At 70.1% G+C, this 49,405-nt stretch carries 49 protein-coding genes and 1 tRNA gene; 25 read left to right on the top strand and 25 right to left on the bottom strand.

Annotated features, from left to right (window positions below; translation table 11 throughout):
* The first annotated feature begins 136 nt into the window (after positions 1-136).
* The gene (locus RBH18_RS19135) at positions 137-526 is read left to right on the top strand and encodes a PPOX class F420-dependent oxidoreductase (RefSeq protein ID WP_306209644.1); all 390 of its coding nucleotides are present in this window, start codon (positions 137-139) and stop codon (positions 524-526) included.
* Positions 527-530: 4 nt separating this feature from the next.
* Here RBH18_RS19135 and RBH18_RS19130 read toward each other — a convergent pair whose 3' ends face one another.
* Positions 531-1,157, bottom strand: a complete 627-nt coding sequence (locus RBH18_RS19130; RefSeq protein ID WP_306209642.1) for a TetR/AcrR family transcriptional regulator — start codon at positions 1,155-1,157, stop codon at positions 531-533.
* Positions 1,158-1,312: 155 nt separating this feature from the next.
* On the bottom strand, positions 1,313-2,011 hold the full coding sequence (locus RBH18_RS19125) for a hypothetical protein (RefSeq protein WP_306209640.1): 699 nt from the start codon (positions 2,009-2,011) through the stop codon (positions 1,313-1,315).
* A 67-nt stretch (positions 2,012-2,078) separates the two neighbouring features.
* Between RBH18_RS19125 and RBH18_RS19120 the strand changes: the two genes are divergently transcribed.
* Both RBH18_RS19120 and RBH18_RS19115 read left to right on the top strand, forming a co-directional pair.
* Positions 2,079-2,852 (top strand): hypothetical protein, encoded by a 774-nt coding sequence (locus RBH18_RS19120; RefSeq protein ID WP_306209638.1) that lies wholly within the window; start codon positions 2,079-2,081, stop codon positions 2,850-2,852.
* A 7-nt stretch (positions 2,853-2,859) separates the two neighbouring features.
* Entirely contained in the window at positions 2,860-3,846 is a 987-nt protein-coding gene (locus tag RBH18_RS19115) for a LacI family DNA-binding transcriptional regulator (RefSeq protein ID WP_306209636.1), read from the top strand.
* Between the two features lie 16 nt (positions 3,847-3,862).
* Here the strand turns inward: RBH18_RS19115 and RBH18_RS19110 are convergent, their stop codons facing one another.
* Positions 3,863-5,317, bottom strand: coding sequence for a hypothetical protein (locus RBH18_RS19110; RefSeq protein ID WP_306209634.1), 1,455 nt, complete (start codon positions 5,315-5,317; stop codon positions 3,863-3,865).
* Between the two features lie 62 nt (positions 5,318-5,379).
* Here RBH18_RS19110 and RBH18_RS19105 point away from each other — a divergent pair, with 62 nt between their 5' ends.
* Both RBH18_RS19105 and RBH18_RS19100 read left to right on the top strand, forming a co-directional pair.
* Positions 5,380-5,730 carry a PadR family transcriptional regulator gene (locus tag RBH18_RS19105; protein WP_306209632.1) on the top strand — a complete coding sequence of 117 codons (351 nt, stop codon included), beginning with the start codon at positions 5,380-5,382 and terminating at the stop codon, positions 5,728-5,730.
* Positions 5,727-6,740, top strand: a complete 1,014-nt coding sequence (locus RBH18_RS19100; RefSeq protein WP_306209630.1) for a hypothetical protein — start codon at positions 5,727-5,729, stop codon at positions 6,738-6,740. Before RBH18_RS19105 ends, RBH18_RS19100 begins: the two co-directional genes overlap by 4 nt.
* 25 nt (positions 6,741-6,765) lie before the next feature.
* Here the strand turns inward: RBH18_RS19100 and RBH18_RS19095 are convergent, their stop codons facing one another.
* Positions 6,766-7,416 (bottom strand): DUF402 domain-containing protein, encoded by a 651-nt coding sequence (locus tag RBH18_RS19095; RefSeq protein ID WP_306209628.1) that lies wholly within the window; start codon positions 7,414-7,416, stop codon positions 6,766-6,768.
* A 40-nt stretch (positions 7,417-7,456) separates the two neighbouring features.
* Between RBH18_RS19095 and RBH18_RS19090 the strand changes: the two genes are divergently transcribed.
* Positions 7,457-7,858, top strand: a complete 402-nt coding sequence (locus RBH18_RS19090; protein WP_306209626.1) for a YkvA family protein — start codon at positions 7,457-7,459, stop codon at positions 7,856-7,858.
* Between the two features lie 7 nt (positions 7,859-7,865).
* On the opposite strand, the gene RBH18_RS19085 is transcribed toward RBH18_RS19090, so the two are convergent.
* Positions 7,866-8,219, bottom strand: a complete 354-nt coding sequence (locus tag RBH18_RS19085; protein ID WP_306209624.1) for a winged helix-turn-helix transcriptional regulator — start codon at positions 8,217-8,219, stop codon at positions 7,866-7,868.
* A 93-nt stretch (positions 8,220-8,312) separates the two neighbouring features.
* Between RBH18_RS19085 and RBH18_RS19080 the strand changes: the two genes are divergently transcribed.
* Complete coding sequence (locus RBH18_RS19080; RefSeq protein ID WP_306209622.1) at positions 8,313-8,936, top strand: NADPH-dependent F420 reductase; 624 nt, start codon at positions 8,313-8,315, stop codon at positions 8,934-8,936.
* Between the two features lie 24 nt (positions 8,937-8,960).
* Here RBH18_RS19080 and RBH18_RS19075 read toward each other — a convergent pair whose 3' ends face one another.
* From RBH18_RS19075 to RBH18_RS19060, 4 genes are read right to left on the bottom strand one after another with little or no spacing between them, the layout of a single operon-like run.
* The gene (locus RBH18_RS19075; protein WP_306209620.1) at positions 8,961-9,482 is read right to left on the bottom strand and encodes a DUF6886 family protein; all 522 of its coding nucleotides are present in this window, start codon (positions 9,480-9,482) and stop codon (positions 8,961-8,963) included.
* Between the two features lie 16 nt (positions 9,483-9,498).
* Positions 9,499-10,005: a GNAT family N-acetyltransferase gene (locus RBH18_RS19070; RefSeq protein ID WP_306209618.1), complete on the bottom strand. Its 507-nt coding sequence runs from the start codon at positions 10,003-10,005 to the stop codon at positions 9,499-9,501.
* The gene (locus RBH18_RS19065; protein ID WP_306209616.1) at positions 10,002-11,207 is read right to left on the bottom strand and encodes an MFS transporter; all 1,206 of its coding nucleotides are present in this window, start codon (positions 11,205-11,207) and stop codon (positions 10,002-10,004) included. Before RBH18_RS19065 ends, RBH18_RS19070 begins: the two co-directional genes overlap by 4 nt.
* Positions 11,208-11,248: 41 nt before the next feature.
* Positions 11,249-11,680: a GNAT family N-acetyltransferase gene (locus tag RBH18_RS19060; RefSeq protein WP_306209614.1), complete on the bottom strand. Its 432-nt coding sequence runs from the start codon at positions 11,678-11,680 to the stop codon at positions 11,249-11,251.
* A 249-nt stretch (positions 11,681-11,929) separates the two neighbouring features.
* Here RBH18_RS19060 and RBH18_RS19055 point away from each other — a divergent pair, with 249 nt between their 5' ends.
* From RBH18_RS19055 to RBH18_RS19040, 4 genes are read left to right on the top strand one after another with little or no spacing between them, the layout of a single operon-like run.
* A complete protein-coding gene (locus RBH18_RS19055) occupies positions 11,930-14,263 on the top strand; it encodes a DUF4041 domain-containing protein (protein ID WP_306209611.1) in 2,334 nt (777 codons plus the stop codon).
* A 12-nt stretch (positions 14,264-14,275) separates the two neighbouring features.
* The gene (locus RBH18_RS19050) at positions 14,276-14,785 is read left to right on the top strand and encodes a M15 family metallopeptidase (protein ID WP_306209609.1); all 510 of its coding nucleotides are present in this window, start codon (positions 14,276-14,278) and stop codon (positions 14,783-14,785) included.
* Positions 14,782-14,961 carry a hypothetical protein gene (locus tag RBH18_RS19045; protein WP_306209607.1) on the top strand — a complete coding sequence of 60 codons (180 nt, stop codon included), beginning with the start codon at positions 14,782-14,784 and terminating at the stop codon, positions 14,959-14,961. The genes RBH18_RS19050 and RBH18_RS19045 overlap by 4 nt, the downstream gene beginning before the upstream one ends.
* A gap of 41 nt (positions 14,962-15,002) precedes the next feature.
* The gene (locus RBH18_RS19040; protein WP_306209605.1) at positions 15,003-15,395 is read left to right on the top strand and encodes a hypothetical protein; all 393 of its coding nucleotides are present in this window, start codon (positions 15,003-15,005) and stop codon (positions 15,393-15,395) included.
* An 89-nt stretch (positions 15,396-15,484) separates the two neighbouring features.
* Here RBH18_RS19040 and RBH18_RS19035 read toward each other — a convergent pair whose 3' ends face one another.
* Complete coding sequence (locus RBH18_RS19035) at positions 15,485-15,625, bottom strand: hypothetical protein (protein WP_306209603.1); 141 nt, start codon at positions 15,623-15,625, stop codon at positions 15,485-15,487.
* 118 nt (positions 15,626-15,743) lie between these two features.
* On the opposite strand from RBH18_RS19035, the gene RBH18_RS19030 reads away from it, so the two are divergent.
* From RBH18_RS19030 to RBH18_RS19020, 3 genes are read left to right on the top strand one after another with little or no spacing between them, the layout of a single operon-like run.
* Entirely contained in the window at positions 15,744-16,358 is a 615-nt protein-coding gene (locus tag RBH18_RS19030; RefSeq protein WP_306209601.1) for a hypothetical protein, read from the top strand.
* Between the two features lie 58 nt (positions 16,359-16,416).
* Positions 16,417-17,964, top strand: coding sequence for a leucyl aminopeptidase (locus tag RBH18_RS19025; protein ID WP_306209599.1), 1,548 nt, complete (start codon positions 16,417-16,419; stop codon positions 17,962-17,964).
* 17 nt (positions 17,965-17,981) lie between these two features.
* Positions 17,982-18,404, top strand: a complete 423-nt coding sequence (locus tag RBH18_RS19020; RefSeq protein WP_306209597.1) for an SRPBCC family protein — start codon at positions 17,982-17,984, stop codon at positions 18,402-18,404.
* On the opposite strand, the gene RBH18_RS19015 is transcribed toward RBH18_RS19020, so the two are convergent.
* The 4 genes from RBH18_RS19015 to RBH18_RS19000 all read right to left on the bottom strand — a co-directional run bounded on the left by RBH18_RS19015 (position 18,382) and on the right by RBH18_RS19000 (position 21,070).
* Complete coding sequence (locus tag RBH18_RS19015; RefSeq protein ID WP_306209595.1) at positions 18,382-19,353, bottom strand: alpha/beta hydrolase; 972 nt, start codon at positions 19,351-19,353, stop codon at positions 18,382-18,384. The two genes, RBH18_RS19020 and RBH18_RS19015, sit on opposite strands and share 23 nt — an antisense overlap.
* Before the next feature lie 200 nt (positions 19,354-19,553).
* Complete coding sequence (locus tag RBH18_RS19010; protein ID WP_306209594.1) at positions 19,554-19,775, bottom strand: preprotein translocase YidC; 222 nt, start codon at positions 19,773-19,775, stop codon at positions 19,554-19,556.
* Positions 19,776-19,826: 51 nt separating this feature from the next.
* The gene (locus RBH18_RS19005) at positions 19,827-19,976 is read right to left on the bottom strand and encodes a hypothetical protein (RefSeq protein WP_306209592.1); all 150 of its coding nucleotides are present in this window, start codon (positions 19,974-19,976) and stop codon (positions 19,827-19,829) included.
* Between the two features lie 65 nt (positions 19,977-20,041).
* Positions 20,042-21,070 (bottom strand): SDR family oxidoreductase, encoded by a 1,029-nt coding sequence (locus RBH18_RS19000; protein ID WP_306209590.1) that lies wholly within the window; start codon positions 21,068-21,070, stop codon positions 20,042-20,044.
* Positions 21,071-21,460: 390 nt separating this feature from the next.
* Between RBH18_RS19000 and RBH18_RS18995 the strand changes: the two genes are divergently transcribed.
* From RBH18_RS18995 to RBH18_RS18985, 3 genes are all read left to right on the top strand, one after another.
* Entirely contained in the window at positions 21,461-22,027 is a 567-nt protein-coding gene (locus RBH18_RS18995) for a PepSY domain-containing protein (protein WP_306209588.1), read from the top strand.
* 156 nt (positions 22,028-22,183) lie between these two features.
* A tRNA-Leu gene (locus RBH18_RS18990) sits at positions 22,184-22,268 on the top strand.
* A gap of 592 nt (positions 22,269-22,860) precedes the next feature.
* Entirely contained in the window at positions 22,861-23,925 is a 1,065-nt protein-coding gene (locus RBH18_RS18985; protein WP_306209586.1) for a tyrosine-type recombinase/integrase, read from the top strand.
* A 226-nt stretch (positions 23,926-24,151) separates the two neighbouring features.
* Here the strand turns inward: RBH18_RS18985 and RBH18_RS18980 are convergent, their stop codons facing one another.
* The 5 genes from RBH18_RS18980 to RBH18_RS18960 all read right to left on the bottom strand — a co-directional run bounded on the left by RBH18_RS18980 (position 24,152) and on the right by RBH18_RS18960 (position 27,827).
* The gene (locus RBH18_RS18980; protein ID WP_306209584.1) at positions 24,152-24,934 is read right to left on the bottom strand and encodes a hypothetical protein; all 783 of its coding nucleotides are present in this window, start codon (positions 24,932-24,934) and stop codon (positions 24,152-24,154) included.
* Positions 24,935-25,144: 210 nt separating this feature from the next.
* Positions 25,145-26,170, bottom strand: coding sequence for a tyrosine-type recombinase/integrase (locus RBH18_RS18975; protein WP_306209582.1), 1,026 nt, complete (start codon positions 26,168-26,170; stop codon positions 25,145-25,147).
* On the bottom strand, positions 26,167-26,784 hold the full coding sequence (locus RBH18_RS18970) for a hypothetical protein (protein WP_306209580.1): 618 nt from the start codon (positions 26,782-26,784) through the stop codon (positions 26,167-26,169). Before RBH18_RS18970 ends, RBH18_RS18975 begins: the two co-directional genes overlap by 4 nt.
* Positions 26,785-26,901: 117 nt before the next feature.
* Complete coding sequence (locus RBH18_RS18965; RefSeq protein WP_306209578.1) at positions 26,902-27,588, bottom strand: DUF3800 domain-containing protein; 687 nt, start codon at positions 27,586-27,588, stop codon at positions 26,902-26,904.
* A 44-nt stretch (positions 27,589-27,632) separates the two neighbouring features.
* Positions 27,633-27,827, bottom strand: a complete 195-nt coding sequence (locus RBH18_RS18960) for a helix-turn-helix transcriptional regulator (RefSeq protein ID WP_306209575.1) — start codon at positions 27,825-27,827, stop codon at positions 27,633-27,635.
* Between the two features lie 143 nt (positions 27,828-27,970).
* On the opposite strand from RBH18_RS18960, the gene RBH18_RS18955 reads away from it, so the two are divergent.
* The 3 genes from RBH18_RS18955 (at position 27,971) to RBH18_RS18945 (ending at position 31,182) form a co-directional block, all read left to right on the top strand.
* Positions 27,971-28,594 (top strand): helix-turn-helix domain-containing protein, encoded by a 624-nt coding sequence (locus RBH18_RS18955; protein WP_306209573.1) that lies wholly within the window; start codon positions 27,971-27,973, stop codon positions 28,592-28,594.
* A gap of 163 nt (positions 28,595-28,757) precedes the next feature.
* Positions 28,758-30,248 (top strand): hypothetical protein, encoded by a 1,491-nt coding sequence (locus tag RBH18_RS18950; protein ID WP_372338941.1) that lies wholly within the window; start codon positions 28,758-28,760, stop codon positions 30,246-30,248.
* Positions 30,249-30,267: 19 nt separating this feature from the next.
* The gene (locus RBH18_RS18945; protein ID WP_306209571.1) at positions 30,268-31,182 is read left to right on the top strand and encodes a phosphotransferase; all 915 of its coding nucleotides are present in this window, start codon (positions 30,268-30,270) and stop codon (positions 31,180-31,182) included.
* A 67-nt stretch (positions 31,183-31,249) separates the two neighbouring features.
* Here RBH18_RS18945 and RBH18_RS18940 read toward each other — a convergent pair whose 3' ends face one another.
* The 4 genes from RBH18_RS18940 to RBH18_RS18925 form a co-directional block, all read right to left on the bottom strand.
* The gene (locus RBH18_RS18940; protein WP_306209569.1) at positions 31,250-34,753 is read right to left on the bottom strand and encodes a DEAD/DEAH box helicase; all 3,504 of its coding nucleotides are present in this window, start codon (positions 34,751-34,753) and stop codon (positions 31,250-31,252) included.
* Complete coding sequence (locus RBH18_RS18935) at positions 34,738-35,652, bottom strand: hypothetical protein (protein WP_306209567.1); 915 nt, start codon at positions 35,650-35,652, stop codon at positions 34,738-34,740. The genes RBH18_RS18940 and RBH18_RS18935 overlap by 16 nt, the downstream gene beginning before the upstream one ends.
* A gap of 457 nt (positions 35,653-36,109) precedes the next feature.
* Positions 36,110-36,559, bottom strand: coding sequence for a hypothetical protein (locus tag RBH18_RS18930; RefSeq protein ID WP_306209565.1), 450 nt, complete (start codon positions 36,557-36,559; stop codon positions 36,110-36,112).
* A complete protein-coding gene (locus RBH18_RS18925) occupies positions 36,552-37,535 on the bottom strand; it encodes a hypothetical protein (RefSeq protein ID WP_306209564.1) in 984 nt (327 codons plus the stop codon). Before RBH18_RS18925 ends, RBH18_RS18930 begins: the two co-directional genes overlap by 8 nt.
* A gap of 568 nt (positions 37,536-38,103) precedes the next feature.
* Between RBH18_RS18925 and RBH18_RS18920 the strand changes: the two genes are divergently transcribed.
* From RBH18_RS18920 to RBH18_RS18900, 5 genes are all read left to right on the top strand, one after another.
* Positions 38,104-38,265: an FxLD family lanthipeptide gene (locus RBH18_RS18920; protein ID WP_306209562.1), complete on the top strand. Its 162-nt coding sequence runs from the start codon at positions 38,104-38,106 to the stop codon at positions 38,263-38,265.
* A 232-nt stretch (positions 38,266-38,497) separates the two neighbouring features.
* The gene (locus tag RBH18_RS18915; RefSeq protein ID WP_306209559.1) at positions 38,498-41,419 is read left to right on the top strand and encodes a lantibiotic dehydratase; all 2,922 of its coding nucleotides are present in this window, start codon (positions 38,498-38,500) and stop codon (positions 41,417-41,419) included.
* Positions 41,416-42,636, top strand: a complete 1,221-nt coding sequence (locus tag RBH18_RS18910; protein ID WP_306209557.1) for a lanthionine synthetase C family protein — start codon at positions 41,416-41,418, stop codon at positions 42,634-42,636. The genes RBH18_RS18915 and RBH18_RS18910 overlap by 4 nt, the downstream gene beginning before the upstream one ends.
* 31 nt (positions 42,637-42,667) lie before the next feature.
* Positions 42,668-44,713 carry a methyltransferase, FxLD system gene (gene fxlM, locus RBH18_RS18905; RefSeq protein ID WP_306209555.1) on the top strand — a complete coding sequence of 682 codons (2,046 nt, stop codon included), beginning with the start codon at positions 42,668-42,670 and terminating at the stop codon, positions 44,711-44,713.
* 42 nt (positions 44,714-44,755) lie between these two features.
* Positions 44,756-45,889 (top strand): hypothetical protein, encoded by a 1,134-nt coding sequence (locus RBH18_RS18900; RefSeq protein WP_306209552.1) that lies wholly within the window; start codon positions 44,756-44,758, stop codon positions 45,887-45,889.
* A 173-nt stretch (positions 45,890-46,062) separates the two neighbouring features.
* On the opposite strand, the gene RBH18_RS18895 is transcribed toward RBH18_RS18900, so the two are convergent.
* Positions 46,063-46,899 (bottom strand): hypothetical protein, encoded by an 837-nt coding sequence (locus tag RBH18_RS18895; RefSeq protein WP_306209550.1) that lies wholly within the window; start codon positions 46,897-46,899, stop codon positions 46,063-46,065.
* A gap of 181 nt (positions 46,900-47,080) precedes the next feature.
* Entirely contained in the window at positions 47,081-49,234 is a 2,154-nt protein-coding gene (locus tag RBH18_RS18890; protein ID WP_306209548.1) for a hypothetical protein, read from the bottom strand.
* Between the last annotated feature and the right edge of the window lie 171 nt (positions 49,235-49,405).

Genomic DNA, 49,405 nt, shown 5'->3' with positions numbered 1-49,405 from the left:
CCCCGCGGCTGTGGCGCCGCGCCCTCACGGTTGCCCTGGCCGGCCTGCGCCATGCCGACCTGTCCGGCGACCCGCCGGACGAGACGGTCATCGACCGCCTCTACAACGACGACAAGAACTGAAGGTGCCGCCCGTCATGACCCTGCCCGACGCCCTGCTCGACGTCCTGCGCGCCAAGGCGATCTGCTTCGTCACCACCCTCATGCCCGACGGCTCGCCGCAGATCTCGCAGACCTGGGCCGGCACCGACGGCGAGCACGTGCTCATCAACACCGTCGAGACCCACCAGAAGACCCGCAACGTCCAGCGCGACCCGCGCGTCGCCCTCGGCATCGCCGACCCCGCGGCGCCGTCGCGCTACTGGGCGCTGCGCGGCTCCGTGGTGGACGCCACCACGGACGGCGCCCGGGAGAGCATCGACGAGCTGTCGCAGAAGTACCTCGGCCGGCCGTACCCGGGCTTCGGCGGCGCCCAGGAGCAGCGCGTCCTGCTCACCGTCAAGGTCGACAGGGTGCACACGCCCTGAGCGCTCAGCGCGCGACCTTCTTGATCTTTGACTTGAGGGCCCGCCGGGCCAGCGGACCGAGCTCGTCGACGACCTCGACCAGCACCGCGAGCTGGTCGAGGGAGGCCAGCGCCCGGTCGGCGCCCTCGGGGTTGACGCCCTCGTAGAGCTCCACCCCGATGAACGCCGCCGCCACCGCCCGGGCCAGGCCCGGGAGGTCGGCGATCTCGGCCACCGGGGAGTCGGCCAGGAGCCGGTCGAGCACCTTCTCGATCTCGTCGACCCACAGCTGGATGGCCTCGGCGGTCGTGTCCGCGATCCGGCCGCCGTGCTGGCCGGCGGCGAGCATCTGCGCCAGCACCGACACGTTGCCCGCCTTCAGCTCGGCGGCGTGCAGGTCGCGGCCGACCTGCAGCAGCTCGCGCAGGGAGGAGACCGCCTCGAAGCGCTCGGCGTACGCGGCGACGCGGGCCCGGGTGGCCTCCCGGCACGCCGTGGCGAGCAGCACGTCCAGCGACCCGTAGTGGTAGAAGACCAGGGCCTGGTTCACCCCGGCGGCGGCGGCGATGCTGCGGGCGGAGACACCGGTGATGCCCTGCGCGCCGAGCACGGTGAGCGTGCCGTCGAGCAGGCGTTGCTTGGTGTCGGTCATGTCTCTCCTCAGATCGCCGGAAGATCATCTTGCCCGTCCGGGCGACAACCATTCCCGCGGGTTCGCGAGGGTGGCTTGCCACGACCAGGCTGTCCTCAGCCGTGCCGGAGCCATTTCCAGCCCCCCGGGGCCAGGTCGGCCCCGGGGCTTGTGACCTATCGGGAGGACGGCGACGGGGACACCGAGGCCGACGGCGTGGCGGCGGGCGCGGCCTCGACCCCCGGCGGCAGCACACATCGGATCGTCGCGCGGAGGACGTCGGTCCGGCCGTCCGCGAACCGCTCCCGCTCGACCGGGGTCACCCCGAGCGACGCCAGCGGCTGCGGTGCGATGATGCCTCCGGGCGCGAGCCGCACCAGCTCGATCGCGCACTGCGCGTTGCGATAGGGCAGCCCGCCTTCCTCGAACAGCACCTCGTCGACCGGGGCCGGCGCGCTCGTGCTCGCGCTCCTGCTGGCGCCCGCGCTCCTGCTGGCGCTCGTGCTCGTGCTCGTGCTCGTGAGCCTGCTCGCGCTCGCGCCGCCGGACGGGCGAGGGTGTCCCGGGGGAGGGGGAGTCCGCCCGAGCGGCCGCCTCGACGGAGGCACGGAAGCCGGTGTGGACAGCGCCGGCACCGGCGGCTGCTCCCCGTCGCCGGGCACGAACAGCCCCGCGACAGGGTTCTTGCTGCGCCCGACGAAGTACAACTCCCGGACGCCGTCGCCCGCGATCGTCGCCGGCTTGCGATAGCCGTCGATCCGCACCTCCGCGGCGAAGTCGGCCGTCAACCGGTCGGAACCCACGACGCCCGCGCCGCACCCTCCGGCCAGCGCCACCACCGCCACGCCCACTGCCGCCACCCACCCACCACGCACGCCGACATTATGAGCCATCCATGCCTGTGCCCCGGAAGGCGTAGCGTGGGAGCGAGGGAGGTCGACGATGACCGAGAACCCGACCCCGTCCGATCGCCTCCGCGCCACCGTGCTCGGCGCCTCGACCGCCGCGCTGGTGCTCGTGCCCACCCTCGGGCCCGTGCTCGCCGGCACCGAGGAGGGCGCCGACGACTTCGACACCGACATCACGCCCCCGAGTTACGCCTTCGCGATCTGGGCGCCGATCTTCGCCTCCAGCGCCGCCGGCACGATCCAGCATCTGGCCCGCCCGGCCGCCCCGATCAACCGGCGGCACGGCTGGTGGCTCGCCGGGGCCCACGCCGCGAACGCCCTGTGGTCGCTGGCCGCCCAGTCCGGCCGCTTCCGCTACACCGCCGTGATCCTGCCCGTCGCCACCGGCCTCGCCGCGCAGGCACACCGCCGTCTGCAGGCGCCCGATCCCGCCCGGGCCGCGAGCATCGCCCCGCACAGCACCGGCCTGCTGCTGGGCTGGACAGCGGTGGCGTCCGTGGTGAACGTCTTCGCCGTGCGCCGGCGGGGACGGCTGGCGGCCACCACGCGTACGGGCCGCAGCGCCGCCGCCGGTGCGGTGCTCGCCGCGGCCGGGGTGCTCGCCGCCACCGTGGCCGCCAAGCGGCGGGGCTATGTGGCGATCGCCGCCGCCGGTGCCTGGGCCCTGACGACCAGCGCCCTCAATCCGGAGCGCACCGCGCGCACCCGGCGGGCCGATGCCCTCGGCGCCGCCCTGATCGCCGGCACCACCGCGGTCAAACTGCTGCGGCGGAAAGCGGGCCGCGCGAACGCCGGGACACTTCTATAGTCGGTCGATGCCGCACAGCAGAACGACGCTGGCCGATGTCGCAGCCGCCGCCGGCGTGTCCAAGGCCGCCGTCTCCCGCGTGATCAACGACGCGCCCGGGGTCTCGGCGCGGACCCGCGAGCACGTCCGGCAGGTCATCGACCGCCTCGGCTACCGCCCCGATCCGGTGGCGCGGGCGCTGGCGTCGGGCCACGGCGACGTGGTCGAGCTCGTGGTGATCGACGATCCGTCGCGCTACAGCACCAACCCGTACTACGGCCGCGTGACCGCCGGGATCCTGCAGGAGCTGGCGGGCGGCAACGCCCATCTGCGCGTCCACGTGATCGACGAGGCCGGCGCCCCCGCGCTGCTGACGCGGATCGCCGACACGGTGAGCCTGGGCATCGTGACGATCGACATCGCGCCCGCGCTGGCCGCCGAGATCGATGCGCGCTGCCACAAGGTGGTGTCGCTGACGCCGTCGGCGCCCGGGGTGCCCTTCGTCGGCACGGAGAACGAGCAGGGCGCGTACGCCGCCATCCGCCACCTGCACGACACCGGCCGCCGCCACATCGCCGCCGTGCACGGGCCGGAGGGCAATCCGTGCGCCGACGCGCGCCGGGAGGGGCACCGCCGGGCGGTCCAGGACCTGGGCGTGCCCGATCGCTTCGCGCGGGGCAAGTTCTGCCGGCGCGCCGGGTACGCCCTCACCGAGCGCCTCCTCGCCGAACACCCGGCCCTCGACGCGCTGTTCGTGGCGTGCGACCTGATGGCCAGCGGCGCCCGCCAGGCCCTCGCCGCCGCCGGCCGCAGCGTGCCCGGCGACGTGGCCCTGGTCGGCTACGACGACAGCCTGATCGCCGCGTGCGCCACCCCGCCGATGTCCTCGGTGCGCCAGCCGGTCGAGCAGATGGCGGCCGCCGCGACCCGGGCCCTGGTCGACGGCGGGCTGGCCCCGCACTGGCGCCGCGTCTTCCCCGCCGAGCTGCGCGTCCGCGAAAGCTCCGCCGCCTGACAGTCGCGACCGTCCCTCATCCCCGGCCCGCCGGCACCTCGGCGAGGAACGCGGCACAGCCGTCCTCGCCGTGCGCGATGGCGGCGTTGTAAACGGCGTCGATCGCAGCGGCCAGGGGATCGTCGAGGATCAGCGCGCGCAGCGCGGGGAGCGCGGCGGCCTGCTGGACGAAGTGCGGCGGGCCGCCGGGCAGGGTGACGAGGGTGCGCGGCATGGTGGGGTCGTCGAGGATCCGGCGGAAGGCGGCCTGCCCGTGGTCCTCGGTGAGAACGGCCGGCAGGGCCAAACCGGCTGCTGCGGCGTCGAGCGCCTCGGCGATCCAGCCGACGTGCTCGAGCCCGGAGACGCGCATGGCCCGGCGGGCCGCCCACAGGGCGACCTCGTGCTGCCGCTCGGCGGGCAGCGCGGCCAGGCGGTCGAGTAGGGGGCGGTCGAGCCGGGCGAGTGACTTCGCCTGGCTGTCCAAGGGCAGGGCGCGCAGGCGGTCGGTGGGCGGGGTGCCGCCCCAGGACTTGGCCTCCTGCTGAGCGCGCTGGCGGCGGGCCTGCTCGGCGCGGGCGGCCTGCTCGGCGGCCCGGGCGTGCAGGATCGGCTCCCAGGCGGGCGGCGTGTCCGGGGCCTTGCCGAGCAGGTGGTCCCAGACGAGACCCAGCATGACGGCGTGCCGGCCGAGCACGCCCTCGTGGCGGACCACGAGCCGGCCGTCCGCCGTCGCGAGCCGCACGGTGCTCGGCCGGTCGTCCGGCAGCTCGGCCGTTGCCGGCGCCCAGCGCCAGGTCAGCGTGTCCCCGGCGGTCCGGGACAGGTGCACCTCCCGATCGCCGACCGGTAGCCGCCCCTCGAGCAGGCGCATCCCCTCGGTCACCGTCATCGGCCCGCCCCGGCGCACCACGGCGACGCGTGGCAGGCCGGGGTCGCGCTCCTCGTGGGTGTCGTACGGCCTGATCACGTCGATCATCGCGTACTCGGCGGCCTTGGCGGGCTGCTGCTCCCACGCGCGGCGGGTGCCGTCGCTGCGCAGGCTCGCCGGGCCGGTGTCCTCGACGACCGGCCACACGTGCAGCTCGTGCTGCTCGGGCGGGTCGTCGTCGGTGCGGACGCTCTCGTGGCGGCGGTGGCGGGCGTGCGCGCGGATCCGGATCAGGCCCGCCGGCACGGGCACGTCGACCAGCCCGTCGGTGGTGCTGCCCAGCAGGCTGACGACCGACAGCAGGCCGTGGGGACACCACAGCGTCGTCTCGCTGACGGCCTCCCAGTCGTCCATGATCTCGGCAGGGGGACCGTCGCGGACGACGACGCGCAGCTCGATCCAGCCGGTGTGGGTGCCGGCGAACCCGGTGCACTCGGTCGGGCTGCTGACGTGCAGCAGATCGTCACCCACCACGTAGGGATGCATGCCCTCGCGCCAGAACGGCGCCGAGCGCACCTGGTACTGGCAGTAGTCCACGAATTGCCGCACGAAACTGTCCACAAGCGATCCTAGAGTCATACCCTCGTCGCGAGGATATCTTCGTGACCGCTATATTGGCCGCCATGACTGACCCGCTCCGGGAACCGACGTTCCTGATCCTGACGGCGCTCGCCGCCGGGCCGCTGCACGGCTACGGCCTCATCGCCGAGGTCGACCGGCTCTCCGACGGCCGCGTCGCCCTGCGCCCCGGCACGCTCTACGGCGCCCTCGACCGCCTCGCCGACGACGGCTACGTGGCCCGCGACCGCGAGGAGGTCGTCGACGGCCGGCTGCGCCGCTACCACCGGCTCACCCCGGAGGGCGAGACCGCGCTGCGCGCCGAGACCGAGCGCATGCGGCGGCACGTCGAGGCGGCCAGCGCCCGCCTGCAGCGCCGGCCCCTGGACGGCTTCGCGATGGGGGCGGGCGCGTGAGCGACTCCTACGAGCGGCTGCTCTTCGCGTACCCCAGCCGCTACCGGCGCGAGCGCGGCCGGGAGCTCGTCGACATGTACCGCGAGCTGTCCGGTGACCGCAGCCGCCCCCGGGTCGCCGACGCCGCCGACCTGATCGCCGGGGGAGTGCGCGAGCGGTTGCGCAGCGCCGGGCTGGCCGGGCTGGCCCAAGCCCTGCCGTCGGCGGCGCTGTTCTCGCTCAGCGCGCTCAGTGCGCTGTCGGTCTACTTCCTCGTCGCCTTCGAGCTGCACCCGGACACCGCTCAGTTCGTGAACGCCGCCCCCGTCGCCTCCTGGTACGCGACCGCGTTCGCCGGCTGGCTCGTCACCGCCGTCCTCTACGCCGTCGCCCCGCCCCGCGCCGCCCGCATCGCCGCCGCCGTGTCCCTGGCACTGGTGCTGGTGGGTCCCGTGCTGCGCCTGCTGGACGCCCCGGTGCCGGACCTGAAGATGTTCATCCCGTTCCCGCTGGCCGTCGTCGGTGCCGTGGCGATCGCCCTGCCCGCCCCGGCGTCGCGTGCGGCGCGACTGGCCCCGGTCGTCGCGGCGGCGATCACCGCGGTGGCCGCCGTCGTGCAGGTGCCGATCCCCGGCGCGGACCTGTGGTTCGGCGACACGAGCATGTGGCAGGTGGGCGAGGGGAACTACGGGATCTGCTGCGACTACCGGCTCCCGGCCACCTACGCCCTGCACCTGGCGGGCGTGGGCCTGCTGCTCGCCGGGGTGGTCGCCGCGGTGCTCGGCGCGCGCTCCGGCCGTACGCGAGGGGCCTGGACGCTCTTGATCCTCACCACGCCGGCGGCGGCACTGACCTCGATGTGGCTGTCCAACGAGGAGCCCATGCTGTCGCTGACCGCACGAGTCACCGGATGGGACGAGTACCAGTCGCTGGTGGCCGGGGTCGTCGCCATGCTCGTCACCGCGATCCTGCTGCCGGCGGCGATCTCGCTGCGCGGGCTGATCAAGCGCAAGGCGTGGCGCGCCGGCTGAGACCGGGCCCGGCCGCGGCTTGATCTCAGGGCTCCGCGCGGTGCGGGGCGTCCCAGGCCGCGGGCAGCTGCGGCACCGGCCACGCCGGGTCGGGGCGGAAGTCCGTCCAGCGCCCGTCGAAGACCCCCGCCCGCGCCGCCGCCAGCCGCATCAGGTGCTCGCCGTCCGCGCGGATGGCGGGCACCTGACCGGCACTCCACCGGCCGGGCCGCCCGGTCAGCACCTCGAACTCGTCCTCGTCCTTCCACCGGGCGGTGCCGTCCGGCGCCACCAGCACGTCCAGCGCGCGATCGGAGGAGTCGACCGCCCGGACGCCGCCGGCCTCCCACCGCACGCGCGGCGACTCGAGGTTGCCGTACCAGCCGTGGAAGGCGCCGTCCGGCTCGAAGAACCACCACACCGACCAGTCCCCGGCCGCCGGCGCGTGATGCACGATGCCCGGCCCGCGCCAGGACGTGACCGCGGGCCGGCGCTCCAGCTCGAACCGCTGCCCGAGCGGCACCGAGCGCAGGTCCCGCCCGTCCGGCAGCACGTACTCGACCTGCGGCCACCCCTCGCCGACCCACACGGTCAGCCCGTCGTCGTCATCGGCCAGCACCCGGCCGACGCGCACGAACCGGGCCACGCCGAGCCGCCCGTACCGGATGAGCACCGTGTCGCCGATCTCCCACGCCATGGCCGGACCGTACAACGGCCGCGCACGGCATGATCGGCGTATGGACTGGTGGCGGATCGTGCTCGGCATGGCCGGCGGGCTGCTCGCGGTGTGGGTGGCCCTGCTGGTCGCGCTGCTCGCCGTCAAACCGGGAAAGGCCCAGCTCACCGAGGCGTTGCGCCTGCTGCCCGACCTCCTTCGCCTGCTCCACCGGCTGGCCCGCGACGGTACGCTGCCCCGCGCCGTCCGGGTACGCCTGGCACTACTCCTCGGGTACCTCGCCCTGCCCGTCGACCTCATCCCCGACGTCATCCCGATCCTGGGCTACGCCGACGACGCGATCATCGTCACGTGGGTGCTCCGCTCGGTGGTACGCCGCGCCGGCCTGCCCGCCGTCCGCAAGCACTGGCCCGGCACCGACGACGGATTCGCCGCCCTCGTCCGCCTCACCGGCCTGCGCTGAAGGGGCCTCACCGGCCGTCCGGGTGGAGGCGGTCCCGCGCCTCGACGAGGTCGTCGCCGTAGCGGGTGACCCAGGCGCCGAGCGCGCTCATCGGCCCCTCGGCGAAACTGCGCCCGAGTGCGGTCAGCGCGTAGTCGACCCGCGGCGGCGCCTCGGCAAAGGACCGCCGTTCGAGCAGCCCGCTCGCGACGAGCCGGTGCAGCGACTCGGTGAGGACCTTGTCGCTCACCCCGCCGATCCTCGCCCGCAGCGCCCGCCGCCGCTGCGGGCCCCCGGCCAGCGCGGCCAGGACCACGGGATCCCACACGTGCGTGAACAGGTCCGTGGCCAGCCGCAGCCGGCAGTCCGCCACGAAGGTCATGCATCCGCCGTCCGGATCCCCAGCCACCCCGCCATCGTGGCACGGCCGACGCGCACCGGGCGGTGCATGTCGAACCGCCTAGCGTCGGCTGTCATGCACATCGGAATCCTCGGTACCGGCACCCTCGCCACGGCCCTCGCCACCAGCTGGACCCGCGCCGGACACGACGTCGGCATCGGCGGGCGGTCGCCCGAGCGCGCGGCCGCGGCGGCGACGGCGTCGGGCGCCCGGGTCCGCCGGCTGCCCGAGATCGCCCGGGACGCCGACGCCGTCCTGCTCGCCGTGCACTGGCAGGGGGCCGGCGACATCCTCGAAGCCGCCGGTGCGCCCGGCGGGGCGCTCGCCGGCCGGCCGCTCATCGATCCGACGAACGCCGTCGAGCACGGCATCGGCGTCCTGACAACCGCAGCGGGACGCGCGTTCGCCCATCACATCGCCGATCTCGCGCCCGGCGCCCATGTCGTCAAGGCGTTCCACCTGTTCCCCGCGGCGGCGTGGACGAGTCCCGCAGCCGCGCCGGTGACGGTCGCGATGTGCGGGGACGATTCCCGGGCGCTGGAGGTCACCGGTTCGCTCGTGCGTGACGTCGGCGGCGTTCCGGCCGTGCTCGGCGGGCTGGACCGGGCGCGGCAGGCGGAGGAGGCCGCCGGCTTCGTCATCGCACTCGCGTTCGCGGGCGCCGATCCGCGGTCGGCAGTCCCCGGTGGGACACCCTGATCAGGTTCCTTGTCCCCGCGGCTGCTACGCGCGGGCGTTGCGCAGGCGGATGCCGCTGAACTCGAGGGTGCTCGCGACGACCGCGTCCCAGAAGTCCCCCAGGCGGGGGAGCACCCGCAGCTGGATCCCCGCGGCGGCGTGCAGGGCGAGCAGGTCCCCGACCGGCTCCGGCGGGCCGAGCGGCTCGACCGGCTCGACGGCCACGTGCGCGTGCCGCTCGAACGGCCGGAACTGCGCCGCCGGCAACCGATACGCGTACAGCCGCACCGTGGACATCGCGGCCAGCCACCCGTACTCGATGGCGTGGACCCGCTCCCCGCCGCCCGGGCCGAGGATGCGCGCCCGGTCCTCGCCGCTCGTGCCGGGCCCCACCCATGCCATCGCGCGCGGGCACTGCCGCGGGAACCAGTAGTCCGGCGCCCGGGCGGCGTCGACCGCCCACACGTACGCCTCCGGCTGTTGCGCGGTGGCCGCGACGTGCGGCCGGAAGCGGGTGATCGTCGGGTCCTCGGAGAAGTGCAGCACCTGGCCGGGCTCGGGTCGCATGCGCCGATCCTTCCCGCTATCCCGCTTGCAGCGTGATCCAGTAGCGGCGCGCCGGTCCGCTCCCGGGCTCGGGAACGCCGCCGTTGCGTTCGATCGTGCGCGCCGACGCGGTGTTCTCTGCCACGCAGAGGACGCTGCTCATGGTCGCCGGCGCCTCCTTCAGGATCTGGCCGAGCGCCCAGGTCCCGATGCCGCGCCGCCGTGCCGAGGCCCGCAGGCCGTACCCGATGTGTCCTGTCTCGACGTCGAGCAGGTGCCGCAAGGTGATCCCGCCCAGCACCCGGCCGTCCTCGACGATCCAGCGCGCCGTGCTGTGCTGGATCGTCGCCGACGGGCACGGCGTGCCGGCCGGGTGCGCGAGCCGGGTCACCCGCCGCACCCACCGCGCGAAACCCTCGGGCGAGCGGACGTCGTCGCCGGCGTGCAGGCCGAAACCGTCCTCGTGCAGGCCCGGCCCCCACTCGTCGTGGCAGTCCAGGAAGGCGGCGTGCAGGCTCGTGACGGGCGCGATCAGCTCGGTCATGCCGCGGCCCCCACGACAGCCTTGTCGGCCGGCCGGGTGATCCGAGTCGCCGCGGCGGCGAGGGCGGCGACGATCAGCCCGGCGAGCAGTCCCCACGGCGCCAGGAACCCGCCGCTCGTGTCGCGCAGCAGCCCGAGCACCGGCGGGACGAGCACGATGACGACCTGGTTGACGGCCATCGCCAGGCCGAGCGCGAAGCCGGTGCGCCCGGCCGGGGCGGCCTCGGTCACCAGCGCCACCCACGGCCCGTACCAGCCGATGCCGAAGAACCCGAGCCACACGAACGCCGCCCCCGCCACCACCGGCGACCACCCCGCGGGCGTCATCAGCAGCACCAGCGCCGCCAGCACCGCGACCAGGCTGACCGTCACGACGCCCTGCCGGCCGTTCCGCCGTCGCCGGTCGCTGATCGCCGCCAGCAGGATCCGCCCGGCGACGCCCGCCCCCTGCGCCGCGACCAGGACGAGCGCCGCGCGCCCGGGGGACAGGTCCGCCTTCTCGTGCAGGTGCAGCACGGTCAGCAGCCCGATCCCGCACTGCACCGCGATCAGGGCCACCCCGCACGCCAGCGCCCGCAGCAGCACCGGGTCGCGCAGCAAGCCCCGGCGCGACCCGATCTGCGAGCCCCCTGCTGTACCCGGGGACGGCGGCTGCCGGTACGTCGCCACGAACAGCACCGCCCCGGCCAGCGCCACCGCGCCGCCGACCCCGAGCGTCGCCCGCCAGCCGAACGCCGCGCCCACCGCCGGCAGCGACGCCGATGCGAGGGCGGCACCGAGGGGCAGGCCCGCCTGGCGTACGCCCATCGCGACCCCGCGCCGCGACGAGTCGAACCACGCCGCGACCGACTTGCTCCCGCCCGGCTGCACGGTGCTGTATCCCGCGCCCGCCACCAGCAGCACCACGAGCAGGGCCGCGTAGCCCGGGGCGAGCATCCCGGTCACGAGCGCCCCGCCGACCAGCCCCGCCCCGGCGCCGACCACCCACCGCTCACCGAAACGGTCGAGCAGCTCACCGGCGACCAGCAGCCCCGCCAGCGGCGCCAGCTGAGCGGCCGACATCAGCAGCCCGAGCTGCGTGGCACTCAGCCCCAGCTCACGTTGGAGCAGAACGCCGAGCGCCCCGAGCCCTTGCACGAAGAAGGCGGCCGCCGCCTGCGTCACCGTGGCCACCGCGAGCACGACCCATCGATAAGATCCCACGGCGACCAGCCTGCCGTAAGGACCCGACGCTGATCAACTGCTTACTCCTGCAGCCGGTACACCTTCGAGTCGCGCACGGAGAAGCCCAGCCGTTCGTACAGCCGGTTGGCCTCCACCCGCGACGGCCGCGACGTCAGATCGACCGTCCGGGCGCCGTCCGCGCGCGCCAGCCGTACGGCCTCCTTGGTCAGCGCGGCACCCACCCCGGCCCCGCGCGCGGCCTCGTCCACCACCACGTCCTCGATCCACGCGCGCAGCCCCGTCGGAATCGGAAACGTCACCAGGGTCAGCGTGCCCACGATCTCGCCCCGCACCCGGGCGACGAGCAACCTGTTCCCCTCCCGGCCGATCATGCTGCGCAGATCGGAGGCATCCAGCGGCTGCGCGGACCGGGACAGTTGCGGCAATAGTCGGCCGAAGGCTTTCACCAGTTCATCGGTGACGTCCTCGACGACCTCGATGTCGACGCTCATCCCCCGACTCTAAGCCGCCCCGTCCCGCCCCGCCTCCGGCCCGGGCCCCCCGCGCGCTGCCGATCATCTCCGAGAGCGATTCGGGATACGTCCCGGAATGGATCAGTCGTTACGGTGAGCCGCGGGCCGGACGACCATTCGTCCACCCCTGATTCTCCGGGCAACACCGACTTTCGGACGACGAACAAGGGAGGTTCGCGCGAGCGTCGCCGGCGGCGGTGCCGCCCGGACACCCGTACTTTGTGCGGCATGCCAGAAGTGTTTGATCTGTGGGGACAACGGGGCTGGGCGTCCGTCGAGGTCGTCGGCGAATCGCACTACAAGACCGCGATCAAGGCCCTTTTCGGTACGGGCCTCAAGGCCGGTGGCACCGACCTGAAAGCCACGGTCCAGTTGCTCCCGGAGCCGCTGAACAAACACGACCGGCACGCTGTCGCGGTGTGGGCCGGCTCCCGGCAGATCGGCTATCTGTCGCGGCAGGACGCGGCTCGTTACTCTCCGGTGTTGCTGCCGTTGGTCGCGCGGGGCCGCACGCCGCAGGTGTCGGCGCAGATCTGGGCTCAGCAGTGGTCGGCAACTGCCGACGGCTTCAACGCTTCCGTCCGGCTCCAGCTGGCCGAGCCGCACATGCTGGTGCCGGCGAACCAGCCGCCCCACCGGCCGCACCGGCTCCTGCCCACGGGCACAGCCATCCAAGTCACCGGCGAGGAGAAGCATCTGGACGCCCTCGCGCCGTGGCTCCGCGCGGAGGGCGAATGCTGGGTGTTCGCGACCTTGCACGAGATCGTCGAGGAGACGGCCCGGACATCGCGCGCCGTCGTGGAGGTCCGTATCGACGGCGCGCGGGTCGGCCGGCTGAGTCCCAGAATGAGCGGGGACATGCTGGCCGCCGTCCGTCATCTTGGCGAGAGCGACCTCGTCACCGCCGCTCGAGCGATTGTCAAGGGCAACCGCATCAAGGCAGAGGTCGTCCTGTACGCGGCGCGGGCGCACGACCTGCCGGACACCTGGCTGGACGCTCCCACGAGCGCAGTGCCACCACAAGCGACGACACCGGTGGTGCCTGCGCCTGCGCCTGCAGTGAAGCAGGGTGCGGGCTTCCGCTTCAACGCGCCGCCGAACTGGCCCGCGCCGCCACCGGGCTGGGCTCCGCCGCCGGGATGGATGCCCGATCCGGCCTGGGGACCGGTGCCCCCGGGGTGGCAGATGTGGCTGCCCGAGGAGACGCCCGCGCCGCCTCTGGTCCCCCAGCCGCGCTCTTCGGCGCAGGCCACCACGCCGGTGACGACGGATGCGGCCATCCCGTTGTTCGGAGCGCGGGGAAAGGCGCGCGAGCTGGCAGCCGAGGCCGAGCAGCTGCGCGCCGAACTCGACCAGCTTCGCGCTCGGATGGATCGGCTCGGCATGTTCCGGATCGAGGAGCTCGAGGAGTACCGGCGTCGTCTGGAACAGGAGATCGGCGAGCGGACGGCCAGGGACCGGGCGGAGCAGGCGCATCTGCAACAACGGCTCGACGAGCTCCGCCGCCAGGTCGTGGTGACCGAGGAGAAGGCGCTGCTGCAGGAGGCGGGAATCTACGAGTACCAGCACCCCCTCCACGACGCGGTCGCGTACCAGGAAGCCCTCGCCGACCTTCAGGAACGCATCAAGGCCACGGCGAAGAGCGACGGGGGAGCGGTCAAAGCCGCGGCCGGCTGGACGGTCAACGGGTCGGACGCGCAGGGCAGGGCCATGCTGCGCGATTACTCCAAGCTTATGTTGCGGGCATACAACGCCGAGGCCGACAACCTGGTGCGGACCCTGAAGCCGTACAAATTGCCGGCCGCCGTCGAAAGGCTGGGCAAGGTGGCCGCCACGATCGCCCGGCTCGGCAAGACGATGAGCATCCGCATCACCGACGAATACCACCGGCTACGGATCCAGGAGCTCGGCCTCACCGCCGACTACCAGGAGAAGCTGGCGGAGGAGAAGGAGCGCGACCGCGAGGAGAAGGCGCGGCTCCGCGAGGAACGGCGGCTGCAGCAGGAGATCGAGCGCGAGCGGGCACGGCTGGACAAGGAACGCCAGCACTATGCCAACGCCCTGGCGGCGCTGCACGCCACCGGCGATACCGAAGGCGCGGCGCAGTTGCAGGAACGGCTCGCCCAGATCGACACCGCGATCCAGGACGTCGACTATCGCGCCGCCAACGTCCGGGCCGGCTACGTGTACGTCATCTCGAACCTCGGCGCCTTCGGCGAGAACATGATCAAAGTGGGGATGACGCGCCGGCTCGATCCCATGGATCGCGTACGCGAACTGGGCGACGCCTCGGTGCCGTTCGCCTTCGACGTGCACGCGCTGTTCTTCTCCGACGACGCAGTCACGATCGAGGCGCAGATGCACTCCCGGCTGGCCGATCGGCGGGTCAACATGGTCAACCAGAGGCGTGAGTTCTTCTACGCGACCCCGGCCGAAGCCAGGGAACACCTGAAGGAGCTGACCGGCAGCCTGTTGCAGTACGAGGAAATCCCGGAGGCGCTGGAATACCGCCAGAGCCGCTCCCAGGCCCAGCCCGTTCCCGAGGAATCGGCCGTCCACTGACACGATGGCGGCATGACTGATCCCGATGACGTGGCGGCCGGCGCGGCCGGGGGCGCGGTGCCGCGGGGTGTGACGGTGTTCGACGACTGGTTTCCCGCCGTCGGCAATCTCGATCCCGGGCTGCTGCAGGCCGTCCGGACCGCGGCGAAGGCCGCCGCCGACGACGGGGTGGAGTTCGTGGTCAACGGCGGTTGGCGGGCGCCCGAGTACCAGGCGCGGATCCTGCGCGAGGCGGTCGAGCGGCTCGGCTCGGCGGAGGAAGCCGCCCGCTGGGTCGCCACCCCGGACAAGTCGGCCCACGTCCAGGGCGACGCGATCGATCTCGGCCCGCCGCACGCGATGCCGTGGCTGCACGAGCACGGCGCTCGCTTCGGCCTGTGCCAGATCTACGGCAACGAGCCCTGGCACTACGAGCTGCGGCCCGAGGCTGCCGAGCAGGGGTGCCCGCCCATGTACCCCGACCCGTCGCACGATCCGCGCCTGCGCATTTTCCGCAGCCCAGGGGGTACAGACTCGGCATGAGCGACGTCAACCCCGAGCAGTACGCCGAGTACACCACCCAGGACGGCCCCGGCTCCGAGGACGTGGACCGGATGGCTGTCGTCCCCGAGCCGGCCGACCAGGCCCTCGAGGAGCGGGACCCGCACACCGGCGACAAGCGCAAGCCCGAGCACGACCGTGCCCAGGGCGCCCATTAGAAGATCGGCATGCCACGGGCCCGGCGCCGGAAAGGAGAACGGTGAAACGTCTCCTGCTCGAGCCGGGCGGGTGCGGCGATCCCTCCGACGGCACCTACCTGCCGGCCCTGCGGCAGGACAGCATGGCCACCTGGGCACCGGCCGCGGCCGGAACACCCGTCAGGAGCTTCGAGACCGGCTACCGCGCCGGCGGCATCGTCGACGGCAAGCGCCGGCAGGCCCAGATTCTGAAGGTCTACCAGCTCGCGGACGACGCCGCGGCCGGTGCGGCGGTGACCGCCGGCCGGGCGGCCGCGCAGGCCGCGGGCTGGACCCTCAGCGCGACGGACGGACTGTTCACCAAGACGATCGCCGGCACCGAGGCTCAGCTCACGGTGCTACGGGGCGACACCGACCGGCGACAGCTCACCATCAGCCTCACCGCCACGCCTTAAGCCGCAGGTGTGCGAACCCGGGGTCGGCGCGTCATCACCACGCGGACCATCCAGGGCGACGCGGGCCATGACGGGCATGATCCTCGCCGTCACGCCGGCTGTGCCGGGTGGGCGGCCAGAACCTTCTCCAGCAGCGCGCGCAGCAGCTCCCGTTCGCCGGGGTCAAGGGCGGCAAGCAACTCCTCGCCCGCCGGTCGGCTTCGGTTTCTCGGGCCGATGGCCGTGACCATGCCGGCAGGGCGGGCGTGGGAGCATGATCGAATGTCATCAGGCGCCCCCGCGTCCGCGGAAACCTCCACCGGGCAAGCCCACGCGGAGGTCCGGCCCACCGGCGGCCGAATCGAACCGATGACTACCGGGACGACCGCGCTGAGCCTGCTCCTGGTCCTGCTCGCGGTGCCGGCGAGCGGCCGGTTCGCGGCCCACGAGCTGCCGCGGATCCTGGCGATCGCGGCGACCTCGCTGGCCGTCGCCGCGGCGGTCACCGGGCTCGTTGCGATGCTCCCGGTACGCCGTACGACCGCCGTGCGCCGCTTGGCGGTGGCCTCCGGATCGCTGGTGACCGTCGCCGTCCTCGTCGCCGGGGCGGCGGTTGTCACGCTGCTGACCGCGGCGCAGCCCGTCTCGTCCGTCGCCGACCGGTCGGGGCTGTCCGTGCGGATCGTCAGCGGCATCGGCCAGGACTCCCAGCTGACGGCGCACGCCGACCTCACCGGAGTCGCCGCCGGCGCCCTGGTGCGGGCCGAGATCAGCGCCGGCGACGAGGGAAGCGACTCGACGGTCCTGGCGCAGCAGGTGACCACAGCCCGCGTCAGCGGCACAGTGTCCATCGACCTGGTGGCGGCCGTGCCCGACGGCTTGTCCACGGTACGGGTCCTCGCCGAGTCCCCGGAGCAGCGCTGCCTCACCAGCATCCGCCCGCAGATCAGTGAGACCCCGACCGTCTCCTGCAAGGACCGCTGAACGCCCCGGCCGAGTCGTCCTCGTGGCGCCGTGCCCCGGTGAGGATCATGATGGCGGTATGACCCCTGAGCCCTCCGCGGTGCCCGCGCTGCTGCCTACCGTTCCCCCGACCCGGGCGGTACGCCGCCTCGCCGCGCGTACCGACATCGTCGTGATCGGCGTCACGGACTCGGGCCCGGTGCGCGCGCCCGGCATCAAGCTTCCCGCCGGTCTCGCCGCTCACGCCGCCGCGTCCGGCGCGCGCGAGCCGCTCGCCACGGCCGTCCTCCCGCAGCCGACCGGCCCGACGCTCGTGGTTGTCGTCGTGCCGCCCGTAGCTTCATCCCCCGGGGGCGGTGACGGTGGGAGCGCTCCCTGGTTCGGTGGCAACGTCACTCCCGCCGATCCGGCGTCGACCCTGCGCCGGGCTGCCGCCGCCGGGGTCCGTAAGGCCGTCGCCGCCTTCGACGGCACCCCCTCGATCGCGGTCGCCCTCGCCCCCGCCGACGCCGCCCAGGCGCAGGCCGTCACCGAGGGCGCCCTCGCCGGCGCGCTCACCCGCCTGCTGCCCGTCAACGCTGACTCCCGCGACGCCGCGGCCGCCCGCCTCGACATCGTGACCGATCAGGCCGACGCGGTCACGCACGGCACGATCATCGCGTACGCGGTCGCCGCCGCACGCGCCTGGACCGACGAGCCCCCGAACCTGCTCTACCCGGAGTCGTTCGCCGCGGCCATCACCGCGTACACCGAGGGTGTGGCAAGCGTGACCACCGAGGTGCTGGACGTGCCCGACCTGGCCGAGCAGGGCCTGGGCGGCATCCTCGGCGTCGGTCAGGGCTCGGCGCGCGGTCCGCGCCTGGTCTGCATCCGGTACGCGCCGGAGGGTGCCACTCGTCACGTCGCGTTCGTGGGCAAGGGCATCACGTTCGACTCGGGCGGCCTGGACATCAAGACCCAGGCCGGCATGCTGCACATGAAGGACGACATGGCCGGCGCCGCCGCCGTCGTGGCCGCGACCACGGCGATCGCCGAGCTCGGGCTGCCGGTGCGGGTGACCGGCTGGGTGCCGCTGGCCGAGAACATGCCGTCCGGCAGCGCCTACCGGCCCAGCGACGTGCTGACCCTGCGCGGCGGCACGACCGTCGAGAACGGCAACACCGATGCCGAGGGCCGCCTGGTTCTGGCCGACGGTCTCGCGCTGGCCGCCGAGGACGAGCCGGACCTGATCGTCGACATCGCCACCCTGACCGGCGCGGTCCTGTCGGCGCTGGGGGAGCAGACCAGCGGCCTGTTCACCGACGACGACACCGTGGCCGCGCGCCTGCTGACCGCGGCCGCCGTCGCCGGCGAGCGGGTGTGGCGCCTGCCGCTGCTCGAGGAGCAGCAGGAAGCCCTCAAATCCAAAATCGCCGACGTACGCTCCACCGGCCCCAAAGGCACGGGCGGCGCCTCGTTCGCGGCGGCGTTCCTGCGTAAGTTCGTGCCGTCGGACATCGCGTGGGCGCATCTCGACGTGGCCGGCACCGCGTACAACCTCGGTGAGCCCTCCGGCGACATCCCCGCCGGCGGCACGGGTGCCGGGGTGCGCACGCTGATCGAGCTGGCCCGCGCGCTCGACGAGTGAACTCGACGCTGGAAGTGGTGACGGAGATCAACGCCTCGCCGGAGGTGGTCTTCGGGCTGGAACTCGACATGGACGTGCACGCCGCCTCCCTGCGCGCGAGCGGGGAGACGGCGACCACGAGCACCGGTCGCCGGCAGGTGGCGCTCGGCGACGAGGTCACCTTCCGGGCGCGCCACTTCGGCGTCGTGTGGCGCATGACCAGCCGGATCACCGTGTACGAGCCGCCGCGCCGATTCGTCGACGAGCAGGTTCGCGGGCCGTTCCGGGTCATGCGCCACGAGCACCTTTTTGCCGGGCTCGGGCCCGGCCGGACGCGCATGACCGACCGCATGACAATCGCCACGCCACTGGGATCAGCGGGACTCCTGGTGGCCGTGCCGTACCTGCGGCGTCTGCTGAGAAGGCGCGCCGCTCACATCAAGCGTCTCGCCGAGGCGTGATCGCCAGCGCCCGTTTCAGGGCGTCGATGCGCAGGGACCAGATCCGGCGCGCCAGATCCGAGTCGGGTGCGAACACTTCCGCCGCGTGATAGGCGCCCGGATGGATGTGCATTTCCAGGGGCACCCCGGCGCCCATCAGCCGCTGGGCGAAATCGATGTCCTCGTCGCGGAACAAGTCGACCGTGCCCACGTCCATGAATGTCGGCGGCAGGCCTTTCACGTCGACCGCGCGCGCCGGGGCCGCGTACTGATCGGCGGGTTTGCCGTTGAGATACCAGGCCCATGCCTCGACGTTCGCCGAGCGGTCCCAGATGCCGATGTCGCAGATCTCGTAGCTCGACTCGGTCGCGTTCCGGTCGTCGAGCATCGGATAGATGGGCATCAGGAAGGCCGGCTGCGGCCCCCGCCGGTCCCGCGCCAGCAACGCGGTCGCGACGGCCAGCCCACCGCCGGCGCTCATCCCGTACACCGCCAGCCGGTGCGGGTCGATCCCCAGCTCACGCACATGGTCACCGACCCAGGTGAGCCCGGCATAACAATCCTCGACCCCCGCGGGGTACGGACACTCGGGTGCCAGGCGGTATTGCACCGACACCACCACGGCCTGTACGGCGTCACAGAGCATCGTGGCGGCCCCGTCCTCCGCCTCGACCGATCCGAGCACCATCCCGCCGCTGTGGATGTAGTAGATGCCCGGCAACTCGCCGTCGACGCCGGCCGGTCGGTAGACGCGTACCGTGATCTCGGGCTCGCCCGCCGGGCCCGGCACCGTCCGGTCCTCCTTGAGCACCCGCGGGTTGCCGGGTGTCTCCGCGCCCGCGAGCAGCCGTTCCAGTGCGGCCCGGCGCTCCCCGAGATCGGCGATGGCGTTGAAGCCACCCGGCGTCGCCCGCAACACTTCCTCGAGCGCCGCCCGAGCCTCGGGATCGATCAATTCACGACGGGACAACGACGTCTCCTCTCGCGCACCTCATGATCACGGCGCGTATCGCTAGGAGCGCGCTTCGTGACCAGAGTCACAACGTAGGATGCATCCCGACGGCCGTCAATGTTTCCGCCACGTAAATCGCACCGGCGCTGGCGCCGGCACGGGCACCGGCGCCGCAGCCCGCGCTCCGGGCGGACGAGTGCGCCGGCACCTGTGCGGGATCAGCGCGCCGCGTCCGGATGGCCGGGCATGCCGGAGCCGCCGCCGCTACCCCCGGAGGACCCGCCGGCCGTACCCGAGCCGTCCGGTTCGGTCACGATGTCGCTGTCCGGCACCCCGGCCGGCCGGCGACCGGTCTCCACCTGGGCGAGCGGCGCGCCCTCCTCCCGCTTCACGGCCGGGTCGATGGGCAGCTCACCGTCGCGGTTTCCCTGGTTCGTCATGCCGGCCGCGTACCCGGCCCCGGTCGCTTCATGCGGCCCCTCCCGGGAGGCTCAGTCCGTGGGCTCCGCCGCCCCGGCCTCGGGCTCGTCGGACTGCTCCGGCCCGACGCGTACGTCGTCACCGGCCGGAAGCACCGGCGCGGCCCCCTCGTCGGTCGCGGTGTCGTCGTCGGTGGCGGGTTCCTGCGGTGGTGTGGTCATGCACTGCCGGATACCCCGGCGTCGCGGAAGAACGCGTACGAGCTGGTAACCGGCTGCACGCATGTTCACCCCCGCTGAGGTTGCGGCCGCGCCGTCGCCGGCTGCCGCGGTGCGCGCCGGAGCCGGCCGATCGCCGCGGTCACGAGCTCACCGGGGCGGGGCCGGCGGCCGAGCAGGCGGGTGAACACGCTGTGCCGCAGCACCCGGCCCGGATAGCTGCCGTGCACCTGACCGGGACCGTCCACCGGAGCGTCGACGTTGTCCACCCCGTTGTCCGGCCGGCCGGTGCGTTGCGTGCCGGCGCCGATCCGGCGGATCGACATGAGCGCATCGGTCAGCGCCGGCGAGAAGCGCTGGGCGAGGAAGAAACCCACCGCGGCCCCGCCGACCGGGATCTCCCGGCGCGGGTGCGCGGCCGCGTACACGATGGAGGCGGCGACGACCTCCGGGGCGTACACCGGCGGGGGAGGCTTGACCATAGTGCCGAGCTTGCTGCGGGCGTGCTCGAAGAACGGCGTGTCGATCGACGCCGGCAGGATCGTCGTGACGGCGATCGGTGCACCCTCCTGCGCGAGCTCCATCCGCAGGCAGTCGTAGAAGGCGCGCAGGGCGAACTTGCTCGCCGTGTACGGGGCGTGCAGCGGAACCGCGCGTACCCCTTCGACCGACGCGACCCCGACGATCACACCTCCGCCGCCGCGGCGCAGGGCCGGCAGGGCGGCGTGCACGCCGTGCACCTGCCCGTGGAAGTTGACCCGCATCACGCGGTCGAACTCCTCGTCGGTGATGTCCTCGACCCGCCCCCACACGCCGACGGCGGCATTGTTGACCCAGGTGTCGACGCGGCCGTACTGCTGCTCGGCGACCTTCGCCAGCGCCTGCACGGCCGCGGCGTCGGCGACATCGGTCGGTACGGCGATCGCGGTCCCGCCGTCCGCGCGGATCCGCTCGACCAGCGTGTCGAGCGCCCGCGTGGTGCGAGCCGCGCACACCACCCTGGCCCCCTCGGCGGCGAAGGCGAGGGCCGTCGCCCGGCCGATGCCGCTGGACGCCCCGGTGAGGACCACAACCTGCTCGGATACCGGCTTCGGCATGACATCGCCTCCCTGCGGTGACGAGCGCCCGGGCGGCCGCTCCCGCACCGCATACCCGGCGCCGGGGCCCCGCCGTGCCGGATGCCCGCGCGTGAACGGCATCACACGCCCGACGGGATTGTCTCCGGCCGCCGCCCGGTTGAAGAGAAGGTCGGTGTGCCCAGTGTCCCAGGGCCTCACCCATTGCCTTCGCGGAATACCGTCCGGCTGGAGCCGCGTCGCGCCACTCGCCTTCAGGCGACCTGCACACCGACCTCGCGTGACCGCGGCCCGGCGCACTCAGCGCCGGGCCGCCGGCGTACGGGGGGTTCGCCTGTCGCGACGTCTTGCCTGCTCGGTGGTCGCATCGCATTCAGCGTGGCTTCAGGGAACGTTCCGCAAGCTGTCCCCATGAACAAGCCCAAGCTGCGCAGCAAGCGCGTCATCATCGCCACCACCGCGACCGTCGCCGCCCTCGCCATCGGCGGAGGAGCCTGGGCCACCGCCGCCAACGCCGACGCCGACACGGTCACCGGCAACGACCGCACCCGCGTCGCCGACGCCGCGGTCCAGGCGGTCGGCGACGGCACCGCCACGGACGTCGAGACGAGCGACGACGAGGGCGAGGCGTACGAGGTCGAGGTCCGCAAGCAGGACGGCACCGAAGTCGACGTGACCCTCGACAAGAACCTCAAGGTCATCAGCCAGGAAACCGATACCCCGGACGCCGCCGCCGCGCCCGCGGTTCCCTCCTCCGCGGCCGCTCCGGACGCCGGCGACCGGGCCCTCACCGACGCCGAGCGCGCCGCAGCCGAGAAGGCCATCCTCGCCGCAGTCCCCGGAGGTACCATCACCGACCTCGAGCCCGGCGACGCCCCCGCCGCCTACGAAGCCGAAGTCCGGGCCACCGACGGCGCCGACTGGGACATCACCCTCGACCCCGCCTACAAGATCCTCACCAAGACCGCCGACAACTGACCCACCGGCCCCGCACCCCAGCGAGGCGGCGGCTCCCCGGGGGACCCCCCTTCGAGCCGCCGCCGAGGCCGTGTAAAGTTCTTACCTGTGCGGCACGCAAGGCAGCCGGACGCGGAAGCCACCGCGACCGGATCCAAGCAGGCCAAACAACACCTAGTCCGGGTGGCGGAATGGCAGACGCGCTAGCTTGAGGTGCTAGTGTCCTTTATCGGACGTGGGGGTTCAAGTCCCCCCTCGGACACTCAGAAGTGGTACAGGTACCACCTTTTCGAGGTACTTTAACACCCGAAAGATGCGGGTCACGCAGCTACACATCTGGGGTAGCTGCCCCGCTCTTCTCCTGGAACACCCCTCTGCGGGGTGGCCATCGTGAGCTTCGGCTTCATCACTCCACTTGCACTTCCTGACCGTGCCCCCTCTCAACGAGCACGAGCTGCTCGGCCGGGTGCCCGGCGGATTGTGGTTCCCCGGCTTGCCGCTGAACGAACAAGGTCGTCGGGATACGCCACGGCGACCGTCGAAGTCAACGGCCGGATCTCGATACACAACTCACTCCGGCAAGCCCTCGGCTGGACCCCGCGCACCCGAATCACCCTTCGAGATGAAGCCGACCTGATTCTGTTCGTGGCCGAGACAGCTGGAAAACCATGCATCTCGGCGAACGGCCGGGTGCAGATTCCGATCGGGGTTCGCCGGTGGCACGGCCTGACAGCCGGTGCCCCAGTCCTTCTGATCGCCGACCCCGACAAGTTTCAGTTGACTCTGGTTCCTCCCGCCGTTCTAGACACGATGGTGACCCGTCGACTGGCGGAGACGTTTGGCGGTGAACCGTCATGACGATCGACGCAGGAAGTGGTCGGCCGGAAGTCGAGGCGGCTTTGGTTCTTCTGGGCAAGCTCGGTCTTTCCCCGGACGATTTGGTGGCCGGTGCCGTCGCCGCTCGCCCGCCGGTCCCTACGTTCGCCGAGTTCGTTCCGCAGGTGGCGGCGGCGACCTCGGTGGGAACCTTGAAGGCCTACAGTTCTTACTGGAACCGGGTGGTGGAGAAGTGGGGCACCCGCCGTATCAATGAACCGACGCCGCTGGAGATCGAGCAGCTCGGCAAGGACCTCCGCGCCAACCGCGTGATTCGCCGCAACGGACGCGACGGCAGCAGCGCCGAAGAGAACTACGTATCGGCGATGCGCCGCCTGTACCGCCGTGCGGTTGCCAACGGGTTCATCGCCGAGGCCGACAACCCCGCCATGAAGGTCGCCAAACCCCGACGCCAAGAGAACAACCGCCGCGCTCTCCCAGACGCCCGGCTCGCCGAGCTCAACACGGCGGCCTCTACGACCGGCGACGACCCCGCTCTGGACAGCTTGCTCCTGCGCTTTCACATCGAGACCGCCTGCCGCCGCGGCGGCGCACTCGCTCTACGCCGCGTCGACCTGGACTCCGCCCAGTGCCTCGTCCGGCTACGCGAGAAGGGCGGCACCGAGCGTTGGCAACCGGTCTCGCCGACCCTCATGCGATACCTGCTCGCCCACTGGGAGGAACGCGGCGACGGCAACCCCCGCAGCACCGGCCAACTCTTCCGAAGCTCATCAGGCCGCGGACGCAGATTCGGCCAACCGATCACCTACCGCCGCTACGACAGACTCTGGGAACGCCTCGGCGAACACCTGCCATGGGTCGTCACCCAGGGAGTCAGCGCCCATTGGCTGCGCCACACCGTGATCACCTGGGTCGAGCGTACTTTTGGATATGCCGTCGCACGAGCTTTCGCTGGCCACAGCCTGAACAGCGGCGACGTCGGAACAACCGCCACGTACGTCAAAGCTGACCTCAGCGAAATCGCAACAGCCGTCGCCGAGATGACCGGCGAACCGCATCCCCTCGCCACTCCAGCGAGCTGAGGGATCGTCCTCTCGAACGTGCTTTCCTGCGAAAGGTTGGGGCGGGCCTCGCACTAACCCGGGACCCGCCCCCGGCCTCGCTAGTAACTTCTCGGCCTTACAATTTGGCACCACATGTCGAAGTTCGAATCGGCGCGATCCGCAGATTGTGACTACCGGGGCGATGCCGAAGGACACCCGGAAACTCGTTTTGCAGCCGTGATTCGCACGGTTGTTGAATCTCCTGCTAAGCCACCCTACCGCGCGCTAGTGCGACCAACTTCTCAACGCTTTCCAGTAACTCAGCAACCTCGTTGTCCTTCAACTCAAGCGCAGGCTCTCCGTAGCGTGCGGATGCTCGCAAGCTCAATAGGCGACCGAACGATCTGCTGATTTCCTGATCCAGGTTTCCTAAGCTGCTGTGCTTGTGAAGCCATTCATCGCGCTTACCATGCATGCGCCCGCGACGTCGCCCACTACCCGGCGTTTCATGGTCCATCGAAAGATGCATTAGGGCGGTAGCGGCGTTCTCGGCTGCTGTGTGCATAGTGTCCAGCGCTACCTCGTCGCGACCGCTCGATGCGGCCTCGCGGGCACTCGCGAGGTAGCTCTCGGACAAGGCGATGTGTCGGACTGCCTTGTCCTTGTTGTAGCGGAAATCGAACGCTATTAGGACACTGCCGTTGGACAGTCGGATAAGTCCAACCCAACCCGAGTCACCTACATCGTCCGCCGGCTCGAAGGTGTCGATGTCCAAAATGTCATCGAGAGTAGCTTTGCTGTTGGCTCCGACGGCAGCCGACGAGACCCTCACTCCAGTTGCCTTGAATTCTACTTCGTTGTCTAGCGAGATCCGCGGAGGGCTGTCCGGCGGCAGGATGGCGAGCGCTTTTCTGACCTCGCCGAGACCTCCAGGGGTGCCGCGACGAGTGAGTTCTGGCAGAATGTAGATCTCTTCTATCTGCTTGACCAATTGTTCAGCGAAACGGCGATCATCTTCGGTTAGCTCTGTTTCGGTTTGGTCGCCCATCAGTCCCATCCTCGTGATGTCCTGCTCGCGTTGCGCGATATAAACGATCGTTGCGACTCCAAGTTACGGGTGGACAGCAGAGTTCTCTCAAGGTATTCACTCAACTACCACTGAGATGCCTGCCTGTCTTGGGTCCCGTGATCGTGCATGAGTGGTGGGGCTGGGCGACGGCGCGTAGGCATGGTGGTTACGAACTGACGCCTTGACGGCTCAGATTGCCAATGGATGGGGCTCGCCGGTGAGAGCGGAGACGGTGGCGGCTACCTCGTAGAGGCTGGCGCGTACGTAGGTGGCGGTGACGCCGAAGTCGGTGCGGCCGTTGTGGCCGGCGAAGGCGCGTGCCACGGCGTAGCCGAAGTGCCGTTCAACCCAGGTCAGCGTCGTATGGCGCAGCCAGTGGGTGCTGACCTGGTGAGTCGCGACCCAGGGAAGATGCTCGCCGGAACGCCGCCAGAGATGGTCGTAGCGTCGACGGGTGATCGGGTTGCCGTTGGCGTAGCGCAGAAGTTGCCCCTGCTCGACGCCTTGGCCGCGGCGGGCGTGGTGCAGCAGCAGGTGCCGCATGAGCGTGGGTGACACGGGCTGCCACCGTTCGGTGCCGCCCTTCTCCCGTAGACGGATGAGGCTGTGGTCGCGATCGAGGTCGATCTTTCGAAGGGCGAGGGCACCGCCACGGCGGCACGCGGTCTCGACGTGCAGGCGGACGAGTAGAGAGTCAAGATCGCGGTCGTTTCCCGTTGTCCCGGCGATGCGGTTGATCTCGGCGAGCTGCGAGTCCAGCAGCGCCCTACGGCTGCTTTCCAGGCGACGGGGCTTGTCGACGCGCAACGCGGTGTTTCCCCGTTCGGGCAGGATGCCGTCGGCGATCGCGTGTCGGTACAGGCACCGGAGTGCGGCGATGGTGTGTTCGGCGGCGAGGTGGCCGCCGCGAGCGTTGCCGCGCACGACGGCGTTGATGCGCGCGTTCCCGGCGAACTCCTCGATTTCGGTAGCCGTAGGCTCGTCGAGCTTGCGGTCGCCCCATTGCGTCTCGACGCGCCTCCAGTAGGTCTGGTAGACCCGGACCGTCCCTGATCCCACGGCTTTGACTACGTGCGGGATGTATTCGCCGAATGTCGGTACCGGTACCTCGCTTCCTGCGTCCAGGAGCTGCTCGGGGGAGATGCCGAGCCGATCGAGCAGCAGCCGCGCCGCCTCGATCTCGGGGCGAGTGGGCGAGGCGCCGTTGATCGTCATGGCCGGTCGGTGTCCTGCGTGGCGCGGTAGGCGCTCATCATCACTTCCACTGCGAAGGGCAGATACGCGATGAGTCGGTCCGCTGAAGGTTCGGCGACAACCAGCATCCGGACACCGGCCCGTAGCCGGCAGGCGTGTCGAACAGCTGCGGGAAGGTGCAGACGTCCAGGGCGAGCGATCGTGATGTCACCGCCGCGGTTCACGGAAATGACGCCCGCCTCCGCGTCGGCTGTGAGGGTGAGGGCTGTGCCGATGTCCCAGTTGAGGGCGCGCAGCGGTGCGCGGTCGGCGAGCCTGCCGCGGTCGTCCAGCGTCGTCACGGCGAAGTAGCGGTCATCGTTGGCGTTGAGGTCGAGAAGTTGAGCCAGGGGTAGTCCGGTGCGGTCGCGGGCGCTGGAGTCGGAGGCGGGCGCTCGTTCGGGTCCGATCGCGATACCTGTTGTGTGCAGGAGGCTTCGCGCGGGGAAGAGCGCTCCGGCTGCTCCGCGTTGTAGCGGTGCCGCATGCGTGCCGCTGTGGTGAATGTTGCGTAGTGGCAAGGCCTCGCGCCCGGCCAAGGCGCCCGCCAGGTCGCCCGTGACCGATGCGGTCCTGAGGCCGGGGATGTTGCTCACGAGAGGCTCCTTGCCGATTGACTCAAAGTGGGACCCGATGCCCGGCCGTGGTCGGCTCCGGATCATGAGGGAATAAGACATTTGGCCCGAACGAAGACGGTTCGCCTGCCTGAGGCGCTACAGCGGTATGGGCCCACCGTGGCGGTCGAGGTGGCCGAGGATGGCGGGGTACCAGGCCCAGAGCCGGTATTTCGCCGGCTGGCGGGCGATGGATTGGTAGGCGCTGAACGCGGCGATGTCGGCCATTTGGACCCATTGGTCATGGCTGGCGGGGCGGGGCTGGGGCTCTTCGATGAGTCGGCGTCCGGGGCGGTCGAGGGCGCGGTGGGCGTCGACGAAGTGTTTGTTGCGTCCGCCGTCGAGGAAGACCATTCCGGCGGCGTCGCTGGCGCGCAGGTCGGCGTCGAGGTAGGCGACGAGGTCTTGATAGAGCTCGTACTTGGTGCGGCCGGGGTGGTGGGGTTCGTGCTGGCGGTAGACGGTGCCGACGCTGATCCCGGGGAGTCCGGCGATCGCGGTGAGCGCGTCACGCACGATCCGGGCGCCGCGGAAGCGCAGGTCAGGTTCCTCGGCGCCGGAGGTGGTGGAGCGGCCGGCGATCAGGTCGGTGGCGTGCAGGACGTAGCCGGGGGCGAGACCGTGGCGGCGCAGGAGTTCGTGACGGAAGTGCATCCAGAGTTGTTCGGCGCTGGCCCAGTTGCTGGCGTCGAGCTGGAGCCAGGTGAAGGTGGCGTAGCCGCTGTCATGGGCGCCGGAGTCGTCGATGTAGTAGAGCCGGAAGCCCGAGCCAGAGTTGCTGGTCATGAAGGTCTCCTCGTTCGCGGGGAAGGGCGGGTCGGTGCGGCGGGTCAGCGCGCGGGAGCGGCCGGGGTGCAGCGCTCGTTCAGCCAGGCGTCGACCTCAGACGGGCGGTAGCGGCAGTAACGGCCGACCCGGTAGCGGCGCGGGCCGGTGCCCCGGTGGTTGAGCCAGTACAGGGACTGCTCGCTGATCCCGAGATACGCGGCGGTCGTCTTGTGGTTCCACATGCCTTCACGAGCCATCCCACACCTACTTCTGTCGAATGAACAGTATTTCTGCCTGATGTTCTGCCGATTTGGCGGTGCGAGAACTGTGCGAGGCAACCTTGCCTTCTGTCAAGACAGCGAGTAGAACTGTTGATATGACAGAAGCGAGTGGTGGTCGGGTGGCGTCGGAAGATCCGGTGCAGGTCAGCATCGGGGACCTGGCGGTCGTTCGGCTCAAGGAAGCTCGTCGGCTACGCGGCTGGAGCACGACCCAGCTCGCGGAACACCTGAACGCGGCCGGGGCGCCCCGGCTGACGGCGAACGTCCTGCAGAATCTCGAGGCCGGGCGCCGTCTGCAGGCGATCCTGGTCGAGGAACTGCTGATCCTTGCGTTCGTGCTGGGGGTGCCGGGCGAGTTCTTCCTGACGCCCCGCGACGGCGAGCGGCTACGACTGCTGCCCGGTGTTGCCCCGGAACGCGAGCAGTTCCTGGCCTGGCTACGCGGTCAGCAGCCCCTGGCCGGAGTCGACCCCGAGCGCTACCGCGACGTGGCGGCGGCCGTGCTGCCGCCCACGGGCTCCACGGTCGATGTAGAGCTACGCGAGCAGGTCGTGAAGATGGCGACCGCGGCGTTCGACGTGTTCGTCGCCGACAGCGAGCAGATCGCGGAGCAGATCGCGGGCAAGACACGTGAGCAGGTCCGGCAGCTGCTGACCGAACTTAAGACCTTTGTCGTCTCCGGTGCCAGCGCCGACGACCTAACTGCGCAGCTCGACCGCTACCTGAACGACCTACCCCGTTAAACCGTCTTTGGGCTGAACCCTCGAGCGCAAGACGTGCGGCGCGGCCGAGTCATGCTGGTTCATTCGGGCGGTAGCATTTCCACGAACGACAGCGCAACGCGTGGAGCCAATCACAGTTAGTCGACATCGGTGGCCCGGATTCTGGCGAGGCGGCGGAAGGAGCATGATGGATACCGCGCCACGCGATAGGAGCCACGAGCCAGGCAGCATCGCTAACCGACGGCTCATCGACGCCCGGCTTCGACTGCGTTCCCCCGTCGACATGGGAAAGCGGATGTCCCGGCGCGAGGTTGCCGAGGCCATGAACGCCTACCTTTGGGCCACCTATCGGCAGAGGGACACCGCCACCGCCGCGTACATCGGCTACTACGAACGCGGCCGCAACTTCTGGCCGAACGACCGCCGCAGAGAAGCATGGCGCCACGTTCTCAAGGTCCCGGACGATGCCGCCCTCGGGTTCTACTACAACCGGCGAGGCCCAGCCCCAGCTGCTGAACTTGAGACGGAAGAAGCCGAGCTAGTTTCGGACTATGAGCCGGACGCAGACAGCCCTTGGTATGCCGATGGGGCTCTACTGGCGCTCGCCGCTGGCGCGGTTGAGGCGGATCTTGGCGGCGACCTGGTGAGCGGTGACGATCTGGCGACCGTGACCATCCGTCGGCGGTCTCTTCTCGTGTCGTTAGCGGGCGTCACCGCGGCCATCGGGCTCGGCGCCCCTGCGCCGGGCGGTCGCCGACGACTGATCGGGTTGTCCGACGTGCGACGCCTGAGTGCGTTGACCACGCTTTACCGGTCTATGGACTTCGAATTCGGTGGCGGGGCGCTGGTGGCCGACGTCGGCCGGTTCGCTGAGCGCGCCGGTGGTCTGCTCGAGCAGACCGTCCCGGATGAAATCCGCAAGCCGTTGCTGATGGCGGTTGCGGATGCGCGCTATCTAGCTGGTTGGACAGCGTTCGACGCGACTGCGCATGCGGACGCTCAGCGGCACTTCGCGGCCGCAGAGCGCTTCGCGATGATGTCCGAGGACCGGATGATCCTGGCCCACATTCGCTACGGCCAGGCCCGGCAGTTGCAGCACCTCCGGCACAACACCGACGCATTACAGGTGGTCCGGTGGGCGGCCGACGGTCTGCGCGCCACCCCTGCCATGATCGTCGTCTTACGGGGTGCGGAGGCCGCGTCGCTGGCCGCGATCGGTGACCACAATGCCGCTGAACGGGCACTCGGCGAGGCCAGCGAAGCCTTCACCTCCATCAAGGCCGGACAGGAGCCGGAGTGGCTCGGCACCCTCGAGAAGGGCGAGCTACTGGCGCAGTACGGTCGTGTCTACCGGGACATGGCACGTTCTGACGAGCGGCACGGCGACGCGGCGGTTACCTGGGTGACGGACGCGATCTCCGAGTTCGGGCCGCAGAACGTTCGCTCGACGGTGTTGAACCAGATCGGGCTGTGCTCCGCGTACTTCCTGGCCGGCGCACCGGGCGAGGCGATCCGGGAAGGCCGCCGAGCCCAGCGCCAAGCGGAGGGGCTCACCTCGCCGCGCGTTCGCGATCGCCTGGCGAACCTGCGCCGCGACGGCCGCCGATTCGCTGGCAACCCGGAGGTCAAAACGTTCCTAGACGGTCTCCCGCGACCGGCGACCCGAGCAGCCTGAAGTCGCCCGGAGGTAGACGATGAGCACTGACGGCGGCAGGTTCACCGAGCAAGCCATGAATGACGTGATGCTCCACCTGGCCCGTGACCTGGACGTTGACGCGGGCGACGCGAAGCTACTGCATATGGCCAACAACGCGACGTTCGCGCTTCCCTCAGCGGGCCTGACTATCCGGATCATCCGCAGTCGTACGCTGCTCGACCGCGTCTACAAGGTCGTCGAACTCGGCGGTTACTTCGGCCAGGTCGACGCGCCAACGATCCGGCTGGCCGACGGGGTCGTCCAGCCGCTCGCGGTTGACGGTGCGCTCGCGTCGGTCTGGCAGTGGGTACCTCCCACCTCGCCAGCCCCGGACGCAAGCGACCTGGGAGACACCTTGCGCCGGTTTCACTCGTTGGCCCTTCCCGCGTTCCCGCTCCCAGTGTGGGATCCGATCGGCGATGCCCGCAAACGGATCAGCGACGCCGAGGCCCTCGCCGACGCTGATCGCGACTACCTACTCGCGTGGTGCGACCGGCTACAACCACGGCTCGAAGCCTTCGCCGCCTCCCAACCGGCCAGCCTTGTCCACGGCGACGCTCACCAGGGAAACCTGCTTCGCGATCGAAGCGGCCGGATCCTGCTCTGCGATTTCGACGCCACCTGCACCGGCCCGTGGCAAGTCGACCTCGTTCCCGCCCCTGCGAATGAAGCGCGTTTTGGTGCCAGCGGTGCCCACGAGCAGCTGTCCAAGGCGTACGGCTACGACATCACGACCGATCCAGCATGGCCTCTGCTGCAAGAGGCTCGTGAGCTGAAGATGGTGGCCGGTGGGGTACCGATGCTGGCTTCCACGCCCGGGGCAGCCGACGAGTTCCGGTTGCGCCTCGATTCTGTCCGCGGCAAGGACTACACCGTGCGGTGGACGGCCTTTTCCGACCTGACCAGCCGGTAGCGGCCGACCGTGGTGTGGTGGACTCAACCGTCACAGCCGGGAGCTGTTGTGGTTGGCTGTGGCAGGGCTAGATGAAGCTGATCTGGCCTGCCGCTGCGCGTGTCATCGTTACTGTCGTTCCTCGCAGGCTGAGGTCGAGCAGCAGGCCGCTGTCGAGGACCGCTGCGACACCAGCGTGATCACGTGCGACGACCACACCGAGAATCGACCTGTCTTCGGCCAGGATGTTGAGCTCGTCACCGTCGTCCGAAGCGACGATCGTCACCGGGGAGGGACTCGCAGCCTGTTCCGGGGCGAGACCGCCGCCGCTAAGACGGGCCTGTGCAGTCACAGATCCGGTCGCCATCATTTCGCCGAGCTTGTGCCGGTCGCCGCCTTGGACGTACTGCAGCAGGTCGAGCACATCCGTCGGGGTCGCGCCCAGGCTGGCGCGCCAGCCTCGGATGTGCTGCTCACTCAGGTATTCACGCAGACCGGCCTCGTCAAGGTCGCCGTCACGTGCGATCCGGCCAAGGTCACGTGCCAGCGTCCTTGACTTCACGTCGTGGACGAGCAGGTCGATGGCCATCGGCGTGTCGACGCCGTATCGCAGGTGAGCGGCGGTGCCCGCAAGCAGTTGTAGCGGGCTGAGACGGGAAAGAAGAATCTCGTTCGTCTGGGCGATGATGAGACCGACGGTCCAGGCCAGGTAGTGCTGGACCCCTTCGCTGATTCCGTCCACCATCTGCTCAAGCCGGAACACCGGGTCCGCCACCTCGTTGAGGTGGGCGTCAGCGAGTTCGGTGAGATCACGACCGGCGATCCAGCCACGTACGACTGCGTCCGCGTCCACGTCAACCGCCGCGCCCTTAGGCGATTTGCGGAAGCGCCAGTGCCCCTTGGCCTCCGGCAGCTGCAGGATCTTGGTGTAGACGTCCTGGTTGGCGAACACGTCGAGGGTCTCGTCGAGTGTGTACTCGCCGAGGCCGCCGAGGGTCTCCATCCCGTCGGCCAGACTGGTTGCGATCGCCTCGAGGACGGCAGCTGACCCGAGACTCGTCCCGGCCTGCCCCCAGCGTCGGCGGGATGCTTGCGGTGTCTGGGCGTAACGGGCGGCGACGGTATCAGCGAGGGCAAGCCACCGCGATTTGAGGTCGTCAGGCAACTGTGTGAACGCGAACAGACGCGCGACGATGTCGTGCCAGGGGCGAGTATCGGCAAGGCTGGGAACGAGGTCGAGTGCGTGCAGCACGAACCAGACATAGTTGACGAATCCTCCCGCCTCCTTATCGTGGGGAAGTTGAAGGATCGCGTCCTGCGTCTGGGCCACCAGGGCTTCTGCTTCCGCGAGCGCAGTTAGCGCGGTGGGCGAAGCGAGGGTGGAGCGGACCTCGAGGTCGCTTGGCTCGGGTGTCAGCCGGTCGAAGTCGCTGCCACTTGGCTTCTTGGACACGGCAAGCACGATCCAGCCCTCGGATTCCTTACCGGCCCGGCCGGCGCGGCCGACTGCGTTGAGTAGTTGCGCGGGGGACATGCGTTGACCGGGGTCCTGCCCTTCGTACTCGGTCGTCGCGATGACGACGGTCCTGACGGGGAGGTTCACGCCGTCGGTGAGGGTGCTTGTCGCGACGACCGCCCTGATGGTCTCGCTGCGGACCGCGTCCTCGACGGCTTCCTGCACTTCAACAGGCAGGCCAGCGTGGTGGTATGCCACGCCTTTACGGACGCACCCGATCAATGGGTGATCGTTACCGAGGCGGGCAGCGAGTGCGTCGGCCAGGCCCTGCGAGTGCGGGTCGTCCTCCAGCTCCGCAGCCATCGTTCTGGCGGCGTCGCGGGCCGTCGCTCGCTGGCTGACCACCATCAGAAGGCTCCCCGCTTCGAGCAGCACGGTTGCTGTCTTAGCGGTTGTCACGTAGTTAGGGGACGTGCCAGGTTTGCGTTTGTTGTCCGGGCCGAGGACGAGCTGGCCGATCGGGGTTTCGTTGCTGGTGACGAGGTGCCGCTCGGTCGAGCTTGTGGGACGGACCGCGATCCGGGCACGGAGGTCGTACCGGGTCTTGGCCGCCGCACCACGCTTGCCGGTGATGATCGTCCGGCTTTCGTCGATCTTCTCGGTCGTTGTCAGGACGCTGAGGCGCCGAGGGGCGCGCCACTCGTCGGTGAACAGCACCTCTCCTTGCTCGGCCGCCGTCCACGCGGCGAGGGAAGCGGCGTTGCCGATCACGCCGGAGAGCAGGATCAGCCTGGCGCCGCTGGCGTCCAGCAGGGTTAGCAGCCCTTCGAGTAGAAGGCCGCGTCCACCGGACTGGGCGATGAGGTGTGCTTCATCGATGATGAACAGGCTGAACCGGCTGAGGACCTCCTGCGGCGACTGCCGCAACGCGTTCATGAGCCGCTCGGGGGTCATCACTTCGACCTGTGGCAGTTCGCTGGCACGCCCCTCGGGCTCTGCTCCTCCGCCGAGGTCCTGGGTGCCGAAACCGTCGGGAAGGTCTGCGCCGAGCCGCCGGCCGAGGTAGCGAAGGCGGGATCGGAGCGCTTGGCGCATCTCCCGGCCGAGGCTGCGTAACGGGGTGACGTAGCAGACGTCGCGGTCGTCCTGCGCGGTGTGGGCACAGATGATCATCTGTGCGAGGAGCGTCTTGCCGGCGCTCGTCGGAACCGACACCAGCAGGCGTGACGTTGTCGGGCTGAGCGGACTGATGGTCGGGTGGGCGATAAGCCTTCGCTGGGGCGGCCAGAGCGTCAGGACGGGCTGCCGGTCGAGGGTGAACGCCTGTTTCACCGCTGCGGGGAGGTCTGGTGGGAGTACGGCCCAGACGCTGCTGTCGCCGAGCCCGTCCGCTAGGGCGAGGAGGTGTCCGGCGACCCAGCGGGTGTCCAGGTCGCTGAGGCCGGCCTCGTTGTTCGCCACGAGCAGGAGATGGCTGCGGGCGGTCTCAAGAGCGTCGGTGCTGCCTTCGCGTAAGTATCGGACGAGGTCGGCGACACCTCGCAGGAGCCGTTGCGTCGGGCCGAACATGGTCCCGTCGAGGTTTTCGAGCTGGGCGCCGCGGGTCAGGGCGGACGCGGCGGACGCCCACGTGCGTAGGTGCTGGTTGAGGGTGGCCATGTCGAGGCCGAGGAACAGGATCCCGGCGTGCAGGGCTACGTCTGCGCTCTCGATGAACGTGGCAGGCTCGGCGAAGAGGTCACGGAGTTTGCGGTGGACGGCGCCGGCATTCGGGCTCTCGTCGGCCCGGTGGTACCCCACCTGTGCGGCGAACGCTGTGGCGAGCCGTACCAATCCGGTCTCCGCGGGGTCATCCAGGAGCAGGTCGAGGACGTGGGCGCTGACTGCGAATGCTCGGCGGCGTTGCTCAGCAGGGTAGCGAGATGTTTCCGCGGTCGAGGCGATGCCGTGCAGGTACCACGCGGCGCGTCGTGCCGGGGAGAGGTCAGCCCGGAACCCGGTGTCGGTCAGGCCGCGGACAAGCTCGACCTCCAGTTCGGCGATGAGGCCGGTCAGTTCGGCGACGGTCGGGAGTTCACTGAGTTGAACATCGCCGAACGCGCCTGTGAGGTGCTCGGCGGCTAGAGCGCGGTCCACGCGTACCTCCTGACCGTCTTGGCGAGTTCCTCGTAGCCGTTGATGCTCGTCGCGAGGCCGCGCAGCTGACCCGGCTTGTCCAGCAGGGGAAGTTTGGACGCCATCTTGGTGAACGGGGCCGCGGGCAGCGTCTGGTGTGTCGCAAGGGTTACTCCAGCGCCGACAAGCTCGTCGCCTTGGACCCATGCGCCGGGGATCTCGGCGATGAAGCTGATCAACTCGTCGGGGGTGCCGGTCGCCGTGTGGGCGAACGAGCCGACGATCTTGGCGACATACCGTTGCCCGCTGACCGCGAGCTGCTTATATGCCTTGTTCAGACTTGCCGAAAGTGAGCCTTTTGCGGTGTTCTTTTTGCTCTCCCATAGTCGAAATCGCAGCGTGCCGTCGGTGGACTCGTAGATCGTGTAGCCGTCGCCGCCGGCGTCGGTGACATCGCCCTTCGGGTCGTGCTGCACTCGCACCGCTGGGTTGTCCTTCGTGAGCAAGTGCCAGAGCCACTCACCGACATGCCCTAACAGGTGGGTCTCGCTTTTCGCGGTGGCTCCTGGCAGGCCGAACACCGGTTCGACGAAAGACCCGATGGTGACGTTGGCCGGGGCCGGGATCTGGGTACCGGCGAGGGTGTGCTGGCGCCACGCGTCGTACAACGGAGTCGCGGGACCGAACCGGGCTTGCATGATCGTGTCGATCAGTACCCAGGCCAGAGCGCCAGCTTCCTGAGCACTGAGGCTGATGGCCACGTGCGAGCTCCACTCACACTTGCCGGCCTCGGGAGTGCCGTCGTGAACCGCCCGTGGCAGGTAGTCCCCTACTGTCAGGCGGTTGTTGGTGCGGGCGAACTGCTCAGACTGCGCAGGCGTCGGGGCGGCCGCCGGAGGCGCAGCGGGGGCGCTCGTCATGACCACCCGCCGTCAAGTGGGATCGCCGTACCCGGCGCGACGTCAATGGCGAGAGGCCGTCCCACCACAAGGTGCGGCCTGTGGGGCGTCGAGGTCATAGTCCGATCATCCCGTAGCCGGAGTGGCATTGCTGTGCACTTGCTGTGACGATGACCGGTCCGGTCCGCCCGCGCGGAGGGGAGGGCAGCAGGAGAGAACTCCGTCGGACCTGTCCACTTACGCTGCCGGCAAGTATGCGCCAAGCCCTTGGTCGGGCCCGCCTGAGTCCGAGTGTCCCTGACCGGCTGTAGCCGGACTCTGCCCTCTCCGGGTTGGCTCCAACCTTCAAACATCGAGGTCGGCAAGATCTTTACGGGGCTCCGCTCAGCAATATTTGGCGCCGGAAGAGGGCTTCGGTGCGACGTGCGTGATGAACGTTGGGAGGTCATTCGGTGTGCCCGGAGACGACGGCGGTGGCTTACAACTCGATGACGGTGTTGGGGTCCTTCATGGCGCGGATAAGGTCGCCGATGTCGCCGACGTGAGCGAGCGGGGACACCCGGGCCATGTCGACGATGCCATTGATGATCCCGGGGATCGCATCGGTATTACCAGCTTCGAGGGCCCGATCGAGGCTGTCGAGCAGCCGGGTATGGACTTCACGCCGTTCGAGGTAGACGTGGTCGAAGTAGTCCCGCAGGACCGTCTTCGCCGCCTTGATCCGAGCGATCTCGGTGTCCCGGGCTGCGCTGATCTGCGCGCGTTTCGTCTTCTCGGCCTGGTATGCCGCGAACGGATCGCGGGCGATGCCGACAAACTGGGTGAGGGCATCGACGACCTCGCTGGTGTTGGGGCCGACGCTGCCGCTGGCGGTGGGGTTTTTCTCGGCCGGCAAGGCCTGGCCGCTGTACACGATTTTCTCAGGCATCGGAGTTGTCCTCGCACGCGCGGCGGTACTTGATGATCAGATGCTCGGTAGTTGGGTCGAGGCGGCACTTGCCGTCAGAGATCGGCGCGGTGCGGATCTGCTGCACGCCGACGACCAGATGCCGGGCGGCATCCAGACGATCACGGTGTTCGGCCGGATTGAACGGCTCGGACTCCAGGACGTCGAGCGCAGCCGCAGCCCGGGTCATGTGCTCGGCGAGGAAATCGCCGAGTTCTTCCGCGCGCAGGCGCACACCGCGCAAAAGTTCGTCCTGCAGCTGAAGCTCCCCGATACGGGCGCTGATGATCTGGTGGTGTTCGGCAGCCTGGGAGTGAGCCAGGCTCCCTTCCTCCAGCGTCGTGAGACCGGCGGAAAACGCGGCGGCGCTGCCCACCATCGCGATCCGGACTTTGTTGCCAAGGGCCTTGCCGCCGGCGCCGGTCGACAGGGGGCCGCCGCCGAGCCACGAGTCGCCGGCGTTCTTCTGCGCAATCCCGGACAACGCGGAAACAGGTCGACCGGTGCTTGCCTTGCCGAAGCGAAGAACCACGGCTTTGATCACCTCGGCAGTGCCGGTACCAGCCGCAACAGCCTTGACGGCGCCGCGAGCCCACCCGCCTGCGTTCACATCGAACTTCGCGACAGGGGCCACAGACAAAGCTGGTGGCTCGACGCCGTCGACGACCAGGTGGTCGGCCGCCCGGACCTGAGCCCCGTTACGTTCCAGGAACGCCTTCATCCGCAGGATGACGTCGTGGTGAGCGCGCTCCTGCAGCCGACCGTACGAGCGCAGCGCCTTGTTCGTTCTGCTGACCCTGGACCGGTGCTCGGCATGGCGTCGGTCGTACCGGCGTTGGTCGGCACGGATCTGCCTCAACGCTCGGACATAGTTGAAGCCACCAACGGTGACTCCCGCGGCGCCGGTGACGCCGACGAGACCGCTGCCGACGAGCCCGGCGAGTGGAACTACCTGCATAGACACCCTTTGCTGCGTCGAGGGACGCGCCGCGCCCGAGGAGCTTCGCAAGCGAAGGGTATCCGCTTCACTCAATCAGGATGGTCGCCTGACCATCTTCAGTAAACCCGGGCTTATGGCCCGATATGCAGGCATTCTGAGCGATTGATGAGGGTGTCGACTCCGACGGGGAGCCATTATTGAAGGGCGTTTTAGGCGGTTTGGCCGCGCTTTCGAGCTGCGGGCCACACTGACGCCTCACTGCATCGACGGTCTGCTCTATCGAGAGAATCACCCTCACGAGCTAAAAGCCGCAGTTCAACGGTGCTTCGTGGAGTAACTGGCACGGTTCCCCGACGGTAACCGCGACGGTTTCTGCACCTCCCCGACGGTTCCAACTTCAGCGAACGTTGAGGTCAGACGGCGCAGGGACCGGCCCGGAAATCGGGCCAACGTCCTGGGGCACTACAGGGCCCCGGCTGCAAGCCCTCACGGCCGGCCGTCTTCCCGGCTGCACAACCACGTGCGGCTGCGGTTGTTCGCGGACGGGAACCGCCAACCCGCCCGCGCTGACAGAAGGAGTCCCTCGATGACCCCAACCGCCCAGTACGCCACCTCGGCACCGATCGAAACCGACGGTGACGACGGTTTCGACCTCGACGTGCGTCTCGTCGAGTTCGGCCCGACCAGCGCGCTGCTGCTCGCCAACACCGACGACGGCTGCGACACGCAGAAGCAGGGCGACTGCTGATTCCCGCCACGCTCGTCCCCGGCCGCCCCGCCGGGGACGAGCGGTCCCCGGACGACCAGACCGAAGCGACAGGAAGGACGCCGCCATGAACTCGCCCATCGGCTATCGGCCGGTCGCCGCGGCGATGTGGCGGTGCGCCGCCGACACCGATCGCAGTACGCCGCCATGGCCGGAGACCGGCGAAGACACGGCGTGGTGTTCCTGGATCGACCAGGTGTGGTCCGACCCCACCATGACCCAGGCCGTGGCCCTGGCAGCACCGACGTTCGCGGAAACCGTCGACCGCCTTACCAGCCAGCGCACCCCCGATCTCGCGCGTCTACACCGTGCGTCGATCTCCCTCGCGCGGTACCTGGTGCGGATGCGTCGGAGGGCTACACCGTTCGGACTGTTTGCCGGCGTCGCGCCACTGGCTATCTCCGGTCCCGCGCATCAGGCGCGGGCTGAGGGGCAGCGGGCCCGGCTGCGAGCGAACGGGGACTGGCTCGACACGATCATCACCGAACTCGAGTCGACGCCGGGCGCGCTGCCAGGCCTGCGAGTCGTGGCCAACGACGTGATGACGGTCCGCGGCACCCGCCTGCACATCGGCTGGCGTCCGCACGGCCACGCCCAGAGAGGCGACCGGCCGACGGCCGCGTCGCTGCGGCATACCCGGCCGGTCGCCTTCGCGCTGGCGCAGGCCGCCCATCCCACGCCGGTCAGCGATCTGCTCGCCAAGCTCAAGGCCGAGTTTCCGGCCGCCCGCGGCGAGGCCCAGGAGGCGTTGGTCAAGCAGCTGATCGAGGTCGGCGCCCTGATCTCCGACCTGCGTGCGCCCTCGGTCCATGTCGACGCGCTCGGCTACCTCCTGAACGTCCTGAACCGGATGCGAACGGCCGACGCTCCTCGCAGGCGACGGATCGTGGAAGAACTCGGGGCGATCCACACCGCCATCGAAAGCGACGAGCAAGCCCCGGCCGGAGCCGAAGACCGTCGCGTTCTCATCGAGCGGATGCGGGTGCTCGCCGATACGCCGCAGCCGCTTGCCGTGGACCTGAAGATCGCCGACGTTCCCGCGATACCCGCAGCCGTCGGCGGCGCCGCCGCGGAGGCGGCCGCCGCACTCCTGCGGTTGAGCCCGGCGGCATACGGGAAGCCGAGCTGGCACGAGTACCACGCCCGTTTCCTCGACCGGTACGGCGCAGGGGCCTTCGTTCCCGTTCGCCATCTGGTGGACGAAGCGGCCGGGCTCGGCTTCCCCCGACACTTCACCGACACCGCCAGCCGGCGCCCGACGGCTGTCACTCCTCGCGGCCTCTGGCTGCTGGCGCTGGCTCAGCAGAGCGCGCTGGACGGCGCCATCGAGGTCGCCCTCACCGACGCGGACCTCGACGCTTTCACCGGCGGCAACGGCGTCCGGTGGCCGGCCCACCTGGACATCACAGTCGACGTCCGGGCCGTCAGCAAGGCGGCCCTGGAAAGCGGCGATTTCGCCGTCTCGGTGATGGGCGTGGGCCGCAGCGCCCTCGCGACCAGCGGCCGATTCCTCGACCTGTTTCCCGGCCACGAACGCGAGGTGCTCGCCGCGCTGCCCACGGCCGTTGACGGCGCCGTGCCGGCGCAGGTGTCGTTCTCCCCGCACCGGCCCAGCATGCAGACCGTCGCCCGGGTCGCCCAACTGCTGCCGATGGTCCTCACCGTCGGCGAGCATCATCGCGACGGCCCGGACGTTCTGCGGCCCGACGACCTCGCCGTCCTGGCCGACCTGGACCGCTTCTACGTGGCCTCGCTCTCTCGTCGGCAGATCGTCGAACCGGTCATCACCTGCGCGGCCGCACCGCACACCATGCCCCCGCTCATGCGGCTGCTGCTCGAACTACCCCACGCGACGAGCACCCCGATCAGCCAGTTCAGCTGGGGAGTCGCCGGCTCCCTGCCTTTCCTGCCTCGCCTGCGATACGGCCGCGTCGTGCTGTCGCCCGCCCGATGGCAGCTTCCCGCCGGAGAACTTCCGGACCGAACCGCACCGGGGCCGGAGTGGAGCTACGCCTTCGAGGCTCTGCGCAACCGGCTGCACCTTCCCAGCTTCGTGTCCGTCGGAGCCGGCGACCAACAGCTGCGCCTCAACCTGGACGACCCGATGAACCTCGCTCTGCTTCGCGCCCACCTCAACCAAACCGTCGGCACAGTCCAGGTCACCGAGGCCCCAGCCGACGGCGACTACGGCTGGTGCGGCGGCCGTACCCACGAGATCGTCGTACCTCTGGTCACCACCGCGGCGCCGGCCCGGCCACCGGCCGCCGCAACGCGCGCAACGTGGGGGCCGCTGATCGGCCACGACCACGCCGACCTGCCAGGCGGATCGTTGCTGTTCGCCAAGCTGTACGGGCCGCCCGACGCGATCGACGCGATCATCACTGAGCAGCTTCCCCAGCTCTGGGCACAGTGGGAGACACCGCCGGAATGGTGGTTCGTCCGCTACCGCGACCCCTACCCGCACCTGCGGCTGCGGCTCCCGACGACCAGCTACGGCCGCGACGCGACCCGGCTCAGCCGTTGGGCAGCCCGCCTGCGCGACCTCCGGCTGGCCGGCGATCTGACCCTGGACACCTACCGGCCGGAGACCGCCCGATACGGCGACGGCCCTGCGATGGCCGCCGCCGAGATGCTCTTCGCCGCCGATTCCGCCGCCGCGGCCGCCCAGGTCGCCGCCGCCGACGGGCATGCCTCGGAGGCTGATGCGCTCGCGGCGGCCAGCCTGGTCGACCTGCTCGCGGGCCTGCTCGACGGGACGGAACCGGCCATGCGCTGGCTGCTGGAGAATCCCGAGCTGCATCCCCGAGTCGCCAATCCGGACCGCGCCGTTCCACGCCGTGCCTTCGACCTGGCCCCGGTCAACGGCGACGATGCCGGCCCAGCAGACGCCCGCGGCCTCAGCCCACAGAGCGCTGCAGCGTGGCGCCAGCGGGCACGAGTTGCCCATCGCTACGCCCGGTGTCTCCGCGAGGACGCTTGCGGGCCGACACCGGAGGTCGCCGCCGTGTCGTTGCTGCACCTGCACCACAACAGGGTCTTGGGCCGCGACCCGGAGCGGGAAGCCCGCGTCTATCACGTGGCCCGATCCGTCGCGCTGACGCACGCCGCCCGCCGCGCGCAGGGCAGGCCGTCATGATCGCGGAACGGATGCCGCTCCGGACGCTGGCGCACGCGCTGGCCGACGCCTTGGCCGAACCGCCGATCGGTGACCCGCCGGACGAGCTCTGGCTGCACCAGTCGCTCTCGCAAGGCGCGGCCGGGATCGCGATCCTGCACACCGCAACCGTCAACGGCCGGCACACCACCAGCCGCGTCGACGCCTGGCTGAGCCGGGCGGTCAGCGCACCGCTGACGTCCGCCGCACGCAGTGGCCTCTGGTTCGGTGTCCCGGCCGCCGCGTTCGCAGCCACGATCGGTGGCCCGAGCCGCTACCGCAGCGCGCTGGCCACCCTCGACCCCGCCGTCGACCGTCTCGCCCGCGAGCGGCTGGACGCAGCCCGCGCCCGGATGAAGGCGGGTGCCCGACCAGCGCTCGACGAGTTCGACCTCGTCCGTGGCCTGACCGGGATCGGCGCCTATCTGCGCCTACGCGACCGCGATTCCGCTCTGCTGCGCGAAGTCCTCGCCTACCTGGTCCAGCTCACCGAACCGGTGCCGGCTGACGACGAGGCCGGCATGACGGTCCCGGGCTGGTGGGTGCCGCAGCCCCCATCGCTCGGGTCGCCGGTCACCGAGCACGCGAACCTGGGCATGGCCCACGGCATCTGCGGACCGCTGACCCTGCTCGCCCGCACGATGCACGACGGGGTGACCGTGCCCGGCCACCGCGACGCCATCGCCCGCATCACCGCCTGGCTCGACCAATGGCAGCAGCCGGGCCCCGCCGGACCCTGGTGGCCGAAGTACGTCACCCTCGCCGAAACCCGGGCCGGACGCCCCGACCGGATCCTCCCGGGCCGGCCGTCGTGGTGCTACGGCACCCCGGGCATCACCCGGGCACAACAACTCGCCGCGATCGCGGTCGGCGAAGATACCCGGCAAGCGGCCGCCGAGGATGCCCTCGTCCGGTGCCTGCGCGACCCGGCCCAGCTCGACCAGATCACCGACCCGTACCTGTGCCACGGCTGGGCCGGCGTCGCCGCGACCGCCTGGTGCGCCGCCGCCGACGCGCTCACCCCCGACCTGGCCGCCCTGATCCCGTCCCTGGCCGACGCGGTGACCGACAGCACCGCCCGCACACCTCTCCCGCAGCCGCCGGGCCTGATCAACGGCCGCGCGGGCATCGCCCTGATACTCGCGACGATCTCCGCCACGAGCCCCAGCCACTGGCTGACCTGCCTGCTCGTCAACTGACCGACCAAACAACACCGATGGGAAGCAACCGATGGACACGGATCCGACCACGCCTGACTGGCGGCAGATCAACCTCACCTGCCTCGACTGGCGGGCCGCCGAACACGTCGCCTTCACGACGCTCAGGCCCCTGCTGACCGCCGCGTCCGAGGCCACGGCCATCGACAGCTGGTGGTTCATCCGCAAGGGCGACACCTGGCGCGTACGGGTGCAGTCGGCCATCCCGCAGTTCATCGACGAGGCCATCCTCCTGCTCTCTGCCGACGCCAAGGTCCGAGACTGCGGGGCAGCGATCTACGAACCCGAAACCGCCGCCTTCGGCGGCAACGACGGCATGACCGTCGCCCACCACCTCTTCCACGCCGACAGCCGATTCCTGCTCGAGCACCTCGCCACCGCCCGCGACACCCACCGCCGCGAACTACCGCTCATCCTCGCCACCCGGCTCATGCGCGGAGCCGGCCTGGAACCCTACGAGCAGGGCGACTGCTGGGCCCAACTGGCCGAAGAACGCGAAGCCAGCGCGGCCCTACCGCCGGGCACCGACCTGGCCGATGCCGTACGGCATCTGGTCACGGCGACGACCGACACCCCCGTCAGCCCGCTGAGCAGCACACCCGCCTGGGCCGACGCCTTCGACGATGCGGGACACCGCCTCGCGCGGCTCGCCGCCGACGGCGACCTCACCCGCGGCCTGCGCGCCGTCCTCACCCACCACCTGATCTTCCTGTTCAACCGGCACGGCGTCTCCGCCCAGGACCAGCACCAACTCGCCGCCGCCGCCCGCAACGCCTTCTTCGGACCACCACCTCAGCCGGTGGACACCCGCCCGTCATCCACCGCGACCGGAGTCGGCGCCACTACCGTCGCCACGGTGACCGACACCGACGACAACCGCACCGCGCACCTGCGCAACGACCTCACCGACTGGATCAAAAGCCGAGGAACCTTCCACACCCCGACCGTGGAGGCGGCGTTCCGCGCCGTCGAACGGCACCGCTTCCTGCCCGATGTCCCGCTCGAGGTCGCCTACGGCCGCAAACCGGTCGTCACCCAGCGCGCCGACGACGGCACCTCGACCTCGTCCGCGTCGAGCCCGAACCTCGTCGCCACCATGCTCGAACAGCTCGGCGCCCGCGACACGCAGAAGGTCCTCGAAGTCGGCGCCGCCACCGGCATCAACGCGGCACTGCTCGCCCACCTGGTCGGCGATGGCGGCACTGTGGTCACCATCGAGTTCGACCCCGACCTCGCAGCCGGGGCCGCCCGCCACCTCACCGACGCCGGCTACACCCAGGTCCACGTCATCGCCGGCGACGGCGCTCTCGGTCACGCCGACCTCGGCCCCTACGACCGGATCATCGTCACCGCCGAGGCCTGGGACATCCCGCCCGCCTGGTGGGACCAGCTCGCCGCCGACGGCCGCATCGTCGTCCCGCTGCGCCTGCACGGCAGCGGCCTTACCCGCTCCCTCGCCCTCGACCTCACCGAGCCCGGCCTGCTCACCAGCACCTCGGCCGTCGTCTGCGGCTTCGTACCCATGCGCGGCACCACCGAACACGCCGACCAGCACATCCCGCTCGCCGACGACGTGATGATGCACGTCGACGCCGGTGACCTGCCCGACTCCACCGCCCTCGCCGGCGCGCTCACCCAGCCACGACACGAGGTCTGGACCGGCATCGAGGTCCGCCACGACGAACCCGCCGAACACCTCGACCTGTGGCTGCTCACCAACACCGCTGACCGGTTCGGGCGCCTGACCGTCACCCCCACAGCCCGCCAGGCCGGCATCGACCCGGCACTGCGCTGGGGCGGCGCCGCGCTCTACGACACCGGCACCGTCGCCTACCTGATCACCCGCGACGTCAACGACGACGTGGTCGAACTCGGCGTCGCCGCGTCCGGTCCCGACGCCGGCAAGCTGGCCACCGCCGCCGTAGACCTGCTCCACCAGTGGGACCAGCAACGCCCCACCCAACCGAAGATCACAGCACGCCGCACCACCGCCGGCGACCCCGACCCGAGCGCGCCGCACCTCGTCCGGCCACACACCACCATCACGATCTCCTGGTGAACCGACACCGCTGAGACCCGGGGCACGAGAGGAGCACCGACCATGTCGGCCACCACACCCGAAGCCTCGCCCACGGCAACCGACCTCGCCGACCTCGCCGCGAGGCGATACCCACTCGTGCCCCGGCCCCGCCCTGCCGCCCAACCCCTCACCGACCGGATACGGCGCGTCCGTACCCGAGCCGAACAGGCCGCCACGAACGATGACGACGCGCTGGTCATCGCCGCCGAAACGCTCAACCTCGCCGCACTGATCTACAGCGACTGCGGTGCCCCGGACACCGCCCGCGAGCTCTGCTGGCGCCAGTACGCCGCCTTCGCCGACGGCGGCCCCTACCCGGCCGACACCGCAAAACTCGCCCTGCAACCGCTGATCAACATCGGCCGGCTGCACACACGCGCCGGCAACGGCACCACCGCCTACGAGATCCACCGCAGCATGTACCAAGCCGCCTGGCGCACCGCCACCACGACCATCGAAGGCCGACCGGTCGCGCTCGGCTCACTCGTCCGGCCCGGCCCTGATCAGCAAGCCGTCGTGCAATGGCTCTGGACCGTCCTGCTCGCCGACGGCCTGCGCGCCCTGTGCCGCGCCGGCCGGTGGACCGACGCCGCGGACCAAGCAACAGCCCACGGCGGCGTCGGCGAACGCCCACTCGACGGACGACAGATCGCCATCATCGCCAGCTCAGCCGCCGGCGATCACACCGAAGCCAGCCGGATCATCGCATGCACCATCTGCACGACAGCCTGGGAACGAGTGATCCTGGACAGCCTGCAAGCGCTTCACCTTCGCTGGTCGGGCGGCGCTCCAGCATCAGCCGCTACGCGCCTGCTGACCGCCTATCGCACCCTTCCCGACGACCCGCACCATGGCCTCTTCCTTGTCAGGCTCGGACTCACCGCTATCGACATCGCCGGGCCGGACGCGGACGTCGCCCCCGCGCTGCAAAGATGCGAAAACATCGCCCTCGGCTCAAACGATGCCCATGCCGCCTGGGAACTCCTGCAGCACCCAATCCAACAGTCTCTGATGCACGGATCAACCGACAGGCTCCGCGCGGTGGTCGATGCCGCAGGGCTGAAGAACACCCCGTCCGTCAACCTCGCCACTCAGTTGGAACCAGCAGTCGACCGGAGCATCGCCACGCTCCAGCGCCATCTCTCAAAGCACTGAGCCAGCGGCATTGGCTCTGGTCACGTTTCAGCGGCTTCCGGACCCGTATTCCCGACGGTGCTCTGATCTCACGCCATCGCGCCGACAGGCAGCGGTGGGCCTGCCCCGCACCAGCGTCGTGGCAGCGGCCCTGCAGGGTGAGCGCCACGAATCCTGGCCGCACCATCATGCTCCTAATTAAGGCGAGCAATGTGACGTTTTACGATGCCTGCGGTCGAGGCAATTAGGGTTACGGCATCCTCACGGCTGTACGTGAAGTCCTGGGTGACTGGGTCATCGTGGGCTGCTCCGCTGAGCAGGGAGAAGAGATCTTCGACCATCATCGCGAACCGTTCATCGAGCAGGCGCTGATGAGCGTCGGTCTTCGCCTTGCCTGACTGGTAGACGGTCCGCATCGCGGCCCGGACCGGTTCTAGTGCCTTGCGGGCCTCGCCGAGCGCCGGGTCATACTTTCCGTCGAGCAGCAGCTGGCGTGCCTCGTTCAATCGGGTGACGGCGCCGACCATCTCGGCGTTCTGCGGCATGGGTACAAGCACGTCGATGAACGATGCCGCGGCGATACGTTGAGTCTGCTCGCCCCACGTGGCAGAGCGCACCACGAGGAACGAGTCTCCGGTCCGCGCGATCAGCTCCGGCGGCGTCCCGGATACTGTCGACACATCGAAGGTCAGGTTCAACCAGAAATCACCGCTGGCTGCGCGGAGCTCGTCGATAACCCGCAGTTGCTCGGCGCTGACGTAGCCGACCAGCCGTACCTCAGCACCTCGCAGGGTCGGTGTTACCGGGTAGGCCCCCTCCAGCCGACAGAGCATCTGACGGTTCTGCTGGCTGAGCCGGCTCACGTCCGCGGTGGCTGCGATCCGGTACGAGCGCGCTGGTGCTTCGACCGCGAGCGCGGCCCGAAATCGTAGCTCCAGCCGGGCTCCGCCGGCCGCCAGAGCCAACGACAGCGCATCGGTGGTCTCCTCCAGCTCAAGCCGCTGCCCATCGCCGAAGTCGATCGAGGCCATGCTCGCCACGTCCGTACCCTTTCTCTTCTGTAGACGCCGGAAATGCGGGTTCACTGTCCCGCAGCACTCGCCTTGTGCGCCACTGATTACTCAGCGTGTCGCGGATGGCTTAGAGATCCACTGCCCGGCCCGGGCCATCGCTGGTGAGCTGTCCTGCCCGCCGGGCGGACAAGCTGCTCGTTCAGCTCGCGTCGGCGGGGTTGGTCTGGTTACCGGGCACCTCGACCATCACCACGTGTCGTGCGACCGGGCCGCCCTGGATCTGCACGACTGCGTGCGAGACGAGCTCGGTCAGATGCGGCGACGGGCTCTTGTCTCTCGGCTTTTTCAAACGGAGTACGACGAGGAAGCCGATCCGCACATCGGAGGCCTGGTAGCTGACCGTCTGCTTGATGTACTTGGCCTTGTGAGCGATGGGCACGGCGGTTCCGTCGGCTTTCAGTTCCAGATAGAAGTGGAAGCCCGAGAAGGTCGTCTGGATGTCGGTACGGCCTGCCCCGACCTCATGAACCTCCACGTTCGTGGAGCTGGCGAGCTGCCCCTGTGACAGCCAGTCGTAGAGATCGTCGTGCAGGTCCTGCTCTGAAGCATTCGGATCGAAAAGGTATTCTTTGGTGGATTTCTGGGTGTTCAGTCGCCGGGCGACGAACTTGATGAGCTGGTCGAGCACGATCCCCGCAGCGGGAACGACGTCATCTCGGAAATCCGGGCTGGTGGAGAGTTCGGCGAGCATGTGCTTCCGGACGGCGGTGATCGTGACGTCCGGGTCCGGGTTCGCTGAAGCTTGCCGGTCCGCGATATCGGCGGCCAGCGCCGCGAGCTCGATCGGGTCGAGGCTAGCCAAGGTTGCGATGAGCGCGGGGTAAGGTCCCAAAAGCTCGGCCAGCAGGGGCGGAATTTCCGCCTCCTGCTGCTGTGGTTTTCCCGGCGGCTCCCCGGTGGCGGTAATGCTTGCGCGGGCGCTCGTCAAGACGATCTCGGCCGTCGTCAGGCGCTTCTGCAGCTCAGAAGCATCGTTGCCTGCCGCCAGCGTTGCGGTGACGCGCCGGCGCAGAGCCTCGGTGTGGTCGCTGAGGTGACGTAGGAGCCCGGCGCGGGCCGCGAAGCCGTCGGCAACAGCCGGCCTCAAGACCTTGAGGACGGTTTCTGTGCCGTGAGCGTTGCGGGTGATGTCGTAGGACCGCGACGCTGAATAGATGTCCAGGACATCGTCGAGCACGACGGCCGCGTCGTAAAGGCTGTCCCGGCTGAGCTGGTCTCGGAGCCAGGCAAGGTCGGCGGTCAACCGGTTCCAGCTCTGGAGGACGGCGAGCTTCCGATCGCCGCTCCAGTGGTTAAGCCCGTACGCGCCGAGGGCGAACTCGCTGGCTTGGCGGGTGACCTGTTCGACTTCGACGAGAGATGCGTGCCAGGTCTTCGCGTCCTGCAGCGCAGGCTTACCCGTCAGAGAGCGCAGCAGGCCGTGGAGCAGCCTCAATGCGGAAAGCAGCATGGCGGCGTCGCCACGGTCGTCGACCGTGGTCACGAACTCCAGCGCCTCGACTGCCGCAGCGAATCGGTCGAGGACCTGCCCGGTCTCGGTGCTGCGCAGTGCTCGGGCGATCTCCACGTTCGCCTTCGCCCACATCGCGTCCGACGCGATGTCGCGGTGATACGTGTCGTTGCGCTCTAGCACCTCCGGCGCTGGGGCGACGGTGTAGGCGGGGGGTTTCTGGCCAGTGAGGATGTCGATGACGTCTGCGACGTCGTCGTCGACCGTCCAGTAATCGAACGCCAAACCGACGGTTCTGACGACTGCTTGGGCGTACCGGCGTGGTTGTGGCTCGGCAACGTCTTCAAGGACCCCGAGGAGCTTGTTCTTCGAGGCGAACCCCTGCACGGCGAGCCGGGCGACGGCCTCTAGCGCGACCGCATGCCGGATGACGGAGTGGTCCGGCGGTGCGTCACCGTCAGTGCGCGGGGGAACGGCGAAGACCAGACATGACGCGGCGATCTTGGAGCCGATCATGCCCGCCAGGACCGTGTCGGCGCAGATGGTGTCGATGTTCGGCGTGAATTGTGCCGGGTCGGTTGACCCCAGGACGGCTTCGGCGAGCGCTACTGCGGCGGGCTTGATCGGGGCTAGGTCCTCGCCGTCCGCGGCAGCACGGGCTGCGTCACGTGCCAACAGTGACACCGCCGGAGTTAGCAGCGGTTCATCGATCAGGGTCGGCGCCAGGACCTTGATCGCGTCCCATCCGCCGAGCCGGTCGAGCAGGTCCTCTGGCGGCGGCCCACCGGTGAGGTTGAGGAGGAGCTCAGCACCGATGACAGCTGGGTCGAGCTGGTCGGACATGCCTCCTCCTCACGATCCGTCGAGGCCTCTAGTTCTACGGTTCCTGTCTATCAGCCCTGGTCACGTACTTGGTGTGGAGTGTCACCACACGAAGTTCGTGCCGGTGGCGACCAGGAGGTTCTCGGCCGCGATGACCTCGCGCAGCGTCGGGCCGTGAGTGGTGGCGACGAC

This window comes from Actinoplanes oryzae (genome assembly GCF_030757795.1).
Lineage (GTDB): Bacteria > Actinomycetota > Actinomycetes > Mycobacteriales > Micromonosporaceae > Actinoplanes.
The sequence above is the reverse complement of the archived record's forward strand: the minus strand, read 5'-3'. Positions and strand labels throughout refer to the sequence as shown.

Coding starts and splice junctions, on each gene's coding strand:
- RBH18_RS18930 (WP_306209565.1), bottom strand. CDS start 36,559: ATGCCTGAGAAAATCGTGTACAGCGGCCAGGCCTTGCCGGCCGAGAAA.
- RBH18_RS19105 (WP_306209632.1), top strand. CDS start 5,380: ATGACTGACCCGCTCCGGGAACCGACGTTCCTGATCCTGACGGCGCTC.
- RBH18_RS19135 (WP_306209644.1), top strand. CDS start 137: ATGACCCTGCCCGACGCCCTGCTCGACGTCCTGCGCGCCAAGGCGATC.
- RBH18_RS18900 (WP_306209552.1), top strand. CDS start 44,756: ATGTCGGCCACCACACCCGAAGCCTCGCCCACGGCAACCGACCTCGCC.
- RBH18_RS18945 (WP_306209571.1), top strand. CDS start 30,268: ATGAGCACTGACGGCGGCAGGTTCACCGAGCAAGCCATGAATGACGTG.
- RBH18_RS19075 (WP_306209620.1), bottom strand. CDS start 9,482: ATGCGACCCGAGCCCGGCCAGGTGCTGCACTTCTCCGAGGACCCGACG.
- RBH18_RS18920 (WP_306209562.1), top strand. CDS start 38,104: ATGACCCCAACCGCCCAGTACGCCACCTCGGCACCGATCGAAACCGAC.
- RBH18_RS18910 (WP_306209557.1), top strand. CDS start 41,416: ATGATCGCGGAACGGATGCCGCTCCGGACGCTGGCGCACGCGCTGGCC.
- RBH18_RS19000 (WP_306209590.1), bottom strand. CDS start 21,070: ATGCCGAAGCCGGTATCCGAGCAGGTTGTGGTCCTCACCGGGGCGTCC.
- RBH18_RS19060 (WP_306209614.1), bottom strand. CDS start 11,680: ATGAGCGTCGACATCGAGGTCGTCGAGGACGTCACCGATGAACTGGTG.
- RBH18_RS19045 (WP_306209607.1), top strand. CDS start 14,782: ATGAGCGACGTCAACCCCGAGCAGTACGCCGAGTACACCACCCAGGAC.
- RBH18_RS19050 (WP_306209609.1), top strand. CDS start 14,276: ATGACTGATCCCGATGACGTGGCGGCCGGCGCGGCCGGGGGCGCGGTG.
- RBH18_RS18965 (WP_306209578.1), bottom strand. CDS start 27,588: ATGACCAGCAACTCTGGCTCGGGCTTCCGGCTCTACTACATCGACGAC.
- RBH18_RS19025 (WP_306209599.1), top strand. CDS start 16,417: ATGACCCCTGAGCCCTCCGCGGTGCCCGCGCTGCTGCCTACCGTTCCC.
- RBH18_RS19030 (WP_306209601.1), top strand. CDS start 15,744: ATGACTACCGGGACGACCGCGCTGAGCCTGCTCCTGGTCCTGCTCGCG.
- RBH18_RS19035 (WP_306209603.1), bottom strand. CDS start 15,625: ATGGTCACGGCCATCGGCCCGAGAAACCGAAGCCGACCGGCGGGCGAG.
- RBH18_RS19055 (WP_306209611.1), top strand. CDS start 11,930: ATGCCAGAAGTGTTTGATCTGTGGGGACAACGGGGCTGGGCGTCCGTC.
- RBH18_RS18890 (WP_306209548.1), bottom strand. CDS start 49,234: ATGTCCGACCAGCTCGACCCAGCTGTCATCGGTGCTGAGCTCCTCCTC.
- RBH18_RS19115 (WP_306209636.1), top strand. CDS start 2,860: ATGCCGCACAGCAGAACGACGCTGGCCGATGTCGCAGCCGCCGCCGGC.
- RBH18_RS19090 (WP_306209626.1), top strand. CDS start 7,457: ATGGACTGGTGGCGGATCGTGCTCGGCATGGCCGGCGGGCTGCTCGCG.
- RBH18_RS18895 (WP_306209550.1), bottom strand. CDS start 46,899: ATGGCCTCGATCGACTTCGGCGATGGGCAGCGGCTTGAGCTGGAGGAG.
- RBH18_RS18995 (WP_306209588.1), top strand. CDS start 21,461: ATGAACAAGCCCAAGCTGCGCAGCAAGCGCGTCATCATCGCCACCACC.
- RBH18_RS19120 (WP_306209638.1), top strand. CDS start 2,079: ATGACCGAGAACCCGACCCCGTCCGATCGCCTCCGCGCCACCGTGCTC.
- RBH18_RS19005 (WP_306209592.1), bottom strand. CDS start 19,976: ATGACCACACCACCGCAGGAACCCGCCACCGACGACGACACCGCGACC.
- RBH18_RS19130 (WP_306209642.1), bottom strand. CDS start 1,157: ATGACCGACACCAAGCAACGCCTGCTCGACGGCACGCTCACCGTGCTC.
- RBH18_RS18950 (WP_372338941.1), top strand. CDS start 28,758: ATGATGGATACCGCGCCACGCGATAGGAGCCACGAGCCAGGCAGCATC.
- RBH18_RS18980 (WP_306209584.1), bottom strand. CDS start 24,934: ATGGGCGACCAAACCGAAACAGAGCTAACCGAAGATGATCGCCGTTTC.
- RBH18_RS18925 (WP_306209564.1), bottom strand. CDS start 37,535: ATGCAGGTAGTTCCACTCGCCGGGCTCGTCGGCAGCGGTCTCGTCGGC.
- RBH18_RS19080 (WP_306209622.1), top strand. CDS start 8,313: ATGCACATCGGAATCCTCGGTACCGGCACCCTCGCCACGGCCCTCGCC.
- RBH18_RS19070 (WP_306209618.1), bottom strand. CDS start 10,005: ATGACCGAGCTGATCGCGCCCGTCACGAGCCTGCACGCCGCCTTCCTG.
- RBH18_RS18935 (WP_306209567.1), bottom strand. CDS start 35,652: ATGACGAGCGCCCCCGCTGCGCCTCCGGCGGCCGCCCCGACGCCTGCG.
- RBH18_RS18960 (WP_306209575.1), bottom strand. CDS start 27,827: ATGGCTCGTGAAGGCATGTGGAACCACAAGACGACCGCCGCGTATCTC.
- RBH18_RS18915 (WP_306209559.1), top strand. CDS start 38,498: ATGACCCAGGCCGTGGCCCTGGCAGCACCGACGTTCGCGGAAACCGTC.
- RBH18_RS19010 (WP_306209594.1), bottom strand. CDS start 19,775: ATGACGAACCAGGGAAACCGCGACGGTGAGCTGCCCATCGACCCGGCC.
- RBH18_RS19095 (WP_306209628.1), bottom strand. CDS start 7,416: ATGGCGTGGGAGATCGGCGACACGGTGCTCATCCGGTACGGGCGGCTC.
- fxlM (WP_306209555.1), top strand. CDS start 42,668: ATGGACACGGATCCGACCACGCCTGACTGGCGGCAGATCAACCTCACC.
- RBH18_RS19085 (WP_306209624.1), bottom strand. CDS start 8,219: ATGACCTTCGTGGCGGACTGCCGGCTGCGGCTGGCCACGGACCTGTTC.
- RBH18_RS18975 (WP_306209582.1), bottom strand. CDS start 26,170: ATGACGATCAACGGCGCCTCGCCCACTCGCCCCGAGATCGAGGCGGCG.
- RBH18_RS18985 (WP_306209586.1), top strand. CDS start 22,861: ATGACGATCGACGCAGGAAGTGGTCGGCCGGAAGTCGAGGCGGCTTTG.